This window comes from Oceanimonas sp. CAM02, assembly GCF_032842915.1.
Classification (GTDB): Bacteria; Pseudomonadota; Gammaproteobacteria; order Enterobacterales; family Aeromonadaceae; genus Oceanimonas; species Oceanimonas smirnovii.
In genome coordinates this window covers 1-57120 of the sequence record NZ_JAWJBK010000025.1, presented here as the reverse complement: position 1 = coordinate 57120, position 57120 = coordinate 1, and the positions used below count along the sequence as shown (strand labels likewise).

Genomic DNA, 57120 nt, shown 5'->3' with positions numbered 1-57120 from the left:
CGACAAAGTTAATGTCTTTTTGCGCATAGAGTCATCTCACTTTCCTGGGTGAACAAAGAGGCGGCAACAACAGAACACGGCCGGTAATAAAACACCTGTTTAAAGCAGATTAGAAAGAAGTCACAAAAAAGTAAAACAAGCGTTTAAAAAAAGAGGCCGAACGGCCTCTTTTGTGAGAAAAATCAAACTGTAAACTGGCTTACAGCTCCGACTCCATACGCCGGAAACCCAGCACAACGGCTTTGGACGGCTCCTTGTCGTAGCGGCTTACCAGCCAGCACGCCAGCCAGCAAACAACAAAGCCGGGCACAATTTCATAGAGATCAAACAGACCGCCTTCCAGCTGTTTCCAGCCGATAACGGTCAGAGCACCCAGCACAATGCCGGCCAGGGCACCGTTGCGGGTTAGGCGAGACCAGAACACCGACAAAATCATCACAGGGCCAAAGGCGGCACCAAAGCCGGCCCAGGCGTAACTGACCAGCTCCAGCACCGAGGCCTCCCGGTCGGTGGCAATCACCAGCGCCAGCACCGCTACCGCCAGCACCGCAAACCGGCCAACCCACACCAGTTCATTATCACTGGCCTTAGGGCGCAGCCAGCGCTTGTAAAAGTCTTCCGTCAGCGCAGAAGAGCACACCAGCAGCTGAGAGTCGATGGTACTCATAATGGCCGACATAATGGCAGCAATCAAAAAGCCGGCCACCCAGGGGTTAAACACCGCATTGGCCAGCGCCAGAAACACGGTTTCTGAGTTTTCCAGCGGGGCATCGGCAAAATACACAGCGCCAGACAACCCCACACCCAGGGCACCAATCAAAGACAGAATCATCCAGCTCATGGCAATGCGCCGCGACAGCGGCACCGAGGCTGGCGAGTCAATGGCCATAAAGCGGGCCAGAATGTGCGGCTGGCCAAAATAACCCAGGCCCCATGCCAGCAAACTCAGACCGCTCAGCAATGAAAAGTCGTGAAACAGGTTCAGTTTGTTGTTGTCCAGGGCATCAAGTGACGTCATGGTTTGCTCCATGCCGCCCAGTTCGTTCATCACCGCCCAGGGCATGACGATCAGCGCCAGCAGCATCAGAATGCCCTGAAAAAAGTCCGTCCAGGACACGGCCAGAAAACCACCCATAAAGGTGTAGGCCACAATCACGGCACCGCCGATAAGAAGGGCGCTGAGATAGGGCAGGCCAAATACTTTCTCAAACAGAATGGCACCGCCCACCAGCCCGGAGGAGGTGTAAAACACAAAAAACACCAGAATGGTCAGCGCCGAAATCACGCGAATAAGACCACTTTTGTCATCCAGGCGGTTTTCCAGAAAGTCGGGCAGGGTAAGGGAGTCGTTGGCCTGCTCGGTATACACCCGCAGCCGCTTGGCCACAAACAGCCAGTTAAGCCAGGCACCCAGCACCAGGCCAATGCCAATCCAGGCCTGATTAATACCATAAAGATAAACCGCACCGGGCAGGCCCAGCAGCAACCAGCCGCTCATATCGGAGGCACCCACACTCAGTGCCGCCACACCGGGCCCGAGGCGGCGGCCGCCCAGAATATAATCACTGAGCGAGCTGGTTGCTTTATAAGCTACCACCCCAATCAGCATGGTCAGCACCAGATAGCCGACAAAGGTAATTAAAATAGGGAGTTCAATGGTCATAGCGCGTTCCCGTTGTTGCAAACAGCATTAATGGCTTCCGTGTTATCACGGGCTGAATGTTACACCAAAAGAGCATACAACTCTTATAATAGATGGTGCCGAACGGGAACGCGGACGAAAATTAGATCGCTTTCTCCAAAGATGCCTTCACCCGCTCGGCAACGCGGCTGACGTCTTCGTTGCGATCGCTTACCACCACCAGGCGGTTATAGCTCATGGGCAGCACCTCGCCGTGCAGGTTGTCTTTGCTGAACCGTTCCTGCAGCTGCAAAGCCCGCTCCATGGGCACCAGAAACACATGCACCCTGTCGTGCTCGCCCTGCACCACCAGATGTGCCGCCGGACCACCGGCAAACATGCAATGGTTGGCATAATACACCTTGCCCATGCCGCTCAAATCCTGCAGCCGGGTGCCGTAAGGGCGCAGCTTGGCGTTCACGGTTTCAAGGGTCACTTCTTCATCAATGTAATGGGTAAAAGGCATTTCCCGCAGCACATGAGTAACCGCCACCTCGCCAACCGCCGGCGGCTCGGCCACAGCCTGGGGGGAAAAGGTCACAAAACGAGTGGCAAAACCCAGCGCAAAGGCCACCGACGCCGCCACTGCCAGATAACGCCAGCGAGACTGCTCACGATCGGGCTGGCGCAACAAATGAGACAGCATCAGTTGATCGGGCAGGGCCTGAGGCACCGGCTCTTCCAGGGCAAAGCTCAGCTTGCGGTTAAACGCCTTCATGTCTTCCAGAAACTGACGATTACTCTGGCTGCTGGCAGATGCGGCTAAAAATTCGGGACTTTTATCATCAGGATCCGCATAAGCCCGGCGGCGGAATTCCAGATCATCCATTACTGCGACCTCTTGGTGTAGTGTCTTGCTCCATGGCCTCTTTCAGCTGATTTCTGGCCCGAAAGAGGCGGGTCATTACGGTGTTCTTGTTCAAATCCAGTATTCCGGCAATTTCTTCTCCACTAAAACCACCAATTACCTGCAGTAACAGTGGCTCGCGATATTCAGGGGCAAGGTCGGCAATATGCCGTCGCAGCCACTCATTTTCCATTTTCTGCTCCATGCCCGGGGTTTTGCGATCGGGCACCGCCGTGGTTTCAATGTCGACCAGATCGAATTGCTTGCGTTCAAACCGGCGGGCATTTTCCCGGCGCAAAATGGTAATAAGCCAGGCTTTGGCGGCTTTCTCTTCTTTCAGGCTGTCGAGGGCCTTCCAGGCACGCAAAAACGTCTCCTGCACCAGGTCTTCTGCCACTTGCCGGTCGTGGCATAGCCAGAACGCATAACGGAACAGATCGCCATGCAGGGCATACACCAGCGCCTCGTAACGCTTTTGTTTCATCATCATGCTCTTAGAGACCGACGGCTGCCCCTGTTGCTTTCGCTTGAATATAGAAATCATCATTTTTCACCGAATGGGCATCTGTTATTCAGTCTAACCACTGCGGCCGCACACAGCGACTCTTGTTAATTACCTGTTTGAAACCCTTTTCGCCATTGCTACTATGCAGGCAGGTCAGACCTCTTGCAAAAACAAGGAGCGTTCATGTCGTCTACCATTCCACTTGTTACTCACAAGGGTGATCGCATTGCCTTTGTGTCGGGGTTGCGCACCCCCTTTGCCCGTCAGGCCAGCGTATTTAAAGACATGGCGGCCCTCGATCTGGGCCGCATGCTGGTAGCCGAGCTGCTGGCCCGGGCACCGGTAAACGCCAGTGACATAGAGCAGCTGGTATTTGGCCAGGTCATTCAGATGCCCAGCGCCCCCAACATTGCCCGGGAAATAGTGCTGGGCACAGAGCTGCCCGTGAGCACCGACGCCTACAGCGTGACCCGCGCCTGTGCCACCAGTTTTCAGGCGGTGTCTAGCCTGGCCGAGGCCATGCAGGCGGGCAGGGTAGCAGTGGGCATTGCCGGCGGGGCCGATTCGTCTTCGGTGCTGCCCATTGGCGTGTCGCGCCGGCTGGCCGCAGCCCTGCTGGAACTCAGCAAAGCCAAAACCCTGAGCAAAAAACTGGCCATTCTGCGCCGGCTTAATTTAAAAGATCTGGCCCCGGTGCCGCCGGCCATAGCCGAATATTCCACCGGCCTCACCATGGGGCAAACCGCCGAACAAATGGCCAAAAGCCACGGCATTTCACGCCAGGCGCAAGACGAATTCGCCCATCGCTCCCACCAGCTTGCCGCTCGTGCCTGGCAGCAGGGCTGGCTGAATGATGAAGTAATGACGGCTTATCTGCCGCCCTTTAAAGCGCCCTTCTCGCAAGACAACACCCTGCGCGCCGACGCTGAGCTCAGCAACTATGAGCGGCTTAAACCCGCCTTTGACAAGCGTCATGGCACCGTGACTGCCGGCAACAGCACGGCGCTGACCGACGGGGCTGCCGCCGTGCTGATGATGACCGAAAGCCGGGCCAGGGCACTGGGGCTGAAACCTCTGGGCTATTTGCGCAGCCATGCCTATGCCGCCATTGATGTGCGCCATAACATGCTGCTGGGGCCCAGCTACGCCACCCCCAAAGCGCTGGCACAGGCGGGCTGCAGCCTGGCCGACATGAGCCTGATAGACATGCACGAGGCCTTTGCCGCCCAGACTCTGGCCAATATTCAATGCTTTGAAAGCCGCACCTTTGCCGAAAATGAGCTGGGGCAGGGCAGTGCCATCGGCACCATCGACATGGACAAATTCAACGTGCTGGGCGGCTCTCTGGCCTATGGCCATCCCTTTGCCGCCACCGGCGCACGCATGATCACTCAAACCCTGAACGAGCTGAACCGCCGTGGCGGCGGTCTGGCCCTTGCCACTGCCTGTGCCGCCGGCGGCCTGGGCGTGGCCATGGTACTGGAGGCAGCCAATGACTGAAGCCACTTTCACTCTTAGCATTAATGACGGCATTGGTCTCATCACCATGGATGTGCCCGGTGAGCGCATGAACACACTGCGCGAGAGCTTTGCCGGCGAGTTGCGCGCCCTGCTGGCCGAGATTCACAACAACCCGGCCATTAAAGGGCTGGTGCTGCGCTCGGGCAAACCCGACTCCTTTGTGGCCGGTGCCGATGTGCGCATGCTGGAAAGTTGCACCAGCGCCGGGGCCGCGGCGGCGCTGTCTCGCGCCGGGCAGGAGATTTTTACCGAGCTGGAGCGGCTTGAGCTGCCGCTGATTGCCGCCATTCACGGCCCCTGCTTAGGCGGTGGCCTTGAGCTGGCGCTGGCCTGCCATGGCCGGGTGTGCAGCGATGCCGACATTACTCGTCTGGGCTTGCCGGAAGTGCAGCTGGGGCTGATCCCCGGCTCCGGCGGCACTCAGCGGCTGCCCCGTGAGGTGGGCTTAATGAAAGCCCTCGATATGATGCTCACCGGCAAGCAGCTGCGCCCCAAACAGGCACTCAAGGCCGGTCTGGTGCACGACTGCGTGCCCGAAAGCATTTTGCTGAGCACCGCCATGGCCATGGCCAGACAGGGCAAGCCCGCCAGTGCTCGCAAAACGGACCTGAAAACCAAAGCGCTGGAAGGCAACCCGCTGGGCCGCAAACTGGTGTTTGATCAGGCCCTGAGCAAGCTGCGCGGCAAAACCCAGGGCAACTATCCGGCCCTGGAAACATTGCTGGAAGTCGTGCGCACCGGCCTTGAGCAGGGCAGTGAAGCCGGTTATCAGGCCGAAGCCAGCGCCTTTGGCGAGCTGGTAATGACGCCCGAATCCGCCTCATTGCGCCGGCTGTTTTTTGCCACCACCGAAATGAAAAAAGAAACCACCTATCAGGGGGCCGAGCCCGGGCCGCTGCACCGAGTGGGCGTGCTGGGCGGTGGGTTAATGGGCGGCGGCATTGCCTTTGTTACTGCCACCAAGGCGGGTATGCCGGTGCGCATTAAAGACATAAAAGCCGAAGGCATTAATCAGGCCATGGCCACCGCGCACCGCTTGCTCAATGCCAAGGTAAAGAAAAAGCACCTGCGCCGCCCCGAGATGAACCGCCAGCTGGCGCTGCTCTCCGGCACCCTGGATTACAGCGGCGTTGAGCGCGCCGATATAGTAATAGAAGCGGTGTTTGAAGATCTGGCCATAAAACGCGATATGGTGCAGCAGGTGCAACAGCAGTGTGCGGCTCACACCATCTTTGCCAGCAACACCTCGTCCATTCCCATTCATCAGATTGCCGACGGGGCCGCCGACCCCAGCCGTGTGGTGGGGCTGCACTACTTCAGCCCGGTAGAAAAAATGCCCCTGGCCGAAATTATTCCCCATGCCGGCACCAGCCCGGAAACCGTGGCCACGGCGCTGAAACTGGCCCGGGCTCAGGGCAAAACCCCCATAGTGGTAAAAGACAGCGCCGGCTTTTATGTTAACCGCATTCTCGCTCCCTATATTAACGAAGCCGCCCGCCTGCTGCTGGAAGGCGAGCCGATAGAAGCCATAGATCGCGCTTTGGTGAAATACGGCTTTCCGGTAGGGCCTATTACCCTGCTGGATGAAGTGGGCCTGGACGTGGCAGTAAAAATTGCGCCCGTGCTTGAGGCGGAGCTGGGCAGCCGCTTCAAGGCCCCGGCGGCCCTTAACAAACTGCTGGACGCCAAGCGTTATGGCAAAAAGAACGGCCGCGGTTTTTACGCCTTTGACAAAAAAGGCAAACCCGCCGATCCGGACATGTATCGCCTGCTGGGCATTACTCCCAAAGCGCAATTACCCGCTCAGGACATGGCCGAACGCTGCACCCTGCTGATGCTCAACGAAGCCGCCCTGGCCTTGGCTGATGGCGTGATTGCCAGCCCCCGCGACGGCGACATCGGTGCCGTGTTCGGTATTGGCTATCCGCCCTTTACCGGCGGGCCTTTTCATCATATGCATCAGCAGGGCATCGCCAGCATAGTGGCCAAAATGGAAGAATACGCGCGCAAATACGGCGAACGCTTTGCGCCCTGTGAACCGCTGCGCGATATGGCGAAAGCAGGGAAAAGTTATTACTGAGGGGAGAAACTCATTACTCCTCCCACTTTAAGGGTGAAGGCCGGGAGGGGGTAAGCCAACCCCACCCTGACCCTCCCCTTGAAAAGGGGAGGGAACCTACAGCTCCCCCTTATTTAAGGGAGGGAACATGCTTTTGCTCCTCCCCCTTTTTAAGGGGGAGGTCGGGAGGGGTTTAAACGGGGTTAAAACTCGGCGTGGCGCGGAGTGCGGGGGAAGGGGATCACATCGCGCACGTTGCCCATGCCGGTCACATAGGCCACCAGGCGCTCAAAGCCCAGACCAAAGCCGGCGTGAGGCACGGTGCCATAGCGGCGCAGGTCGCGATACCAGCCGTAATCTTCCTTGTTCAGGCCCATTTCTTCCAGGCGGGCGTCCAGCACTTCCAGCACTTCTTCCCGCTGGGAGCCACCAATAATCTCGCCAATGCCCGGGGCCAGCACGTCCATGGCCGCCACGGTTTTGCCGTCGGCGTTCAGCTTCATATAAAAGGCTTTAATGTCTTTCGGGTAGTTCTTCACCACCACCGGCGCTTTAAAGTGCTCTTCCGCCAGATAGCGCTCATGCTCGGACGACAAATCAATGCCCCATTCCACTGCAAACTCGAACTTCTTGCCGGACTTCTGCAAAATGTCTACCGCATCGGTGTAATCCACCTGAGCAAAGTCTTTTTCCACAAAGTTCTGCAGGCGGCTGATGGCGTCTTTATCTACCCGCTGGGCAAAGAAGCTCATGTCGTCCATGCGCTCTTCCAGCACGGCGCGGAACACATATTTCAGCATGTCTTCTGCCAGCTTGGCAGCATCGTCCAGATCCGCAAAGGCCAGCTCCGGCTCTACCATCCAGAACTCGGCCAGATGGCGGCTGGTGTTGGAGTTTTCAGCACGGAAGGTAGGGCCAAAGGTATACACCTTGCTCAGGGCACAGGCGTAGGTTTCGGCGTTCAGCTGGCCCGACACGGTAAGAAACGCCTCTTTACCAAAGAAGTCTTCTTCAAAGTCGATCTCACCCTTGTCGGTGCGGGGCAGGTTTTGCAGATCCAGGGTAGACACCCGGAACATTTCGCCGGCGCCTTCGCAGTCGGAGGCGGTCACAATGGGAGTTGCCACCCACATATACCCGTTTTCATGAAAGAAACGGTGCAGCGCTTGCGACAGGCAGTTACGCACCCGGGCCACGGCACCAATCAGGTTGGTGCGCGGGCGCAGATGAGCATATTCGCGCAAATATTCAATGGAGTGGCGCTTGGCGGCCATGGGGTAAGAATCGGGATCGTCTACCCAGCCCACTACCTTCACCTCGGTGGCCTGCAGTTCAAAGTCCTGGCCCTGGCCCTGAGACTCGGCCACAATGCCGGTGACTTCCACCGAGCAGCCGGTGGTAACACGCACCACTTCAGACTGATAATTCGCAACGCTATTGGGCACCACAGCCTGCACCGGATTAAAGCAGCTGCCATCGTGAACGGCCAAAAACGAAATGCCCGCCTTGGAGTCACGGCGGGTGCGAATCCACCCCTTTACGGTAAGGGTGGTGCCAACGGCATATTTGCCAGCCAGCACATCAGTTACGGATGCGTGGGTCATGTAAATCGCTCTCCAGCTTTGAACTAAACCGGCTTATTGCCGATACACTATATAAGGCGACTAATGTTACCCGTGTAGCATCAGGACTCAAGCAAAAGATGGGAGGTGGATATGGCAAAACGCTCCAAAGACCGCTTAGGTGCTCTGCTGGCCGCCCTCACTGCCGGAGGCTGGACACTTTATATACTGCTGCTGGTGCTGTTTCACTATGCCCGCCCCGAGCAGCAATATGGCTATATGCGCTACCTTGAGGTAGAAGTGCGCACCGGCTGGCTCACCTTGCCGGCGCTGTGGTTTCACCTGGGCATTTGGGGTGCCTTGGGCCTGGCGATCACCACCTTTACCCTGGTGCACCTCAAGGGCCGCCGCCAGAGCCAATATCTCAAAGCTTACCTCGCCATGCTGGCCGCCGCCGCCATCCTCACCCTGCTGGTGTTCTATTTTTATCCAAATTAAAGGGAGTGCTGCCATGCATCTTTACAGTTTTTTCAACAGTTCCACCTCTTACCGGGTGCGCATTGCTCTGGCCATCAAGGGCATTAACGTTGACTACCACGGCGTAGACCTGCGCAACGGTGCTCACCGCGAGCAACGCTTTAAGGCACAAAATCCTGCCGGCGGTGTGCCCATGCTGATAGACGAACGGGGTAATGCCTTGGGTCAGTCGTTGGCCATTATTGATTATCTTGAAGCACTGCATCCCGATCCGCCGCTGCTGCCCGCCGAACCCTTGCTGCGCGCCAGAGTGCTGGAGCTGGCCAATCTCATTGCCTGCGATATGCACCCGCTTAATAATCTGCGAGTGCGTAACTACCTGGCCAATGAGCTGGCATTGAGTGAAGAGCAGCAACAAAACTGGATTAAACACTGGACCGCCGAAGGCCTGGCTGCAGCCGAAACACTGCTGCAGCGCCACGGCATGGGTGACTATTGCTTTGGCGATGCACCAACACTGGCAGACTGCTGCCTGGTGCCCCAGGTGGCCAACGCCATTCGCACAAACTGCAGCCTTGAGCCTTATCCGCGTATTGTGGCCGTTTATCAGCACTGCCAGCAGCAGCCCGCCTTTCAGCGCGCTGCGCCCAAACAACAGCCGGATTATCGGTAACATGTTGGGACTCGTCCCAACTACTGCCACTGCAGAATAGATTCCGGCTCAGGGGCCGGAATGACCTACACGGGGCCTGAGTGACGCCTAAATAATGTCAGTACACACCGCCAGCATGGCGGACGTTAACCGGCTTAACTCCTCGGGTTTAATCACATACGGCGGCATAATATAAAACAGCCTGCCAAAGGGCCGAATCCACACGCCCAGCTCCACCAGCTGTTTTTGCACCTCGGCCACCTTGAGTGGCTCATGCAACTCAATCACACCAATGCCGCCCAGCACCCGCACATCCGCCACCGCATCCAGCTCACGCGCAGGGGCCAGCTCTTGCTGCATTTGCGTTTCTATGGCGGCAATGCGCTGCTGCCAGGGTGAGCTTAATAGCAGCTTCAGGCTGGCCAGGGCCACGGCGCAGGCCAGCGGATTGGCCATAAAAGTGGGGCCGTGCATCAGCACGCCGGCGGGGCCGTTGCAAATGGTCTCGGCCACAGCCTGAGTGGTAATGGTGGCCGCCATGGTCATATAGCCGCCGGTGAGCGCCTTGCCAATGCACATAATGTCCGGCGTTATGCTTGCCCATTCACAGGCAAACAGCTTGCCGGTGCGGCCAAAGCCGGTGGCAATTTCATCGGCAATCAGCAGCACGCCGTAGCGGTCACACAGCTTGCGGGCACCTTTCAAATAGTCGGGGTGATAAAAGCGCATGCCGCCGGCCCCTTGCACCACCGGCTCCAGAATAAAGGCGGCCAGCTCATGGTGGTGCCGCTCAAATACCGCCTCCAGCGCCTGCAGATCTGTCGGATTAAATTCGTCGTTAAAGGTGCTTTCGGGCTGAGGCACAAAAAGGTGCTCGGGCAAAAAGCCCTTATACAGACTGTGCATGCCGCCGTTGGGGTCGCACACGCTCATGGCCCCAAAGGTATCGCCATGGTAGCCACGGCTTAAGCAGGCAAAGCGGGTTTTGGGCGTGCCTTTGCCATGCCAGTATTGAATGGCCATTTTCAGCGCCACCTCTACCGACACCGAGCCCGAGTCGGCCAGAAAGAACCGGTCCAGCCCGGCAGGCAAAACAGCGCCAAGCGCCCGGCACAGCTCAATGGCGGGTTCATGGGTTAAACCGCCAAACATCACATGAGCCATTCTGCCCAGCTGAGCGGTGGCGGCGGCGTTCAACTCGGGCACATTATAGCCGTGCAGGCAGGCCCACCAGGACGACATGCCGTCCACCAGCCGGCGGCCGTCTTTCAGCTGCAAGTGTACGCCGCTGGCGCTGGCCACTTCATAACAGGGCAGGGGGCGAGTGAGGGAGGTGTAGGGGTGCCACAGATGGTGCAGGTCAAACTCTTGATTGGTCATAAATAAATCAAACGTAAATGTGTGTGATGTTTTGTAGTTGACAGGCTAACACCGGCCCTTACACTTGGCCAGCAATCGCCACATCACATTTAATAAAAAAGGCACCTCATGAGCTGGACCCGCGAGCAAGTACTTGACCTGTTTAACCGCCCGTTTTTTGATCTGTTGTTTGAAGCCCAGCAGGTGCACAGAGCCAACTTTGATCCCAACGAAGTGCAGGTAAGCACGCTGCTGTCCATTAAAACCGGAGCCTGCCCGGAAGACTGCAAATATTGCCCCCAGAGTGCCCGCTATAACACCGGCCTGGAAACCGAGCAGCTGATGGAAGTGGAAAAAGTGCTGGAGCGGGCCCGCGAGGCCAAAAGCAACGGCTCCAGCCGGTTTTGCATGGGTGCGGCCTGGCGCAACCCCAAAGAGCGGGACATGCCCTATTTGCTGAAAATGGTGCAGGAAGTCAAAGCCATGGGGCTGGAAACCTGCATGACACTGGGCATGCTGAACGCCGATCAGGCCGGCCGGCTGGCCGACGCCGGGCTCGATTATTACAACCACAACCTGGACACCAGCCCCGAGTTTTATGGCGACATTATTACCACCCGCACCTATGCCGACCGGCTCAACACCCTGGAAAACGTGCGCGACGCCGGCATGAAGGTGTGCTCCGGCGGCATTGTGGGCCTGGGTGAAAGCCCGGAAGACCGCGCCGGCCTGCTGCTGGCTCTGGCCAATTTGCCCCGCCAGCCCGAAAGTGTGCCTATTAACATGCTGGTAAAGGTAAAAGGCACGCCGCTGGAAGATCAGGAAGAGCTGGACGATTTCGACTTTATTCGCACCATTGCCGTGGCCCGCATTTTAATGCCCAAGAGCCATGTGCGTCTTTCTGCCGGCCGGGAAAAAATGAACGAGCAAATGCAGGCCATGTGCTTTATGGCCGGTGCCAACTCCATTTTCTACGGCTGCAAACTGCTCACCACTCCCAACCCCGATGAAAACAGCGATATGCAGCTGTTCAAGCGTCTTGGCATTCGCCCCAGCGGCGTGAGCCAAAAGCCTGATGAAATGACCGAAATAGAGCTGCACGAGCAAATAGCCGAGCAAAATGCGCCAACCCCCTTGTTTTACGAAGCCTGATTCTCCCTCCCCTTGATAAGGGGAGGGCCGGGGTGGGGTTGAACAAACACCCGCGCGTTAGGTAAGTTGGGACTCGTCCCAACCTACCGGCTTATAGCTTACAGCTGGAATCTCAATGCCTTTTAACTTATCCCTTGCCGAACGCGAGGCCGCCGGGCTGAAACGCTCGCTGCCGGCCATTGAGCGGGTAGACGGCCGCTGCCTGTATGCCGGCGGCAGGCAATATCTCAACTTTGCCGGCAACGATTATCTCGGTTTAAGCCGCGCGCCTGAACTGCTGGCTGCCAGTGAGCAAGCCGCGCACCAATATGGCGTGGGGGCCGTGGCCTCACCGCTGGTGGTGGGGCATCAGACCATTCACCGTGAGCTGGAACAGGCGCTGTGTGACTGGCTGGGGCTTGAGGCGGTAATGCTGTTCAGCTCGGGATTTTCTGCCAATCAGGCAGTTATTAAGGCGCTGCCGGGCAAGGAGCACACCCTGTGGCAAGACAGACTTAACCATGCCTCACTGCAAGAAGCCGGCCTGCTCAGCCCGGCTCGCATGGTGCGCTTTGCCCATAACGACATGGCCGCCCTTGAGCGTAAATTAACACCCAACTCCGGGCTCATTATCTCGGAAGGGGTGTTCAGCATGGACGGCGACACTGCGCCCTGGCCCGGGCTGGTGTCGCTGGCAAGGCAGTCGGGTAACTGGCTGATGATAGATGATGCTCACGGTTTGGGTGTGCTGGGAGCAAAGGGCAAGGGCACACTCGCTGAACAGGGCCTTGAAGCCAGCGACGTGAACATTTTTATGGGCACCTTCGGCAAGGCGCTGGGCGTGAGCGGGGCCTTTGTGGGCGGCAGCCGCGCGCTGATTGACTATTTGCACAACCTGGGCCGCAGCTACATTTACAGCACCCACCTGCCGCCGCCCCAGGCCGCCGCCGTGCTGGCCGCGGTACGGCTGGTGCAGCAAGCCGATGACAAACGCGACCACCTGCAGACCCTTATTCGGCAGTTTCGGGAAGGGGTGAGCGGGCTACCATTTACCTTGCTGCCGTCCAACACCGCCATTCAGCCACTGATAGTGGGGGAAGAGCACAAAACCCTTGAACTGGCCGCCGCCCTTAAACATCAAGGCCTGTGGACCGGTGCCATACGCCCGCCCACCGTGCCCAAAGGCAGTGCCCGGCTGCGCATTACCCTTAGTGCCGCTCACACCAAAGCCGATGTGCAGCAGCTGATCAATGCATTACACGCCGCCCTGTAGAGAAAACCATGCAACACATAGACAAACAAAAAGTCGCCCGTGCCTTCAGCCGTGCCGCCCACAGTTACGACCACCACAACGAGCTGCAGCGGCGCAGCGGCGAGACCTTGCTGGCGCACTTGCCAGCTCAGGCAGACGTGGGGCTGGATCTGGGCTGCGGCAGCGGCTGGTTTGGGCCGGCGCTGAAACAACGGGCGAACAGGCTGCTGGCGCTGGATTTGTCTGCCGCCATGCTGCAGCAGGCCGGCACCCGTGCCGACATGATTCCCCTGTGCGCCGACATGGACGCGCCGCCGCTGGCCGAGCAAAGCCTCGACTTTATTTTTGCCAACCTGTGCCTGCAGTGGAGCAGCAACAGCGCCGCCTGGCTCAGCAACTGGAGCGCGCGGCTCAAACCCGGCGGCGTTATGGTGTTCTCCACCCTGCTGGATGGCAGCCTGGCTGAGCTGGCCCGCAGCTGGCATGCAATAGACTCGCACGCCCATATCAACCAATTTATGCAAGCGCAGACGTTGCGAGAGCAACTGGCCGCCACCGGCCGGCGCTGGCAACTGCACACCGGCACCGAGCAGCTGTGTTACCCCGAGCTGAAAGCCCTGCTGCAAGACTTAAAAGGCATTGGTGCCAACCAGATAAACCACAACCGGCGCACTGGCCTGCTGGGCAAAAACGCCTGGCAGCGGCTTAATCTCATCTATCCTAAAAACCAACAGGGCCACTGTGTGGCCACCTACCGGCTGGCATATGGAGTTATTTATGGCTAACACCTTTTTTATTACCGGCACCGACACCGAAGTGGGCAAAACCTTTGTTACCCGCGCGCTCATGCAGGCCGGCAAAGAAGCCGGCAAACAGGTGCTGGGCTACAAGCCTGTGGCCTCGGGCTGTGAGCTGATAAACGGCGAGCTTAAAAACGAAGACGCTCTGGCGCTGCAGGCCGAGTCCAGCATTAAACTGCCTTATGCCATGCACAATCCCTACGCCTTTGCTCCCGCTATTGCCCCGCACATTGCCGCCGAGCAGGCTGCCGAGCCCATTGAGCCGGCGCGCATTACCGAAGGCCTGGCCCGCCTGAAAGAAACCACCGCCGACTGGATTTTTGTGGAAGGCGCAGGCGGCTGGCGCTTGCCGCTGGGGCAGGGCCGGTTTTTATCCGACTGGGTAAAAAAAGAGCACATTCCCGTTATTCTGGTGGTGGGTGCGCGCCTTGGCTGCATTAATCATGCGCTGCTCACCCTTGAGGCCATTCGTCACGACGGCCTGGTGGTGGCCGGTTGGGTGCTCAACCGGGCAGATGCTCACATGAGCCACTATGAAGAAAACGCCGCCACCCTTAAAGCCTTGATCAAAGCGCCGTTTCTGGGGGAGCTGCCAAGGCTCACGGAAGAAGAGATCAGTACTGCCGTCAGCTATATCGATCCGGCCCCTTTGCTGAAATAATTCATCAGGGAGATCTTGAAATTCCCGTTGCCGGACATATTATGTCTTTAGTTCCCTGATGTAAGGAAAGCATTGATGAAACGCATATTGTTGTTTATTGCCACCAACCTGGCCGTGGTGCTGGTGTTGGGCGTGGTGCTGAACATCGTATTCTCCGTGTTGGGCATAGACAGCCGCAGCATGGGCGGCCTGCTGGTGTTCTGCGCCGTGTTTGGTTTTGGTGGTGCCACCATCTCGCTGTTCATCTCCAAATGGATGGCCAAGCGCAGCTATGGCGTGCAGGTGATTGAACAACCCCGTAATGAAATGGAGCACTGGCTGCTGACCACAGTGCAGCGCCAGGCTCAGCAGGCGGGCATTGGCATGCCGGAAGTGGGCATTTACGACTCGCCCGACATGAACGCCTTTGCCACCGGTGCCAGCCGCAACAACGCTCTGGTAGCGGTGTCTACCGGCCTGATGTACAGCATGAGCCGTGACGAAGCCGAAGCCGTGCTGGCCCACGAAGTAAGCCACGTGGCCAACGGCGACATGGTGACCCTCACCCTTATTCAGGGTGTGGTAAACACCTTTGTGATGTTCTTTGCCCGCATTGTGGCCAACGTGATCAGCGGCTTTCTCAGCAATGATGAAGAAGAGCAGGGCGGCGGTATGGGCGGCATTGCCTACTTTATTACCGTTATGGTGCTGGAGCTGCTGTTCGGTATTCTGGCCTCCATTATTGTGATGTGGTTCAGCCGCCAGCGCGAATACCGCGCCGACGAAGGCGGTGCCCGCCTGGCCGGCCGTGAAAAAATGATCGCCGCCCTGGAGCGCCTGCGCCACGGCCACGAATCACAACTGGAAGGCTCCCTCGCGGCCTTTGGTATTAACGGCAAGCAGCAAAGCGAGCTGTTAATGAGCCACCCGCCGCTGGAAAAACGTATTCACGCGCTGCGAACCATGCGCTGATAGTTGCAATAACCCTGTAGTTTGGTCTCTTTAACCCCGGCACGCCGGGGTTTTTTTATTCAAATATTCCCCATGAGCAAGAAAATGCTCAATTTTATCGATAACACTTTGTTTTGAGCGTAAATTTGCTCAAAAATCACGTCTTGATGTATATTTGAGTAATAATTTGCACATTGGTGATGTTATGGCTCCTCTTGCTCTGACCATTCAGATATTTCATGGTGACGCCTGGCACGATGCCGCCGAGCTGACCCTGGAAAAGCCGCTGCTGGGAAGAAGTGGCCCTGTACGGCTGGACTATCAATTTGATTACGCTGTTAACCATCAATATCGCGATGATGAACATGCTTGCGGGTTAACGCTGCCGGTTGAACTGATGATTCCCCATGAGGCACCAGTATGGTTTGGCTTTCTTGATGACATTATGCCTGCGGGGGCAGCCCGCCGATATTGGGTGAATCAGCTCGGGTTAAGCAATACCACGCCAGAGCGGCAAGACACAGAGCTGCTGCGCCATGGCACCATAGCGCCGGTTGGTAACTTGCGCATCAAGGAATCGTTGCCCGAGCTGCCGGCAAACAGCACTCTTAAGCAACGTCGCTTTGCCATAACGGAAGTAGTAGAGCGCAATACTGATTTTCTGGAATATGCGCAGCAAATGGGTGCTGCCAGTGGCGGTGCCACCGGTGCCGGAGGTGAGGCTCCAAAGTTGTTGCTGCGCTGCTCTGCTCAAAATGAAGTTTGGATAGATACCTTTCAGGATGATCTTTACACGCCGGATGCTCATTATCTGGTGAAGTTTCCACGTAATAACAGAAGCGCCATCGACTGCGATATTTTGCGTGCCGAATATCATTATTATCAAGAGCTGCAGAGCCTTGGCATAGAGACCATCAGCACAGCCAATATGAAGCTGCTTGAAGGTGAGCGCTTTCCTTCTCTCTGGTTACCCCGCTTTGATGTGGCCATAAAAAAGGGCAAGCTCACTCGCTATGGGCTGGAGTCGGTATATTCGGTGTTAAATAAGGCACCCGGCAGTTATCTGAAACATCAGCAGGTGTTACGTAGCGTGATTGCGTTATTGGAGCAGCAATATCGCATTACCGAACTGGGCGAGTCGTTTGATCGCCAGGCGTTTGTGAGTGAATGGGTGAAGCGGGATCTGTTGAATGTGGCTTTTGGTAATTCCGATAATCACGGCCGTAATACGGCTTTGCTTAAAACACCTGAAGGTATTTGGCTGGCACCAGTATATGACTTTGCACCCATGAAAGCAGATCCGGAAATGGTGCCGCGCTCCACCAGCTGGGGCAGCCCGCTGGAAGAGGGGGGTAAGTACAACTGGCAGGCTATTGCCGAGGAGCTTGCCGATCTTGCCGAACCCAGCCATCTGCTGCAGGAGCTGCAAACGCTCGCCGGCAAGCTGACGGGGCTGAAGCCAAGACTAGCCGCACGGGGTGTGCCCGACAGCATATTGAATATGCCGGTAATGGGGTTTGATTACCTGGACGACAAACTGAAAAACTGGGGACTGGTATGAATAAAAAAAGCCCCGCCGCACGAGAAGCCTTGCTGTTCTCACTGTTGGATAAATTATTCAGCGGCGACATCACCGAAGGCGAGCTGTTGCGAACCCTGCGTAAGGAACTGCTGGAAATGTCGCAAACCGATTACGCCAATATGGTAGGAGTGAGCCGGCGCACCCTGTCGGATATTGAGCGCAACGCCGGCAGCTCCACACTGGCGGTGCTGAACGCGGTATTTCGCCCGCTGGGGCTGAAAGCCGGACTGGTACCCAGAAGCCCGGCCATGATGAGAAAAATGCTGATAAAAAAAGACAGCTCCGAGATTGAGGAGTAGAAAAAGACACATACCCTTGTTATTTCCGTGCCAAATGCCTTTAATGATGAAAAACAAAAAGCACGGACGCCATGCTAAAACCCGAACTACACCGCCGCTACTGGCTAATTGAGCTAATCAGCTATTGGGAAGGCCGGCTGACCACCGGCCATTTACGGCAGTTTTTTGGCATCAGCCGGCAGCAGGCCAGCAAAGATATTAACCAATATCAGCAGGATCACACCAGTAACCTGGAATATTGCCCGTCACGAAAGGGCTATTTGCCCGGCAAACATTTCAACCCTGCCCATATTTCCGCTGACGTGGCGGAATATCTCAACTGGGTGACCGGCCAAAGCGCACACACCATGCCCGCCGACCCGGGCTACCGGCTGGAACATGCCATTCTGCTGCCACCGGCCAGAAATGTATCTCCAAACGTTATTCGCCCGCTGGTGCACGCCCTGCGCCACCATGAGCGGCTGGACGTGGACTATGGCGCGGTAAGCAGCAGTGACCGCGACGGCCGCATAATAGTGCCGGTGCTCTTTGTAAACACCGGCAGCCGCTGGCACCTGCGTGCCTGGTGTGAAAAAGCACAAAACTACCGCGATTTTGTGCTCAGCCGCTTTCACGGCACGCCAACACCGGAAGGTAAACCGCTGGCACCACTGCCGCCCGACACCCGCTGGAACACACACATCACCCTTCACATCACCCCCGACCCCCGCTTAAGCCCCGAACAACAACAAGCCCTGATCCACGACTACGCCATGAACAACGGCCGGCTGGAAATAAACACCCGCGCCGCCCTGGCCGGCTATTTGCTGCGTGAAATGCAGATAAATACCAAAATGCTCGACATCAACCCCGCCGCCCAGCAGCTCATTCTGGCTAATTACGATGAGGTGAAGGAATGGTTGTTTTAAAGACCTGTAAAGTGAGGCGACATGTTTTTTGTACAGGGTTGGCCTTTGGTAACAGAAAGGGCAGAGTAGAAAAGTAGCTATTATAAGTAAGGGCAATATCATGGATGATTTTTCACCATCAGATCTGAAAACCATACTGCACTCCAAGCGCGCCAATATTTATTATCTGGAATATTGCCGGGTGCTTGTGAAGGGCGGTCGGGTGGAATACGTCACCGATGAAGGTCGTCGCTCTCATTACTGGAATATTCCCATTGCCAACACCACCACAGTTTTACTGGGTACTGGCACTTCCGTGACTCAGGCCGCCATGCGGGAGCTGGCCAAGGCCGGCGTGCTGGTTGGTTTTTGTGGCGGGGGCGGAACACCTTTGTTCAGCGCCAATGAGGTGGATGTTGATGTAGCCTGGTTTTCTCCACAAAGTGAATATCGGCCCACGGAATATTTACAGAATTGGGTACGGTTCTGGTTTGACGATGAGCAACGGCTGCAAGCGGCACGAAAAATTCAGTTGGCCAGACTGAAGCAGTTGCAAAAGCACTGGCTGGATAACCGTCAGTTAAAAGAGCAGGGATTTGATATTGCCGCTGATCATCTGGTGCCGCTGCTGGAGCAGCACCGGCAGAATATTCAGCAGGCGGTTAACGTAACCGGTTTATTAACCGAAGAAGCGCGCCTGACCAAACATCTGTTCAAGCTGGCGGCCCGAGCCGTGTCTTATGGCGATTTTGTGCGAGCCAAGCGGGGCAGCGGCACCGATCCGGCCAACCGTTTTCTGGATCATGGTAACTATCTGGCTTATGGCCTGGGGGCAACCGCCACTTGGGTGCTGGGCTTGCCTCATGGTCTGGCGGTGCTGCACGGCAAAACCCGTCGGGGAGGCCTGGTGTTTGACGCCGCCGATCTGGTGAAAGACGCCCTGGTCTTGCCTCAGGCGTTTTTGTCGGCGGTGAAAGGTGAAGAAGAGCAGGAGTTTCGCCGGCACTGTATTGAATCGCTGACCCGCGCCGAAGCCCTCGACTTTATGGTGGACACCCTCAAAGACATAGCAACAGAGCTTGGGGGAGTGGCCTCATGAATGTGCTGCTGATTTCCCGTTGCAATAAAAACGCCCTGACAGAAACCCGGCGCATTCTGGATCAGTTTGCCGAACGAAAGGGCGACCGGGCCTGGCAAACGCCCATAACCTGGGATGGTCTGACTACCTTACGCAAATTATTGCGCAAAACCGCCCGTAAAAATACGGCTGTGGCTTGCCACTGGATAAGGGGCAAGGATCATAGTGAGCTGATGTGGATCGTGGGTGACAGCAGCCGTTTTAATGCAGAGGGTTCGGTGCCGACCAACACCACAGGGCGCAATATTTTGCGCCAGCAGGATGAAAACGACTGGCATACAGCAGAAGATATCAAGTTACTGGCAGCGCTGGCGGCATTGCTCCACGATGTGGGCAAGGCTTGTAAGGCGTTTCAGCAAAGGCTGCTGGGTAAAGGTCCGCAAGGTGCCAACCTTTACCGTCACGAGTGGATATCGCTGCGTTTATTTCAGTCTTTTGTCGGTAAGGATGACGATGCTGGCTGGCTCTCTCGCCTGGCCGGTGCGGATAGTCTTCAGCATGATTGGCTGGATAATCTGGTAAAGGACGGAATGGATAACACGGCTCCTTATCCATTTCGCTCGCTACCGCCGTTGGCTCAGGCCATAGGCTGGCTGATTATCACTCATCATCGCCTGCCAGGCAGGCCCACTCTGGAAGGCCTGAGAGCGCAAGAGCTGGAGTTACCGCTGACAGATATAGACTCACAGTGGAATCAACGCACTGACCATTCTGATCCCGAAGAGATAGCACCTTACTGGATCTTTGACGCGCCACTGCCGGTGGCGACCAAGCGCTGGCGTACACAAGCTGCAAAATATGCGCAACGTTTACAGCAGCGTCTGGAGAGATCTCCTGATGGCTGGCTGAGTAATGCTTATGTAATGCACCTGGCCCGTTTGTCGCTGATGCTTTCTGACCATCATTATTCCAGCCTGTCTGCACCCAACCAGCGTGTTAAGGGCGAAGCTGATTATCCTCTCTATGCCAATACCAACCGCAAAACCGGCGAGCTTTGTCAGCGGCTGGATGAGCATCTGCTGGGCGTGGCCAAAGTCAGCCGCAGTGTCAGTCATCATCTGCCCACTCTGAATGAAAACTTGCCCCGTCTGGCCCGCCATAAAGGTTTCAGAAAGCGCAGCCAGCATGCGCGGTTTCGGTGGCAGGATCATGCTTTTGATCTGGCTGAAGGGTTAAGGGCGTGCGCTGCTCGTCAGGGCTTTTTCGGTATTAACATGGCCTCCACCGGCTGTGGCAAAACCCTGGCCAATGGTCGCATTCTTTATGCGTTGGCCAATCCTCAGCAAGGTGCTCGATTTTCCGTGGCATTGGGGTTAAGAACGCTCACATTGCAAACTGGTCAGGCTTATCGTGAGCGCCTGCATCTGGGAGATGACGAGCTGGCTGTCAGGGTTGGTGGCAGCGCCAGCCGCCAGTTATATGAATTTTATGAGGCTCAGGCTGAGGCCAGTGGCTCGGCATCGTCCCAGTCTCTGGTACCGGAAGACAGCCATGTGGTGTTTGAAGGCAACTTTTCCGAGCACCCGGTACTGAAAACGACCTGCCATGATGACAGGATAAAGGCCCTTATTTCGGCACCTGTGCTGGTGTGTACGGTGGATCATCTGATCCCGGCAACGGAAAGCGAGCGGGGCGGTCATCAGATTGCGCCCATGTTGCGTTTGCTCAGCAGCGATTTGGTGCTGGATGAAATAGATGATTTCGACATTAACGACCTGCCTGCCCTTACCCGCCTGGTTTACTGGACGGGCTTGCTTGGCAGCCGGGTGTTGCTGTCTTCGGCCACTATTCCTCCTTCTTTGGCAGAGGGGCTGTTTCGTGCCTACAAGGCAGGGCGTGAGCAATTTCAGCGCAACAGGGGAGAGCCGGGTACGGCAGTAAATATCTGTTGTGCCTGGTTTGATGAGCATGACCGCAAGCATGATGACTGCCCGGATGAAGCGAGCTACGCTCGGGCACACCAGCGTTTTGTGGAAAAACGTGCTCAGAAGCTTGCCCGGGACGACGTACGCCGGCGGGCAAAGCTGGCGAGTTTGTCCACATTAACCGGCCAGACTCAGCTGTTGCGCTACGGGTTTGCAAAGGATCTGATGCAGCAGGCCATGGTTTTCCATCAGGCTCATCATTCGGTGGATCCTTACTCACACAAGCGGGTGAGTTTTGGCCTGGCACGCATGGCCAACATTGAACCCATGGTCGAGGTGGCGAAAGCCATTTATGCCATGGGTGCTGAAACCGGCACCCTTATTCACCTTTGTGTTTACCACTCTCAATATCCGTTACTGCTCCGTTCAGCCATTGAGCAGCAGCTGGATAGCGCACTGAACCGAAAAGACAGCAATGCCGTGTTTGAGCTGCCGGAAATACGCCGGCAAATTGATGGCCATACTGAGCAGGATCAGCTGTTTATTGTGCTCGCCAGCCCTGTAGCAGAGGTCGGCAGGGACCACGACTATGACTGGGCTATTGTGGAGCCTTCCTCCATGCGCTCGCTTATTCAGCTTGCCGGCCGGGTTCGCCGTCACCGGCCGGAAGTGTACGAGACACCTAATATTGCGCTGTTACATACCAACCTGAGAGCGCTGGAGCACAAGGGCAAGCCCGCATTCTGCAGGCCTGGCTTTGAAAGTGCTGACTTTTTGCTGAGCAGTCATGATCTGGAACAGCTGCTGTTGCCTGAAGAGCGGAATGTGATTGATGCCAGACCACGAATTTTGCCCCGTAGCGAGCTGAACGCTAAAACCAGCCTGGTGGATCTGGAGCATGCCCGGCTGCAGGCTCAAATGCTGGGCCAACAAATACCACAGGTAAGTGCTGGTGGTAACCGCCGCCGGCGCAGGGCTGAGCCAGTGCAGCCATTGTCTGCTGCCAGTTGTTATCTGCACTCTGGTGCCATGCTGACGTCCATTCTGCAGCGCCGCCAGCCGTTTCGGGAAAGTCATGCCATACAGGATGACCTGGTGCTGCTGCCCGATGAAGACGGTGTAAACGTGCAACTGCACAAGGTTGAGTTCAGCCGAGAACACCGCACAGACCTGTACATTCCGGTAGATCATCTTCTTCATCAGGTTCAGCTTGCATGTGCTGAAGGCGTCGTGACCTGGGGCGCAGCAGACTATCAGGTTGCACTGGAGGCGCTGGCCGAAAAAATGGAGCTGCCTCTCGATGTATGTGCAAAGCGCTTTGGCACACTGTCACTGGATCAAAAAGACAATGGCTGGGAGTTTCACCCGGCCCTTGGGTTTACCGTGCGCCGATAATGAGGCGCTTGTGGCTTAACGTTATGGATTTAACTTAAGGAGGCAACATGGCATTGGAGCCCGGCGCACGAAGCGCAGAGCTGCGCCAGTTGATGCAGTCATTTATTGATGAACGACTGGCGGCCAAGCTTGAAAAGCTGGAGCCTGATGATCCCAAATATCAGGATTTGCAGCTTCAGTATCGGTTTGAAAATTGGGTGGAAGATGCAGCGCGTCGTGTTGGGCAGCTGCAGGTTGTTTCTCACACGCTCAAAGCAATACATCCAGATGCCAAAGGCACGAGCTTGTTTGTACCACCTGAGCACTTGGCCGCTCCCCCCTGGGTTGGCAGCCATTTACTTGAAGAAAATTATGCCACCGATGTAGTTGGCAACGCGGCTGCACTGGATGTCTATAAATTCCTCAAACTGGAATATCAAGGCAAAACACTGCTGGCCAGAGCGCTGGAGCGGGATGCAGCTTTGCTGTCGGCCTTGAATGATGATGCGTCAAAGGCACAGGAGTGGCTTGATGCTTTTGCATCCATTACTGATAACAAAAGTAAAGTAAGCTCCAGTACGCGCGCCAAGCAGATTTACTGGCTTACCGGCGATGATCCCACCCAAAATGATCATTTCCACCTGTTGTCGCCACTTTATCCGTCATCATTGGTACACAGAGTCTATCAGCATATTCAGCATGACAAGTTCAGTGAAGAGGCCAAGGCGGCCCGGCAGGCAAGGCGTGATAATAAAGTATCGGAAACAGGGTATGCCGATTATCCGAACCTGGCTGTTCAGAAACTGGGCGGCACCAAGCCTCAAAATATTTCCCAGCTTAATAGCGAGCGTGGTGGCAATAATTACCTGCTGTGCTCGCTGCCGCCGGTCTGGCAAAGCCGTGACCAGCGCCCCCCCCTGAAGACAGATTCAGTGTTTCCGCGTTTTGTGCGTCAGCAGCAGCCCCGTTGGCTATTGGCCAAATTACGTGATTTTTTGCTGAGCAACCCGCCGGCCAATCTGCGGACCCGCACACGGGTAGATGCTTATATTGATGCCCTGATCGATGAAATGATCCTGTTCAGTGCTTATTTTCAGCAACTGGAGCCGGGCTGGTCTGCCGACCCTGATTGTCAGCTGGTGGAGGCCGAGCAACTCTGGCTTGACCCCATGCGTGCCGAACAGGATGAAGACGTTGCCGCTCGCCGAATGGCGGGGGAGTGGGTAAGAGAGGTACAGCATCGTTTTGCCAACCAGGTAAACAAGGCGCTGGGCAAATTGCCGGTAGGGGATGGTGAGCACAGTGAGTGGATGAGCCGTGTTCATAAAAAACTGAATGCACTGCGGGAGGTGCTTGATGACTGAACCAAATACCCTGCTTATTTTGCCGCGGTTGCGCATTCAAAATGCCAATGCCATTTCCGGCAACCTGACCTGGGGCTTTCCGGCCATGACGGCCTTTGCTGGTCTGAGTCATGCGCTTGAACGCAAATGTGCTGACGCCGGCCTGAAAGTGGCTTTTCCAGGCATTGGCGTGGTGTGCCATCACCATGAAGCGCAAGTTACTCAGGGAGGGTATCAGCGGGCGTTTCACCTTACACGTAACCCCGTGGATAAAACCGGCAAAACCGCCGCCATTGTAGAGGAAGGGCGTATTCATCTGGAGATTAGCTTGATCCTGGAAGTGGATCTGCAGGATGAACCGCTAAATGACCAGACGGCATTTGCTCAACAAGTGGCAGACCTGGTTGCCACCCTGCGTGTGGCCGGTGGCACAGTGCAGCCAGCCTTGCCTGGCCAAAGGGTACATCAGCCCTGGCTGATTAACGTGGATGAAGCCGCAGACGTTCGTAAAAAGCAGCTGCGCCGTTTAACACGACAGCTGTTGCCCGGCTTTGCCCTGGTGCTGCGGGATGATCTGTTGCAGCAGCACCTTGAACTGAGGCAACAGCAAAATCCAGACGCCGATTTGCTTGACGCCTGGCTGGATCTGTCTCGCCTGAATCATGAATGCCGGCAAGTAGACGACAGTGTTGAATGGAGTATTCGGCGGGATCATCCGGGTTGGCTGGTGCCCGTTCCTATCGGGTTTGCCGCATTATCTGAGCTGTACGATGCCGGCACAGTGGACGCTGCCCGTGATCAGACTACCCCTTTCCGGTTTGTGGAAGGGCTGTACTCCATCGGGCAATGGCTCAGCCCCCACCGTTTTGAGCGCTTTAACGATTATCTCTGGTATGTGGACAATGGTCTTGATACCGGCACTTACCGTTTGAATAACGATTATTCCCTGAACCTGCAAGACAAGGAGTTTTGAACATGGCCAAGCAAGATACTTTGAAAACTGCATCCGTACTGGCGTTTGAGCGCAAGCTGGATGTGTCTGATGCGCTGATGTTTGCGGGCAACTGGGAAGAGCGAGACCAGACGAGCAACTGGCAGCCTGTGGAAGTACGTGAAAAGTCTGTACGCGGCACCATTTCCAACCGCTTGAAGACCAAAGATCAGGATCCGGCTAAGCTGGATGCGGCCATTGAAAACCCCAACCTTCAGACCGTGGATGTGGCGACTCTCCCCGCAAATGCTGACACCCTGATGGTGAAATTCACGCTGCGTGTATTGGCGGGAGCCGGTATCCCTTCTGCCTGTAACAATGCAGATTATCAGGACAAGCTGACCGAAGTGATTAAGGAGTATGTGCAGCAACATGGTTTTGCGCCGCTGGCACAACGTTACGCCTGTAACCTCGCTAATGCCCGGTTTCTGTGGCGTAACCGGGTTGGAGCAGAACAGGTGGAAGTGCAAGTCTCCAGACTTAAACAGGGTAAGCATGAACAGGTATGGAATTTTGATGCTCACAGCTACTCTCTGCGCAACTTTGAGGAAGCTGGCAACAATCCCGCAGGTTTACAAGAGCTGGCGCAGCATATTGAGCTGGGTCTGGCCAATGAACAGCATGTATTACTGGAAGTGACCGCTTTTGCACGTCTGGGTGCCGGCCAGGAAGTGTTTCCGTCTCAGGAGCTGATCCTTGACAAAGGCAAGAGTGACAAGAGTCGTACTCTTTATCAGGTGCAAAGTATTGCCGGCATTCATTCCCAGAAAATCGGCAATGCGCTGCGTACCATCGACACCTGGTATCCGCAGGATGAAAATGTGCCGCTGGGCCCTATTGCCGTTGAACCTTATGGCTCGGTGACCACACAAGGCAAGGCTTATCGTCAGCCCAAGGCCAAAGCCGACTTTTATAACCTGCTGGATAACTGGGTGCTGAAGGACAAGGTACCGGCAGAAGGGGATCAGCATTTTGTTATGGCCACCCTGATCCGTGGCGGGGTGTTCGGGGAGGCGGGTTAATATGGATACCTATCTTGAAATCAGGTTGCTGCCGGATCCTGAGTTTTCGCAGCATTTTTTGATGGGAGCTTTGTTCGGAAAGTTGCACCGTGCGTTGGTTGAACTGAAAGCCAACAATATCGGCCTCAGTTTTCCGGATTACAGTCTTGCTCCCCGAGGTCTGGGAGAACGACTTCGGTTGCATGGAACCAAGCAGGCGCTGTCAGTTCTGATGGAGCAGCACTGGCTGAAAGGCATGAGCGATCATGTGCAATGCTCGGAAGTTTTACCTGTGCCGAATAATGCTCAGTTCCGAACCGTGTCACGACGGCAGTTTAAAACCAGCAGTGAGCGTTTGCGCCGCCGCCGAATGAAACGCAAAGGTGAAACTTATGAGCAAGCGGCAGAAGCAATTCCCCGCCATGTAGAACGTTCACCGGAGCTACCCTATGTGCAATTGCGCAGCCAGAGCACCGGACAGAACTTTCACTTGTTTATTGAGCAGGGAAAGCTGTTGGCTCAGCCTCAAAAAGCAACCTTCAGCAGCTATGGGTTAAGCTCTATGGCAACCGTGCCCTGGTTCTGACCCTTTTTTCTGGCTAAAAAACTAACTCAACTAAATCAATCACTTACTTTGCCCCAGAATAAAAGGGGCAAAGGATGATTCATAGACATTGTTCTTTAACAATCAGGACGTTACAGTTTTTAATGTCTAGTTCGCTGCCGCACAGGCAGCTCAGAAACCATCCGCTCCCTGTGATGCGCATTGGCTGCTGTTCGCTGCCGCACAGGCAGCTCAGAAATGGTTCCAAGCTGGCGCAGCAGTTGCCTTACCGTTCGCTGCCGCACAGGCAGCTCAGAAAAGCGGGGCGGCGGTCTGGCACTTGGCATACATGTTCGCTGCCGCACAGGCAGCTCAGAAAGTGGGCCAAGGGGCTGTTCAGGCCACACAGGTGTTCGCTGCCGCACAGGCAGCTCAGAAAGGTCACCCTCGCGCCATGCACAAAGATGCCCTGTTCGCTGCCGCACAGGCAGCTCAGAAATTGGTTTGTCATTGCTGTGGGCAGTGCTCGCTGTTCGCTGCCGCACAGGCAGCTCAGAAAATAAGGCTAACCAGTGACGCAAGCACTAACGCGTTCGCTGCCGCACAGGCAGCTCAGAAATTGACTTCCGTAATGCTTAATCAGCTCTGATAGTTCGCTGCCGCACAGGCAGCTCAGAAAATGGAAGAAATGCAATCAGAGAACAAGCGCCTGTTCGCTGCCGCACAGGCAGCTCAGAAAAGCCGGCAGTTGCATATCGGGTTCGACAAAGAGTTCGCTGCCGCACAGGCAGCTCAGAAATTTGCGCTGAACGTTGCGGTTCCACGCGCCAGGTTCGCTGCCGCACAGGCAGCTCAGAAATGGCCGAACAGTGTTAGTTGATGACGCTCGACGTTCGCTGCCGCACAGGCAGCTCAGAAAATGGGGAAGGTGTGCGTTGTTGGGTGGAATACGTTCGCTGCCGCACAGGCAGCTCAGAAATCTTGAGAATAAGCCACAATGGTGTCAGTGGCGTTCGCTGCCGCACAGGCAGCTCAGAAAATGAGCAGAAACATAAACCGGCGGATCCAGCCGTTCGCTGCCGCACAGGCAGCTCAGAAAAACGGCGCGCGGCGCATCAAGAGCCAGTCGGCGTTCGCTGCCGCACAGGCAGCTCAGAAATGAGCGCTCGCCAGTCACAGACGCAGTTCTACGTTCGCTGCCGCACAGGCAGCTCAGAAAGATATGAAAAAAGACTTGGCCGTTGTGCTGACGTTCGCTGCCGCACAGGCAGCTCAGAAATCCTGCGCGATGCCGGGCATGTAACCGGCGAAGTTCGCTGCCGCACAGGCAGCTCAGAAAGGCAGGCAAAAGCAAGGGCTCTAGCCTCGTTGGTTCGCTGCCGCACAGGCAGCTCAGAAATGTGCCAAGTCGGATTCCATCTTGTTTAGCTCGTTCGCTGCCGCACAGGCAGCTCAGAAAGATAAGCGCTTGGTGCTGTTCGTTAAGATAATGTTCGCTGCCGCACAGGCAGCTCAGAAATTGAGGTAAACCCGGATCCGCAATGCGCCGCCGTTCGCTGCCGCACAGGCAGCTCAGAAAATGTTGGCGTGTGCATCGACAGTCAGCACGTTGTTCGCTGCCGCACAGGCAGCTCAGAAAATCGCCTTCCACGACTGAGCGCGGTCAATCCAGTTCGCTGCCGCACAGGCAGCTCAGAAAAGAACGGCGTACCCATGAGCACATCCGTTGAAGTTCGCTGCCGCACAGGCAGCTCAGAAATGACCGGCCAGACCAATATCGCGCGGGCGTATGTTCGCTGCCGCACAGGCAGCTCAGAAATTGGCGGTGTCCACTGTCATATTTTTAATGTCGTTCGCTGCCGCACAGGCAGCTCAGAAATGCCAGCGGCCGCCGTCAAAGGGCGGATTCATGTTCGCTGCCGCACAGGCAGCTCAGAAAAACGGCAGTGTGGATTTTTCCCTTGGCGTTGTGTTCGCTGCCGCACAGGCAGCTCAGAAATGAACATAGTGATTTTCCCACCAATGGTAAAAGTTCGCTGCCGCACAGGCAGCTCAGAAATAACAGCAACAAACAAAGCATTACGAACAACGGTTCGCTGCCGCACAGGCAGCTCAGAAAAGCACCCGCTCCCAGGGGCCAAACTTGCGGTAGTTCGCTGCCGCACAGGCAGCTCAGAAACGGCAGCACAGGATGCGCTCGAACTTGAGTCGGTTCGCTGCCGCACAGGCAGCTCAGAAATTGACGCTGAAAGACCAAGGCTTTTCAATCATGTTCGCTGCCGCACAGGCAGCTCAGAAATCATCGTCGCCGCAGCGATAAGGGTAATCATCGTTCGCTGCCGCACAGGCAGCTCAGAAAAAAGCCATCAGCCCGCCCTTCCGGTTCGTCGGGTTCGCTGCCGCACAGGCAGCTCAGAAATCATGGGCCAACGCGCAGAACGGCATCGCCAAGTTCGCTGCCGCACAGGCAGCTCAGAAAAGTTGCTTTTCCCAGCGGCAGAAATCACCGCGGTTCGCTGCCGCACAGGCAGCTCAGAAAGTGTGCTGTCACTGAGGTGTCGGGTTTCCCGCGTTCGCTGCCGCACAGGCAGCTCAGAAAAGCTGAACCTGCTGATTGACGCCATGACTGGCGTTCGCTGCCGCACAGGCAGCTCAGAAATGAAGTAGCGCCAGCTCGTCGTCGGTTAGGCCGTTCGCTGCCGCACAGGCAGCTCAGAAAAGCTCGCGGTAGTAGTCGATTGCCGCTTCAGCGTTCGCTGCCGCACAGGCAGCTCAGAAAGCTTCGGATCAGCTCACCGCGAGGGCCGCCAAGTTCGCTGCCGCACAGGCGGCTTAGAAACGTAAACGTTTACGGCCGCTGGCCCATCAATGATGATATGCAGTGAATCTGCCTCGCTCATTACCATTCCTCAGCTTTTCCCCGCCTGTTATAGTTTTCTTTTTTGTCTGAGTTTGCTTATGAATTGTCAGTTTCCCGCTATTGTCGAGTGTGCGGATACCCATGATTTTATTCATATTGCCGGGGCTTCCGTGCTTGATGAGCACCATTGGCATGAGGGTGACAGGCTTATCGACCGTGCCGGTGGTGTGCATGTTTTGTCGCAGAATCAGGCCGGCGGGCTGTACTGGCAGGGGGTGCCGGAGCTAGTATGTCTGCCGGAACTGAACGCCAGCCTGCGCCATTTTGCCGCCGGGCTGGGTATTTGCTGCATTCCCAAATTGACGGTGCGCTCTGCCGAGGAGGCGGTGGCGCTGGTGGTCTGGTTGGAAATGCAATAATCAACCGAGTGTTTTGATGATGCGTTTATTTTTGCGCTGTTGCTGTGTGGTGTTGTTGTTGGGGGTGTCTGCCTGTGGCTCGCAGAGCGATGCCAGTGCGCCGCCTTCAAAGCAGGGTTTGCTGCTGGGAGAGGGCAAGGCCTCTTATTATGGTGGCCGCCATCATGGCCGCAAAACCGCCAGCGGCGAGCGGTTTAATAAAAATGATCTTACCGCCGCCCATAAAACCTTGCCCTTTGGCACCCGGGTGAAGGTGACCAACCTGCGTAATAATCAGGTGGTGGTGGTGCGCATTAACGACAGAGGGCCTTATGCCCGCGGTCGGGTTATCGACTTGTCCGAGCAGGCCGCCCGTGAGGTGGGCATGATCAGGGCCGGTGTGGTGCCGGTGCGGCTGGAAATTCTGAAATAACCACTCGCTGCCGATAGGCCACGGAACTGGGCCAGTGTGCGGGCTGGGTGGGTGCCGGCTGGCCCGCTGCCAGCAGCCGGGCGGCATTTATCCAGCCGGCGTGGCCCACTGCCAGCACAGGCTCTGGGGGTAATTGGTCAAGCCAGTTTTTTGCCCGGGCAAACAGTTGTTGCAGGCTTTCTCCGCCGCGTGGGGCAAAGCCGGCAAAGTTGGCGCACCAGGCGTCAATCTCTTCTTTGCTGATGTCACTCCAGGGGCGTCCGTCCCAGTTGCCAAAGTGTATTTCTGCCAGTGCCGGTGTTACTCGCCATTGCCAGCCTTGTGTGGTCAACAGCCGGCCCACGCCGGCGGCGCGCTGCAGCGGGCTGGTGTAAATGATGTGTGGCAGCCTGTTTTTGCGGGCAAACCCCTGGATCTGATTAGCCAGCCGGCGCAGTTTGCGGGCCTGCACGGGGGCATCGGTGTGCCCCAGGCACAGCCCTTGCACCTTCACCGGTTTGGGATGACGCCAGATATATAGCGTCATAGCTGGGCGGCCAGACCGGCATAAATAGCCAGCTCTGCCAGCTGCTGAGTGGCTCCCAGACCATCACCGGTATAGCCGCCGAGCCGGCGTTTTAATAACCGGTACATATAGGCCGTGGCTGCCACAGCCAGCAGGCCCGCCAGCAAGAGTTGCACATGACTTAACTGAGGGCCAAGCCACCATAGCGGCGGCAGCAGCCAGAGGCTGGCCAGCCCCCATTGAAAGGGCGTGAGCTGCTGGGCCATGGGTTTGGCTTTGGCGTGCTCTACATCGCCGCCATAAGGCAGCAGGGTGATCAGGCTGATGCAGGCCAGCCGTGAGCCGCCGTGAGCCAGCACCAGTGCCGCCATGGCCAGGGCCGGGTTAAGGCTGGCCAGCAGGGTAATTTTAAGCAGCAGCGCCAGCACCAGTCCAAGAGTGCCAAAGGTGCCCAGGCGGGAGTCTTTCATGATAGTAAGCGCCCGCTCTTTGGTAAGGCCGCCGCCCAGACCGTCGCAGGTATCGGCCAGGCCGTCTTCATGAAAGGCACCGGTGATATAAATGCCGAACGCCGTGGCCAGCACGGCGGCGGGCAGTGGCCCGAACACCAGTTGCGCCGGCCAGTAAATCAGGGCACTGAGCGCGCCCACCAGCAGCCCCACTGCCGGAAAGTGCCGGCTGCTCTGGTGCAGCCAGTCGGGGTTAAAGTGCGTGAGCGCGGGCAGGGGCAGCCGGGTTAAAAACTGGGTGGCCACCAGCAGCAGGGTGAGTTCGTGTTTCATGTGTCGGCACCACTGACGCCGGCATCATCAAAACTGGCCATCTCGTTGAGGTAAGCACAGGCCGATTGCAGCAGTGGATAGGCCAGGGCGGCACCGCTGCCTTCGCCCAGTCGCATGTTCAGCTGCAGCAGTGGCTCTGCTTTTAATAACCGCAGCAGCTGGCGGTGGCCGGGCTCGGCAGACGCATGGCCAAACACCGCATAGTTGCGGGTGCCCGGTGCCAGTTGCTCTGCCACCAGTAGGGCCACGCCGGCAATAAAGCCGTCCATCAGTAACATGCGGCGTTCACTGGCGGCCTGGATCAGTGCGCCTGCCATCATGGCAATTTCCAGTCCGCCCAGAGCGGCCAGCGCCTGCAGGGGCGTATTGGCATCACTGTGGTGTTCCAGCACGGCCTGCAATACGCGGGTTTTATGGCTCAGACCCTGATCGTCAAGTCCGGTGCCGCGGCCGGTGCAGTCCGCTACCGGCAAGTTGCCCAGCCGTGCCAGCAACAGGCTGGCAGCCGAGGTGTTGCCTATGCCCATTTCACCCACCAGCAGCAGGTTGCCGGGCAGGTCACGCACCAGCGCCATGCCGGTGTGCAGGGCTTTACAGCATTCTGCCATGGTCATGGCGGGCTGATGCCGGCTGTTTTGGGTGCCTTTGCGAATTTTGCGGTCAATCAGTTGCGGGTGAGGGGCAAAGTCGGCATTCACGCCGGCGTCCACTACCTGCAGTGTCAGTTGGTGCTGCCTGGCAAACACATTAATGGCCGCGCCGCCCTGCAAAAAGTTATGCACCATTTGCGGAGTGACTTTCGCCGGAAAGGCCGAGATACCTTCGGCGGTCAGGCCGTGATCGGCGGCAAACACCAGCACCTGCGGCTGAATAATGGCGGGCGAGGTGGTTTGCTGAATCAGCCCCAGCTGTATGGCCAGGCTTTCCAGTAAGCCCAAAGATCCCGGCGGCTTGGTTTTGCTGTTAGTCTTGTGCTGAAGCTGCTGCTGTAACACCGGATTGGCTACGGGAGCAATGGCGGGCAAAGTAATCGGGTCTGAATGTGACATGGCGATGAGTACTTAACAATCAAGGACTCACATGCTATCAGATTGTAGAGTGAAAGCTGACTTTTTAGCGTGAGGCATTATGGACTCGGTTTCTCAAATGGCACTGGGTGCCGCTGTGGGTGTGGCGGCAATGGGGCGTCGCTCGGGCGTGGGCAAGGCAGCGCTGGCGGGGGCTTTTTTCGGTACCCTGCCCGATCTGGATGTGATCATTGATTATGGTGATCCCATCAGCAATATGACCAAGCACAGAGGCGCCAGCCATGCCTTGTTATACCTGACTCTGTGCGCCCCCTTGTTTGGCTGGCTGCTGTGCCGGCGTGGGGGCTGGCTGCCCTGGACTCTGGCCATCTGGCTGATTTTCATGACCCATGTGCTGATTGATTTTATGACCGTATATGGCACTCAGCTGGGGCAGCCGTTTACCGATTATCCTTTCGGGGCCGGCAGTGTGTTTATTATTGATCCTCTGTATACCCTGCCGCTGCTGGTGGGGTTGTGGTTTGCCCTGCGCCGCCGCCGTTTGCGGGCCAATCAGCTTGGTTTGCTGCTCAGCACTGTGTATCTGGGCTGGAGTCTGGTGGCTCAGGGCATGGCCGAGCACAGGGCCGGGGCGCTGCTGGCGGAACAAGGCATTCGCGCCGAGCGCCTGCTGGTCACGCCGGCCCCGCTGAATACGGTGCTGTGGCGGGTGCTGGCCATGACAGAAAATGGGTATTGGGAGGGGCATGTGTCTTTGCTGGATGACGAGCCCACGCCTTTTGTGTTTCAGCCCACCGATGCCGCCTTGCTGGGCGAGTGGCAGCATCAGCCTTATGTGGCGCGCATGATCTGGTTTACCAAGGGGTTTTTCCGCCTGAGTGAGCGGCACAATGAGCTGGTGATCACCGATCTGCGTATGGGGCAGGAGCCGGGATATGTGTTTAATTTTACGGTGGCCGAGCAAGACAGCAGCGGCCGCTGGCAGACCCTGAGTCAGCCCCGCCAGTTCAGTGAGGGCCACAGCCGCACACAGTTTGCCTGGTTGTGGCGGCGCACCCTGGGGCAGCCCATTATGCCATCGTTTAGCGCGGTAAGCCGGTAGTCAGCCGTCGTTGCGTGGTGTGCTTTCGCTGGCGGCAAACTGCTGGTGGCACAGGGTCTGGGCACCGGGCTGCAGATAGGGACGTAATATCGGCTCCATGCCTTTCAGCACCTGCACCGGCAGGGCCGAGGTAAAGCGGAAATTATCGGCCTGCTCGCCGGGCACATAGGCGGTGAGGGTACCAAAGTGGCGCTCGCCCAGATAAAACACAAAGGTGGCGGTGCGGTTGCGGGCCTGAGATTTTATCACCTGACCATAGCGGGTAACGGTTTCTATGCGGTTATCGCCGGTGCCGGTTTTGCCGCCCAGCACCAGCGGCGTGCCGTCATTCAGGCTGAAGCTGCCCTGCAGCCGGCGTGCCGTGCCGCCTTCCACCACCTGAGAAAGTGCTCCGCGCAGCGCCCGGGCCACTGCCACCGGCATGACTCGTGTGGCGCGCTGCATATCCGGGCCCAGATGCACTTCATAGGGAGTGTTGCTGGCAAAGTGCAGTGAGTTAATGCGTACTACCGGCAGGCGCACCCCGTCGTTGAGAATAATGCCAATCAGCTCTGCCAGGGCGGCAGGCCGGTCGCCGGAGCTGCCAATGGCGGAGGCCAGCGAAGGCACCAGCTGATCAAACGGAAAGCCCACCTGCTGCCAGCGCTCATGAATATCAGTAAATACTTCAATTTCCAGCATGGTGCGCATGCGGCTGTCACGGGCGCTGCGGTGGCGGGTTTTAAACAGCCAGCCATACACTTCCTGGCGTTGTTCGGCACTGGCATTGACCACATCGGTAAAGGTGGCGTCCGGGTGCTGGCGCAAATAGCTCAGCAGCCACAGCTCCAGCGGATGTTTGCGGGCAATATAACCCTGATCAGGCAGGCTCCAGGCACCGGGTCCGTGCTGATCATAGAGTTTTTCAATATGGCTGCTGGTGAGCTTGTGATCATAAGGCAGGCGCTCTCGCATAAAGGTGCTGAATTGCACCAGACTGGCTTCCGGCAACAAATAGCGGTGTGCCGCGGCCATGCGGCTGCGCAGAGGGCGCACACTGTCAAAAAATGCCGCCAGTTGTTGCTCGGTGGGTTTGCCCTGATATTTATTCCAGAACCGGCGCAAAAATACCGTGCCTTCCTTGTCGGCAAACTGGCGCAGGTAGGTCAGCCGCTGCGGATCCTTGTCGTCGGTCAGCAGTTGCGCCCGCTGTGGATCCTGATACAGGGAGTGACGTATCAGCTCGCGCATTAACCGAATAAAGGGCAGGTTAATGGACTCCCGCAGGGCTTCGGTCAGTGTGGGGCGGCGGTAATTATCTTCTTTGCGGAAGTTGGCAAAGGTATGCAGGCCGCCACCGGTAAAAAAGCGCTCGTGGGGGCTGGCAGAAAAGCGCCGCTCAAGCGCGTCGGCCAGCATATGTTCAAGGTTGCGCTCAGGATGGCGCATTAAATAGTCAATGGCCCAGTGGCTGAGCCGGTCGTTTTTGTGCGGTGCCAGCTCTTTCAGGGCCGGCAGGGTTTTGTTGCCGTGCAGCCGGTGCATGTCTGCCACCATTTGCAGATAGGTGGTCAGTACCCTGAGCTTGGCGGTGGAGCCCAGCTCCAGTTTGCTGCTGTCGTTAATATCAAAGGGCTGGCCGGTGTTGTCGGTTTGCACGCGCACATTAAAGCTGTGCTCGGTGCGTTCAAACAGGGTAAAGCTGTAACGCACGTCACCGGTTTTTTCCGGAGACAGCAGCCGTTTGCCATAAAGGCCAATTTCCCGGGCTGTGTCCGGGTTGGCCAGCGAGGTTAAATAGTGACTGACCTTTTGCTGCAGCTCGGCATTGAGGGTGGTTTGCGCGCTCAGATCAAGCCGGTCCAGCTGGTAATAGCCAAGCCCCAGCAATCCGGCCAGCCGCCCCCGGGAGGCATACAGCAGTTTATTGCCTTCCACTCTGTGTTGCACCGGCTCTGTGGTGAAATTACGAAACTGCAGCCGTTGCTCAAGGGCGGCATCGCGCAGCGCCGGTGCAATCAGCCCGGCGTCTGCCTGCAGTCGTAAATAACTGTCGGTCGTGGCTTCCAGCTCGTTACGGCCGGCAAACAAATAATAAGACGGCCGGCGGTGCGCCACCATCAGGGCCACTACCCGACGCAGGGCAAGCCCGCGCTCTGCCAGAGTAAAGCCGGTGCCGGTGGCCGGGTTCAGCAGCCTGTTAACCTGCTCAGGGCTGGTATTGAACCAGATCCACAGGCCGTCACCCAAACCATGCACTTCACCATGGCCCGGTGCCGCGGCCAGTGGCACTGAGTTCAGATAAGCCAGTGCCACTTGTTTGCGGGCGGCCAGGGTTTCCGGCCCCATCTGATAGGCGCGCACACTGGCCGAGACCATCTGGCGCAGTTTTTCCTGAGCCGAGTGAGTCAGCCCGCCCGGTGAATGCCGGTATTTTTCAATTTGGGTGGCCAGGGTACTGCCGCCGGATGAATCGTCCTGCAGCTCCATGGCTCTGCCTACCTGCGACAGGGCCGCTTTCATAAAGCGCGGCCAGTCAACCGCCGGGTTAGCCAGCGGCTGGCTGTTGTCGAGCAGGGCACGGTTTTCAATAAACAGCAGGGTATTAATAATCTGTGGCGCTATCTCATCAAAGTTCGCGAACTGATAGGCAGGATAGGCGTGCTCATAAATCGGCTCTGCCCGGCAGTCACCCAGGGTCAGTCCGGCATGGGTTTTTTCGGTATAGGGCACATAAAAGCCACGCTTGCTGTAGTTGAGCAGAGCGTTGGAAAAACGGGTTTGCTGTTCTACTACAAAATGTTGCTGCTGCAGGCGGTTAATCAGCCCAGGCAGCTGAGTGTATCCCAGGCGCTCATTAAAGGGGCCGGCATCAGGAAAGGTAACGGCGGAGCTTGGTCCCGGTGCCAGCTGCCAGGTGAGGGTGGCGGCATAGCGGGACAGCTCGCGGCTTTGCAGCCGTGACGTGTGCAGTTCGTAAGCAACCGCCGCCGCCAGCGCTGCCAGCAGCATGAATATCAATAACCTGATCAGCCAGCGCCAGCGGCGTTGGGTAGCGGAGCTGCCCGCGGACGGCTGATCCTTCGGCTGGTCCTGAGCGGGTTTAGTGTGCGGTATCACATCCATAATCTGCCTCTGCGCCCCCTTTCAGGGGTTCTTATTTATACAGTTTAGCTGCACTACCAAGGTTTGTTCATTACTACCACACAATGCGGGGTTTTCAAATGGTTTCAATCGGTTAGCATAGGGGCTTTGAGGCAGCGGAAAGGGACTGCGTGAACCGGATTTTAATGTTGATCATGCTGCTGGTGCCTGCTGCCGGTGCACAGGCAGGCACAGCCGTGTTTGCCGGCGGCAGCTTTTGGGTCATGGAAGCTCTGTTCAGTGGCCGGCCCGGCATTGCCGGTGTTGAACCCGGCTGGATGCAGGGTGATATTCGTCAGCCCCGGCGGCAGGTGGTGCGGGTGACCTATGATCAAAGCAAGCTGACCTATGGTGACTTGCTCAATCTGTACTGGCAGGCGGTAGACAGCCGGGACGCGAAGGGACAGTTTTGTGATCGTGGTCAGGAATACAGCCCGGCCATCTTTGTACAGGGCTCATTACAGTTAAAGTGGGCGAGACAAAGCAGGGCCCGATTGTTGCTGGAGCAAAATCAGCCACTGGCAGTACGCATTTTACCGGTGGGCCGGTTTGAGCCGGCAGAGCCCCGGCATCATGCCTTTGCGCAGCAGCACTCCTTGCTGTATTTCGCCTATCGTCAGGTGTGTGGCTACTCGAACGGCACCAAAATTAGCATGCAACCCTTGTTAAGCGATCTTCCGCCAGCCACTGAAGAATGACATCGGCAATGTGGCGGGGCTGATTAAGCGCAAGCAGGGGCACGGGCGCGCTGACGGCACTGCTGTCGGTAGCCACGGCAAGAATATGTGGATCATGCCGGCACAGCAGGGGTTTGCCATGAGCAGGGCGATGGATTTCCAGCTTGGTAAAGGGCTCATCCCGAAAGCCTTCAACCAGGATTAAATCCAGCCCGGGCTTGTGCAGCAGAGCCAGTGACTGCTGCAACGACGGCTCGTTACCGGCCGGATATTCCTGTGTGAGAATGCTGCGCCTGGGGCCGGCCAGCAAGGTCTGAGCGGCACCGGCGTGGCGCAGTTCATAGCTGTCTTTACCCGGGCTATCCTGCTCTACATCGTGATGGGTGTGTTTGATCAGAGCCAGGTTGAGCCCCTGCTCTGTTAACAATGGCAGCACCGCTTTCAGCAGCGTGGTTTTTCCGCTGCCGCTGAACCCGGCAATGCCCAGCATGGGGCAGCTTGTTGAAGCGAAAGACATTTTATACTCCGAAGAAATTGAGTCAGCGCACAGTGTGCCATGCTCAGAGCACTACGCCGATGCACAGGATCAATCATTGATGAATAATAAAGCGGGTGGCGCCATGAACGCATTATTTACCGGACTGACCGCGCTGATGCTGCTCAGTATGCCGGCCAGAGCCGACGACATTGATCTGCGTTTGCGCGGCCTGGACGGTGAGCTGAAAGACAACACGCAGATTTATCTGAATCAGCTGCCAGCCATCAAGGTCGAACAGCTGTCCCGTTTTCGTAATGAAATTATCACCGCCGTGACCGACAGTCTGCAGGCCCTGGGCTATTACAACCCGGAGATCGCGCTGCAGCAGAGCCCTGACAATCCTGACAGGGTGACCGTGCAGGTGAATGCCGGCGAGCCGGTGCGCATCAGCACGCTGACCGTGACGCTGAACGGAGACGCTCAGCAGGATCCGGCGTTTGCCAGGCTGCAGCAGAACTTTGCCATTAAAGAAGGCGATGTGCTGCACCATAATCGCTATGAGCAGGCCAAAGGCAGCCTGCTGAGCCTGGCATTACGCCGGGGGTATTTTGATGCGGCTTATCAGCTGAGTCAGGTGCGGGTGAGGCCCTGGGACAAGGCTGCCGATGTGATCCTTGATTTTAATTCCGGCCCCCGTTATTACTTTGGCGAGCTGCAAATAGACTCTGACAGGCCCGCTGATCGGCTGGTGAAGCCGCTGGTGAACATTCATCCCGGTGATCCCTATCACGCGACACAACTGGCAGAGCTGAGCCGCTCCTTGTCTTCTACCCGTTACTTCAAGCAGGTAGAAGTGCTGCCCCGGGTGTCGGAGGCCGACGACGAAAACAGAGTGCCTTTGTCTGTGCTGCTGAAAGCCCGCGCCGATAACGAAGTGGAGCTGGGCCTTGGTTATTCTACCGATGAAGGCCCCAGAGCCTCGGTTAACTGGGAAAAGCCCTGGATCAACAGTCTGGGCCACAGTCTGAGTACCAACCTGAAAATATCAGCCCCCTCACAAGACGTGACCCTGGTTTATAAGATCCCCCGCGGCCATCCGCTGGAAGAGTATTACACCATTCAGGGCGGCTATCAGCGTCTGGATCAGGATGACACCGAAAGTGATCGTCTGGTGGCCGGTGTGCACCGCTGGAACATTGATGAAAATGACTGGACCCGGGACGTGTTTCTGCGTGCCGAGTATGAGTCTTATACCCAGGGTAAGCAGGAAGACTCCAGCTTTTTGCTGATCCCCGGCATCAGCTACAGCCGCACGCGGGTTCGTGGCGATCTGGACCCTTATTGGGGTGACAGCCAAAGCGTGACTTTTGAGCTTTCCGAGCCCTGGTGGGGATCGGATACCCGCTTTGTGCGTGTTTGGGGGCGCAGCAAATGGCTGAGAACCCTGACAGAAGATCATCGCGTGCTGGCGCGGGCCGAGCAGGGAGCTGTGTGGGTGGATGAGGTGCAGGATCTGCCGCCTTCGCTGCGCTTTTTTACCGGTGGTGATACCACGGTGCGCGGCTACAGCTATCAGTCTATTACTCCTGTCGATGCCAACGGTGACCGGCTGGGGGCCAAGTACGCCACTGCACTCAGCCTGGAATATGACTACCGGTTTGCCCCCAAGTGGCGGCTGGCCACCTTTGTGGATGGTGGTACCGCCACCAACGACTACCGTGACGACTGGAAAATCGGCACCGGCCTGGGCGTGCGCTGGCTGACGCCGGTAGGGCCGGTGCGGCTGGATCTGGCGTTTGCCGTGACTGAAGAAGACACGCCCTGGCGTCTGCACTTTACTCTTGGACCGGAATTATGATGCGACTGAAAAAGCTGCTGCTCGGGCTGTTTATTACACTGTGCGTGCTGCTGATGCTGCTGGCCGGGTTATTATTGACGCATGCGGGTAACCAATGGCTGTGGAGTCTGGCCAAAAAGCAGGTGCCCGGATTGCAGGGCACCATGGAGTCTGGCCAGTTGATGAGCGGCTGGCATTTTTCCGAGCTGGCCTATGAGCAGGACTCACTGGCTTTTCGGGCCAGTGAGATCCGTCTGGACTGGCAGCTGGGCAAGGTGCTGGACGGTCGTTTCTGGGTGCGGCGGCTGGCAGCGGCTGATATAGCAGTGGAAATCCGGGATTTGGCGGAAAGTGAGCCCGCGCCCGAGAGTGGGCCCATGACCAGCCTGAGCCCGCCGCTGACCATCGATCTGGATGAGGTGGTTGCCGACAGGGTCAGCATTACCTTACCCGGTCAGCAGATTGGCTGGCAAAGCCTGAAAGTGGCGGCCCACTGGAATAACGACGGCATGGTGATCACAGGCCCGCAAATGAGCGGCCTGCGCATTGAAATGACAGCGCCTGATAACACGGACACAGCCACATCACCGGCTGCGCCTCGTCAGGAGATTGAACTGCCGGAAATTGTGTTGCCGTTCCCGGTGAATATTGAACAGCTGGAATTAACCGACAGCGCCATCGTGCAAAACGGCCAGACCCAGGCGTTTCGCCGGCTGGCGGTGGCACTGCAAGGCGAGGGCAGTGTGGTGCGGCTGGCGCAGCTTGAGCTGGCCCATGCGTTTGCTGATGTCAGCCTGACTGCCGATGTAACCCTGAGCGGAGACTACCCGCTGACAGCAGCGCTGAATGCCAGCGTGCACGAGCCGCTGCTTGATGGCCAGCTTAACGGCCAGAAGGTGTCTCTCGACCTGAGCGACAGTCTGGCCAGCCTGGTCGCTGAACTGAGGTTGGAAGGGCCGGTAACGGCCAGTGCCAGTGTAAAGGCCGAACCTCTTAAGCCCGAGTTGCCGCTCAATGTGCTGCTCAGCTGGCAACAATTGGGCTGGCCCCTGTCCGGGCCGGAATGGAAGCTGGATGACGGCCGGCTGGAGCTTGCCGGCGCGCTGGAAGATTATCGGCTCAGCGTTAACACCACGGCCAGCGGCCCGGGAGTGTTGCCGCTGGGGCTCAGCCTTGAAGCCGGCGGGAATTTACAACAGGCGCGCATTGACCCCTTTACTGTGACCTTGCCTGAGGGCAATACCCGTCTCTCCGGCGAGCTGGACTGGAGTAAAGGCGTACGCTGGCAGGGTGATCTGGTGCTGAACGGAGTGGATCCGTCGGCTTTTGCCGAGGGCTTTGAAGGGCAGCTGAACGGGACCATTGCCAGTCGTTTTGTGCTGGAAGGCAGCCAGTGGCAGCTGAATGCCAGCTCGAATGTGACCGGCATTTTGCGCAACCATCCGCTGTCGCTTACCGGTGCCGTGGATCTTAATCAGGATCTGGAAGGCGAGATTGATAATCTGGCCCTCACCAACGGCAATAACCGCCTGACAGCCAGCGGCCGCATCGACAGCAACTGGAACCTGAAAGGTAATCTGAACGCGCCCAGACTGGCTGTTTATGCACCCGGGCTGTTTGGGGATGTGAACGGTAATTTTGCCGTCACCGGACCGCGCAAAACGCCCGGCATCAAGGCCGGCTTTACCAGTCAACAGGCGGGCTTTAACGACGCCAAAGTCAGCCAGCTTGCTTTGCAGGCCAATGTAACCCTGGGTGATGATCCCGCCGGTGAACTGGTCCTGACCGTTAATGAGCTGAATGCCGGCGGCATGGCATTTAACAATCTGGCGGTGAATGCCGGCGGTAATAAGGCCTCGCACCGGCTTAGCGTAACTGCTGACGGTGAGCCGCTGGCGGTGGATGTGGCGCTGAGTGGCAGCCTGAACGACGCCGGCTGGCGCGGCCAGCTGCAGCAGGCCGGACTGAACACGCCGCTGGATGACTGGTCTGCGGCAGTGCCGGTGGCGCTGGCCTGGCGTAATAATGACGGCCGTTTTACTGCGGCTGCTCATTGCTGGCGCTCCCTTGATGCGGCCGTGTGTTTTGATGAAATTAACGCCAGTGCGCAGGCTGGCAGGGCCGGATTAAGCATTCGCGACTTTGATCTGGCCCGGCTGGCGGCGTTCTTTCCGGAAGGATTTGCCTGGGAAGCGGTGCTAGAAGGTCGGGTGAATGCCAGCTGGAAAGCCGGCGAGGCACCGCGGGTCAATGCCGATATCGGCACTAATGCGGGTGTGTTTGTCAGCGGAGATACCCGCCTTGGCTATGAGCAGCTGCGGTTACAGAGTGAAGTGGTGAATAACCGGCTTATCAGCAGCCTTAGCTTTAACTCAGAGCCACTGGGCCAGCTTAGGCTGAATGCCAATGTAAACCGCCTGGACGGTGCCCGCAATCTGGAGGGAAATCTGCGCATTACCGACCTCAGGCTGAACTGGCTGGCACCCTTGCTGCCAGAGGTGGCCAGGCTCGAAGGCGCACTGGAAGGGGATGTGCGGCTGGCCGGTACACTGAGCAACCCCATGATGTATGGCGATATTGCGCTTAACGGTGGTGAGGTGGATACCTATTCCGATATGGTGGTGGTACGCGATTTGACCACCCGGCTGTCGGTGCAGGGCAACCGCGCCGCCATAGACGGCCGCCTGCTGGTGGGTAAAGGACCGCTCACCATTGAGGGGGAGCTGGACTGGAGCACCATGCCGGTTAACGGCGAAATACGGCTGAAAGGCAATGAGCTGGAAGCTGGCTATCCGGGCATGGGGCGGGTAAGAGTCAGCCCGGATTTACAGATTTCTCTGGGGGAGCAGGCCAGGGTGCGCGGCGAAATCTTTATTCCCTGGGCGCGTATTCAGGTAAAAGAGTTGCCGGAAAGCGCCGTATCCAAATCGTCCGACGTGGTCATAGTGCAGCCGTCGGGAGTGATTCCTGAAACCGGCCCCGCACTGCCGCTGGATATTCGGCTTAGCGTACGCTTTGGCGATAATGTACGGTTGCAGGCGTTTGGCCTGAATACGTTGCTGGCCGGTCAGCTCAGGGTGGTACAGCCGCCGGGCCGGATTATGCGCGGTAATGGTGAGATCCGTCTGGAAGAGGGCAAGTTCAAGGCTTATGGCCAGAACCTGGTGATCCGTGACGGCAGCATTTTGTTCAGCGGCCCGCTTGATCAGCCCAACCTGAGAGTGGAGGCCATTCGCAACCCCACCAGCATGTCGGACAGCAGCATAGTGGTGGGCGTGCGGGTAACCGGCAATGCCTCTCAGCCTGAGCTGAAAGTATTCTCGGAGCCGGGCATGCCTCAGGCCGAGCAGCTGTCCTGGCTGTTGCGTGGCCGAGGTCTGGAAGGCGGCGACGGCAGTGACGGTAACGCCCTGGTGCAGTCCATGCTGCTGGGTGCCGGTGTGGGTAAGGTAGGCGGCCTGGTAACAGGCGTGGGTGAGGCTCTGGGCTTTCAGGATGTGGCGGTAGACACCAGCGGCTCCGGTGAAAGCACAGAGGTGAATATCAGTGCCTATGTGCTGCCCGGCCTGCAAATTGGTTATGGCGTGGGAGTGTTTTCTTCCATTGGTGAGCTGCGCCTGCGTTATGAGCTGATCCCCCGGTTGTATCTGCAGGCCACCAGCGGCCTGAGTCAGGCGATTGATGTGTTTTACAAGTTCGAGTTCTGACCAACCCCACCCTGACCCTCCCCTTAAAAAGGGGAGGGAACCGGTTTTACTCCTCCCCCTTTTCAAGGGGGAGGCTGTGAAGGGGGTTAAAACACAGCGCCGGTTTTTGCCGGTGCGCTGATGCAGTACTCATGCTTTTTGGCATTGTCTTGGTTAAAGTAGAGCATCTGAAATTGCCAACCGGCTGTGAGTGTCTTTTCCGTTGATGATGTCTGTGCAATTGCAAAAACAAGAGCAACTGGCGCGCCTGATGCTGATGTGCATGGGCGTGCTGACTCTGTTTGGCATGCACCTGTATTTGCCCCACCTGTTTGGCACCGGACTGCAGCTGCCCTTTAATATTGCCGGCTGGCTCTTTGTCGGGCTGATGACCACTCTGGGGCTGTGGCACTGGCACCAGCGGCGTTTGCTCACCAGCCGTTTCTGGCTGGGAGTCATGGCAGCCAGCCTGTTGCTGTGGCTGCCGTTCTTTTACTGGCATAACAACTCGGTAGCAGGCCAGGCACTGCCGCGCATGCTGGGGCTGACCGGCGGCCTGCTGTTTTATCTGGCGTTGCAGCAATGTCGTTTTAATGAGCGCGGCCGGCGCTGGCTGCTCTATGGGTTGCTGCTGGCCGTCAGTGTGGAAATGCTGCTTGGGCTGGTGCAGTTTTTTGTGCTGGAGCCCGGTAATATTTTTAACTACAACACTGATGTACGCTCGCCTTACGGTATTTTTCAGCATCGCAATGTCATGGCCAGCTTTGTGGCGACCGGCATGGTACTGGCGGTGTATTTGTGGCTGAACGAAGCCAAGTCGCCCTGGCGTCGGTTTTTATTTAAATCCTGCTGGTTTGCTGCTGTGCTGGCCGCCGGGGCCATGCTGATAGTGCTGCTGCAGTCCCGGGCCGGTCAGCTTGGGCTCTTGCTGGGGCTGTTACTGTTGTTACCGTTGCTGTGGCAAAGTTTGTTGCGCACCCGCTCCAAGCGGTTACTGGCCAGTCTGTTGCTAATTCCGCTGGGCATTGCGCTTGGTGTATTCGGGCTGGATATGTTCGATATGAGCAAACGCAGCCTGAATATTTACACTCAGATAGACGGCCGTTTTGATATTTATGCCCATGGCCTGCGCATGTGGCTGGCACAACCCCTTGACGGTTATGGCTATGGCAGTTTTGAGTCGGCGTTCTACCGCACCTATGCCGACTGGCGGGAAGCCACACCGGGTGCCCAGCCGCTGTTTACGGAAATGGGACACCCGCACAATGAGTTTTTGCTCTGGGCTATTGAAGGCGGACTGGCACCCGTGCTGGGGCTGATTATCATGATTTGGCTGGTGATAAGGTTGCTGGCTCAGGTGCCCTTTGTGCAGGCGCTGGCCTGGGTGGGTATGCTGATGCCGGTGTTTGTGCACAGCCAGACCGAGTTTCCGGTTTATCACTCGCTGCCACACTGGTTAATGATTCTGGTGTTGTTATATGTGATTGATGCCGGGCACGGCAAACGGGTTATGCTGCCGGCACCGCCTCCCTGGAGCCGCTGGCCGGTGCGGGCCTGGGGGCTGGGGGTGATGTTGTTTATGGCCACCGGGCTTGTCGCCAGCCAGCAAATCACTGCCTACGCTCATGCCAAGGAGCGTGATCCGGCGGCGCTTGAGCGAGTGATTAATCCGCTTGTCTGGCATGACAGAACGGCGTTTTACCGGCATCAGGCGAGGCTTGAACAAGCCATGCTGGCCTTTGACCGGCAGGCGCTGCTGGATTACGCCAGCTGGGCCAGGCGTTTTCTGCAGCACACGCCGAGGGCGGGCATTTATTATAATGCCTATCTGGCACTGATGCAGGCGGGAGAAGAGCAAAGGGCCGAGCAAGTGCTGGCAACGGCAAGAAAGCTGTATCCCAATGTGGTGTTGCTGCGGCAAGGCAGCATAAACCGGGCCCTGACTCACCTGCAGCAGCTGAATACGGGAATGAGCCGGGCCCGGCTGAATGACTTTGTGCCTTTGTATGACAATTTACGCCCTGCCATTGGGGGCGCTTATTAGCCCTGTGCCGGGGTCATGTTATAGCCGGTAAAGCCGTGTGCACCTTCCAGCTGGCTGACGGTAATATTCTGTTGTGACCAGTCGATGGTTTTGCCGGTGGCGGCATAGAGGGTGTCGTTGATGTTGTCGGGAGTCAGCTCGGGCTGATGCTCGGCACGGCCGCCGGGCAGATAAATGGTGCCGTTGGAGAAGTCTACCGCAAAGGCAATGACCCCCGGCACCAGAAAGAACAGCAGACCCACGCCATCAGCAATGGCCACCACGGGGTCAATGCGGCCGCTGCGCTGGCCCTTGCGCTCCGGATAAAAAATGGTGCCGCAGGCAGCCAGCTGGGTAGTGAGTATGCCGGCCAGCGCCAGTACCATGGTTTTTTTTCTGAGTGTTGTCATAACGACTCCTTGAATGGAAGTAACCACAAGAGTGTATATAACAATACGGTGATCTGAATCCCGTTGCTGCTGGCACCGGACAAAGGCTGGCGAATAAAACTCACCAATGCAAAAAGCCCACCGTAAGGTGGGCTTTTTGAGGATGATTTGGTCGGCGTGAGAGGATTTGAACCTCCGACCCCTGACACCCCATGACAGTGCGCTACCAGGCTGCGCTACACGCCGAGACGTCATTCGTGATGACGGAGCGCATAATAGGAAAGCTGCCCGGTGCTGTCAATACGAATTCGTGCGTCAACAGATCAACTGCTGCTAATTTGTACGTTTATGGCGTTCAGTATCAATGGCTTAGTCATTCACTTGTGAGTATGACAGGCTATAATATCCGCTCTGCCGCATTGGCCGGCAGGCCACCCACTGAAGGAGACAGGCAATGGCAGAAGAGACCATTTTCAGCAAGATCATTCGCAAGGAAATTCCCGCCGACATTCTGTATCAGGATGAGCTGGTCACGGCCTTTCGCGATATCTCTCCCAAAGCACCCACCCATATTCTGATTATTCCCAATGCGGTGATCCCGACGGTAAATGACGTGACAGCCGAGCATGAGCAGGCACTGGGCCGGTTGTTTACCGTGGCCCGCAAGCTGGCGGCTGATGCCGGTATCGCTGAAGACGGTTATCGTCTGCTGGTAAATTGTAACCGCCATGGTGGCCAGGAGGTGTATCATATTCACATGCATCTGCTGGGTGGTCGCCCGTTGGGGCCCATGCTGGCACAATAAGGAGCTGACATGACTGCTTTTCGTATTGCGACGCTGGCCTCTGCCGTGCTGGCGCTTACTGCCTGTTCGTTGCCCAACCCCTATTCGTCCCAGCCGGCACCGGTCACCCCGGCCACGCCCGAGCCGGTGCGCCCGCCGGTGGTGACGCCGCCGCCGGCCCCGCCGGTGATTGACTTGCCAGCGCCGCCGCCGGCCCCCATGCCGGAAGCCAATAATGCCACCCTGCAACAGCTGGCAGATAACCTGGCGGCCCGGCTGCGCGCCAGTGCGGCCATTAACGAAGTCACCGGCCCCGTTTTGCTTGACGATATTCGTAATGAGGCCGGCAGCCCGGTCGATACCCGCGGCCTGACCGAGCGTCTGCAGGGGCAGCTGAGCGGCTCCCTTAACTTTATTACCGGCCCTGAAGTAAACAGTTTGCGTCAACAGCTGGCTTATCAGAGCGGCCGCGCCGATATTGCCTCGCTGGTGCGTCTTGGCAAGCAGAGCGGAGCCGGCTATCTGCTTTCCGGCAGTCTGAACCGGGCCGGCAGCGGCTTTAAACTGCAGGCCCAGCTGATGGAGCTTGCCAGCGGCGAAGTGCTGTGGTCCGACAGCGTCAGTGGACGCTGAGACGCTGCTGCCTTGCCTGCCGGCCAGGTGGCGCGGCAGGCTGACTCCGTTAACAGGCGGACTGACCAACCGCTGCTTTCATCTGGCCACAGGGCAAGGACAGTTCTGGTTGCGACTGGGGTGTGAACAGCCAGCGCGACTGGGCATTAACCGCCACCATGAGCTGACTGCCCACCGTATTGCGGCAAATGCCGGCCTGGCCCCGATCATTCGGTTTGCCTACCCTGAGGCGGGCATATTGATCCTGGACTGGCTGAATGAGCCGGACTGGCGTACTGAGCCCGGATCGACCGGCGTGCTGATGCGGCAAGCAGCAAGGCTGCATGGTCTTGCTCCGCCGGCGCTGCCAGCCCTGGAATTATCCGAACGGGTGCGGTTTTATACAAAACAACTGACACACATACCACACTGGCTGACGCCGGTGCTGAGTGCTTTTTGTCGTCCGGCACTGAACCCGCGTTTTACGCCTGTGCTGTGTCATTGTGATTTAACCGCCGGCAATTTGATGGGGCAGCGACCCTGGCTGCTGGACTGGGAATATGCGGCGCTGGCAGATCCGGCCTTTGAGCTGGCAGTGATTGCGGACGACAGAAACCTGAATAATGACGAGTGCGCTGCCATGCTGGCCCACTATCAGGCTGCCGGCGGCAGCATGAGCCTGAGCAGGCTGCAGGCACGGTTGCCCTGGGTGCATTTGCTGACCCTGCTGTGGGCGCTGGTGCAGCATCAGCATACCGGCGAAGCGGAGTATGCCGCCCGGGTGCAGACTGCCCGCAACAAGTTAATGTTTTTTCTGTAATAAGTTATTTCAATACGGCCGCAGGGCGGCCCCGGAGCAAACATGGGACCTTTTCTTCTTGATGTAAACGGCTGCGAGCTGGATGCCGAAGAGCGTGAGCTGCTGGCCCACCCCAGTGTGGGCGGGGTGATATTTTTCGCCAGGAATTATCATGATCGCAACCAGCTCAGCGCCCTGGTCAAGGCCATTCGGGCGGTAAAGCCCGGTCTGCTGCTCACCGTGGATCATGAAGGCGGCCGGGTGCAGCGTTTTCGCGACGGCTTTTTTAAGCTGCCCGCTCCGGGCAGACTGGTGCAAGTAGCTCAACCCCAGCGGCAGCAGGTGTTGCAGGATGCGGGCTGGGTGATGGCCGCCGAGCTGCTGGCTCATGATATTGATCTCAGCTTTGCGCCCGTGCTGGATCTGGAGCGGGGCAGCGAAGTGATTGGGGATCGCAGTTTTGGCCGGGATCCGCAACCGGTGATTGAACATGCCACGGCTTATATTGCCGGCATGAAAGAAGCCGGTATGGCGGCGGTGGCCAAGCACTTTCCCGGCCATGGCAGTGTGCGTGCCGACTCCCACAAAGAAAGCCCGGTAGACGAGCGCGCGCTTGCCGACATAGAGCAGGCCGACATGGTGCCGTTCAAAACCCTGATTGCACAAGGTGCCATTCAGGGCGTGATGCCGGCCCATGTGATTTATGCACAGGTGAATGACAAGCCTGCCGGTTTTTCCGGGTTCTGGCTGAAACAGGTACTGCGCCGTCAGCTTGGTTTTAACGGACTCATTTTCAGTGACGATCTCACCATGGAAGGGGCTGCCGTGGCCGGCGGCTATGCCGAGCGCGCCGCCCAGGCGCTGGCGGCGGGCTGCGATCTGCTGCTGGCCTGCAACAACCGGGCGGGAGCAATCAGCATTATTGACAGTCTGCCGCATCACCTGCAGCGGGACCTGTCTTCATTGCGCAAGAAAGACAATGCCGGCCCGGCTCACCTCTATTCCAGCCGGCGCTGGCGCGAGGCCACCGACCGGCTGCAGCGCATTCAGCAATAGTTATTTTTATGTAAAAATAAAGTTGTGAATTCAGCGACAGCTTTTACAATGGTGCACGCCTCGGCCGGGGCGTCACCTGTAAGAATCTTCCGCTATGGCTCTGGCATAGCAGCAGGTTTTTATCTTCACGAGGTTAACGAATGAAACGCATCATAGTAGTGGGCGGCGGTGCCGGCGGGCTGGAGCTGGTGACCAAACTGGGCCGCCAGCTTGGCCGCAAGGGCAAGGCAGAAGTGATTCTGGTAGACCGCAACCGTACCCATTTATGGAAACCTCTGTTGCACGAAGTGGCCACCGGTGCCATGGACACCGGTATGGACGGCCTCAGCTATCGCTCTCAGGCTCATAACCATGGTTTCAGTTTTCATCTGGGCACACTGACGGATATTGACCGTGACGCAAAGCTGATCAAGCTGGCTCCGTTGTATGACGATCACGGCAAGCAGGTAGTGGGGGAGCGCACCCTGAATTACGACACGCTGGTGATGGCGCTGGGATCCGTGTCCAATGACTTTGGCACCAAAGGGGTGAGCGAGCACTGTATTTTCCTCGACAGCCCCCAGCAGGCAGAGCGTTTTCACGATGAGCTGATGAATCGCTTTCTGCAATATGCCGAAAGCGACACCGTGGATGAAAAAGTGGATATTGCCATTGTAGGCGGCGGTGCCACCGGGGTGGAGCTGTCTGCCGAGCTGTTTAATGCGGTGGAGCACCTGAGTGCCTACGGCTTTAAAAAACTGAACCGCAACTGCCTGCGGCTGACCCTGGTGGAAGCGGGCCCGCGCATTCTGCCGGCACTGCCCGAGCGTATTTCTGCCATGGCACATAAAGAGCTGCGCGAGCTGGGGGTGGACGTAAGAGTGGGCACCATGGTGGTGGAAGCCACCAACAAGGGGCTGAAAACCAAAACCGACGAGCTGATCCCGGCCGATTTGATGGTGTGGGCCGCGGGCATTAAAGCGCCGGACTTTATGAAAGACATTGCCGGGCTGGAAACCAACCGCATCAATCAGCTGGCGGTAAAAGACACGCTGCAAACCACCCGGGATGACAGCATTTTCGTGATTGGTGACTGTGCCTTTTGCCTGCAGGCCGACGGCAAGCCGGTGCCGCCCCGGGCCCAGTCTGCCCACCAGATGGCCAGCCTGGCCTTTGATAATATTGTGGCCAGCCTGAACGGCAAGCCGCTTAAGCCTTATGTGTATAAAGACCACGGCTCTCTGGTTAACCTGAGCCGCTATTCTACTGTGGGATCCCTGATGGGTAATCTGATGCGCGGCTCCATGATGGTGGAAGGCCGCATTGCCCGCACCGTGTATGTGTCACTGTACCGCATGCATCAGGTTGCCTTGCACGGTTATACCCGCACCGGCCTGATGATGCTGGTGGGCCGTATTAACCGTTTTTTGCGGCCGCGGCTGAAGCTGCACTAAGGAAACCGATTAATGAGTAATGAGCAACATCGCGAGCAGATAAAAGCCGAGCGCCATCAGCAACGGCAGCAAAAAGTAAAAGAAGCAGTGGATGCCAAAGTGGCCGCGGCCACCGACGAGCGGGGTGTGCTGATGGTGATCACCGGCAACGGCAAGGGCAAGAGCACTGCCGGCTTTGGCACAGTGGCGCGGGCCGTAGGACATGGCAAAAAAGCCGCCGTGGTACAGTTTATTAAAGGTGGCTGGGACTGCGGTGAGCGCAATCTGCTGCAACAGGCGGGTGTGCCCTTTGTGGTTATGAACACCGGCTTTACCTGGGAAACCCAGAACCGGGAACAGGATATAACCGCCTGTGAGCAAACCTGGGAGCCGGCAGAAAAAATGCTGGCCGACCCAGGTATTGATCTGGTGCTGCTGGACGAGCTGACCTATATGGTGGCTTATCACTACCTTGATCTGGACCGGGTGCTGACAGCGTTAAAAAATCGGCCTGAGCATCAGCATGTGGTGATCACCGGCAGGGGCTGCCACAGAGCCATTATTGAACTGGCCGATACGGTCAGCGAGGTGCAGTCGGTCAAGCACGCCTTTGAAGCCGGCGTAAAAGCACAGGCAGGATTTGATTACTGAGAGTAAACATGGAAAAACTATTTGAAAAGTTAATGTATGCCTCCCGGTGGATTATGGCCCCCATTTATCTGGGGCTGAGCCTGGTGTTACTGGCTCTGGGTATTAAATTTTTCCAGGAAATATTTCATATTCTGCCCAATGTGCTGGAAATGAAAGAAGTGGACCTGGTGCTGGTGACCTTGTCGCTGATCGATATAACCCTGGTGGGTGGATTAATCATCATGGTGATGTTTTCGGGCTACGAAAACTTCGTGTCACAGCTTGATGTGGATGAAGGCGACGATAAGCTGGGCTGGCTGGGAAAGCTGGACGCAGGATCGCTCAAGAATAAAGTTGCAGCTTCTATCGTAGCTATTTCATCTATTCATCTGCTGAAGGTGTTTATGAATACCGAAAATATTGCCAACGATAAAATACAGTGGTATCTGCTTATTCATATTACGTTTGTGCTGTCTGCTTTTGCCATGGGATATCTCGATAAATTAACCCGCAAAGACAAGTAAATATCATCTGCCGCTCAGGGTGAGCGGCTATTTTCCCGCTTCATCAGCACAAAGGTGAGGTACATTTTGGTGGGCAGAGACAGGATCATGCCAAAGGCTACACAGCCGGCGCTGATCAGAATACCGGTGATACCAAGCTGCTCCATATAATGACTGTTATGCAGATATATGCCTGTCAGGATCAGGCAAACACCAATGATCATGGCAGTTTTCAGCACTCTGATTAATCGTTTGTCGGTCATACCGGCTCCTGCATCTGGCTGTTACCTTACAGCCTAGTACACAGCAGCCGGAGCCGGATTGACGCAGATCAGCCGATGGTTTTTGCCACACTGCGAATATGCGCGGCCAGAGCCGCGAGTTCGTCGTCGTTGGCCCTGTGGCTGTCGTGGGAAGACAAATACCCTTCATATTGCTCAAAGTACTTTTCCCGCACCGACTCTATGGCCTGAAACGCCGAATTACTGCCGGTGCCATGCATGGGAAACAGCTTGCTGTGCAGGTGATCCACGCCATAGCCTTCAAAAAACAGGCCGGTACGGGCCACATCATCAAAGGATTGATCCAGCAGCCGCGCCACCCGCTTGGTGGCAACAATGAGTTTGCTCAGCACCTCGTCGGGGGCGTCAAAGGCATAGCTGGGATGATGCGCTTTGGGGATCACCACGGTAAAGCCTTTGGTATTGGGAAAAATAGATAAGAACGCCAGATGTTCGTCGTCTTCCCATACTTTATGGCAGGGTGCCTTGCCGGCAACAATATCGCAGAAAATACAGCTCATTAATCACGTTTCCTTGGTTATTGCTTATCGTTAAGCCAGCTCAGGTAGCCTTGCATAAACTGCTCAAGCCGCTGTTGATGATCGGCACTTTTCAGTTCGCCGTTGTCATCAAAGGCGGTGTGGGCAGAGGCCAGCAGATAATCGGGCTCCAGATAAACCGGCGACAGAGTGGCGGCCAGCACACTGCGCAGGTGCATTTGCGCCCGGGCACCGCCAAGGGCACTCATGGAGGCACTGAGCACGGCGCAGGGCTTGTGTGTAAGAACGGAATTAAAAGCCGGCCGCGAGGCCCAGTCGAGGGTGTTTTTCAGTACGCCGGATATGCTGTAGTTATATTCCGGCGTGGCCAGCACCAGGCCATCGGCCTGGGCAATGGCATCCAGCAGCGCCTGCACCGCTGCGGGCTTGACGTCGCCGTCCAGATCACCGTTATAGAGCGGCACTTCAGAAATATCGAACAGCTTGAGCTCAACACCTTCGTTTGCTGCTACCCCGGCCGCTACCTTCAACAGCTGCGTATTCAGCGAGCCGGCCCGCAAACTGCCGCTTATGCCTAATAGTTTCATGGTTTCTCCTGCTATTTTATGAGTAAATCGAATGCACAGTGATAAGCGTAGACAGTAACAGGGTAACGAATCAATAGCGATTCATGCCATGAAAGATGCCACCAAACACAGCACCCAGAATGGCAAATATGATGGAAAGAATAATAAATGCAGGAATGGAAGCAATGGCAAATTTAACCATAAATACTACCATTGACATAAAGGGCATTTTAATGTCTGTAACAATAATTTCCTGCTTGTTGTTTTCCATTCTTTTCTCCTTTTATAAAAACGATATGACGTTAGCCAAGTTCCTGAGTGACCCGTTTGAGCGTATCAGGATTAATATGCAGTTTGAATGAATTTGAAGCAGCTTCAACTGTGACCGCGACCACAATGCCTGCAAGCATTTTTATAAAGCTGATGGAAAGTTCCAATGTTAACCTTGAGCTGGTTTCAGTTAATCATTTTTAACGCGATATATGGTGCAAGATTAAATGTTGAAATTGCGATTTTATAGAGCGTTAAATACTGAAAGTACAGGCGAGGCAGACCTGATTCTGACACTCCCATTATCCTGCTGTGAATATGGGAGATCTGCGTTCTGAACAAGATGAGCAGCAGTGATGTAGCCGTCAGGAAACCGATATTAATGACGGAGCACCAACCCAAAAATGATACTAGCTGTTCAATTGACATAAACCCAGCCCTCAACCTTGCCTGTCTGCTTAAGCAACAGTGTATACATAATAGCATTCACCCACGCTACCGCCCGGACGTTTCAGGCCGCCATTCCTGCTCCCACGGTGTTCAAATGTATCCATTCTGGCCGCTGGGAGAAAGAAGGGCAATCGCAAAAAGGAAAAAGTGCGGTGCAAAACGCTTGGGTGGTGGTTTTGTGGGCGGTTGGGGTTGTATGTGAAGTCTGGTCGGAGCCTCCAGGGAGGGATTCACGGCGTGTCGCTGGAGTGGTTACGGTGCCCGACGATTTTGCACGGATTGTCAGACACCTTGCTGTGCTTCAGGTTACGGCGTGGTAATCAGTCTTCGCCCACACCGCGCAGCAGGCGGCGAATGTAGAGCCAGAGCAGCAGGGCGATAAAGGGCACGGATATGCTCAGGCCCGCTTCCATCAGATGGCGGTGCTCTTCGTTTTCTACCAGGTTACGCAGGGTGCGATCAATCAGATCAAAGGCATAGTAGGTGACCACGATAATGGAGAAGCTTTCCAGTTTGGCCTGTAGCCGCAGTTGTTCGCCGGCGCGTTTGGTGAGGCTGCTGAGCATGTCGCGGTTTTGCTGCTCTACCGACAGATCCACCTGAGAACGCACCAGTTGGGTGGTGCGGGCCAGCCGGCGGGAAAGCTGCTCGATGCGCTGGCCGGCAGCGCGGCAGGTGCGGGTGGCGGGGTCCAGCCGCCGATCCATAAACTGCTCCACGGTCTGGCGGCCTTCTATGCGGGTTTCCCGTAGCTCGGCAATGCGCTTGTTTACCAGGGTAAAGTAGGCCTCCGCCGCCGAGAAGCGGTTGGAGGTCTGGGCCGACAGGGTTTCCAGCCGCTCGGCCAGATCCATTAATTGAGGCAGCAGCACGGAAGGCTCTTCTGAAGACACCCGGGTCGACAGCTCCACCAGCTCGGTTTCCAGCTGGTTAATATCGGGCACTACCTTGTTGGCCAGCGGCAGTGCCAGCAGCGCAGCGTGGCGGTAGGTTTCAATTTCGCAAATGCGCTGCAGCAGGCGACCGGCCTGGCGCAATTGCAGGCCGTGATCTTCCACCAGCACTCTGACCATGCCGGTATCTTCCCGTGGGTAGAAGTCGGTCCAGATCTGGCCCACCTTCGACATGACCATGGAGCTGTTGACCTGATTTTCGCCAAAGTGCTGCTCCAGCCAGCTGGTCTCGTCGGCACCGGCCTCGTGATCCCGGAACAGGATGTCAGCACCACATAAAAAACGCCCGGGGGCGGTTTCCAGCCAGGCCGGTGGCAGCTGTGGCAGCTCAAGAGTGTTAAGCGCGGTGAGCGTCAGGGTATAAAACTCATGGTGGGCTTCAAAGCGCAGCGCCAGCTGTTCGTTTTCTCCCTGCCAGAAGCGGGATTTACTGATGGTTTCAGTCAGCTTGAGCTGTTGGGTGAGCTGATGAATGCTGTCTCTCAGTGCTTCCAGCGGCGTGTCGTCATACATCACCGCCAGGTGGCGCATCGCCAGCGGCGCCTGCAACATCTGAAAGGGCCTGGCGTGTACCTCGGCAATAATCTGCTCCCGCAAAGGGTGACTGCGCATTAATACTCCTTTATGTGCTGTCAGTCTTGTGGAGCGTAATTTAACAGAATTTTGTGACAGGGCTCTGGTTTTTTGAGCATTAACCCCACCCCAGCCCTCCCCTTAAAAAGGGGAGGGAGCCTCTTTACGATGTTCCCCTTAAAAAGGGGAGGCGACCCATACGCTCCTCACCCTTTTTAAGGGGGAGGCCGGGAGGGGGTTGGCCCATTCCCTACTCCCTCAAGTTTTCAGCCAGCTCTCTGGGGTAGCCCCGGGCTTCGGCGAGTTGTATGGCAGTGGCCTCTACTTCGGCGGCAGTTTGCCGGCTGACCAGTGTAATTTCCGGGCTGAGCGGGACCGTGTGGTTCAGCCAGCCCAGTTCGGTGAGCTTGCCCACAATACGGTCGGCGGCGGTGAGTGCCGAGCTTGCCTTTACAATTTCTACCCGGGCGTAGTGGTGCCCTTCAAAGGACACATCGGCGGCGCGCAGTCTGGGATCGCTGCCCGGAATTTGCTGAGCACCAAACAGCGGTTTGCCGGTGGGGGTGGCGCGGGCAAAGTCGGGCAGCAGTCGCGCCATATGCTCAATGGCACGCTGGGTGCGTGTTCGGGCTTCATCGGCGTTCCAGCCTTCGTTCAGTTGCTGGCGATAGGCCTCCGGCAGGCGCGGCTGGGCGCTGTGCGCGGGGTTAGCCACCAGACCGTTCTTGAACAGAGTAATGGCGTCGGTCATGCCGTGCAGCTGAAACAGGCCATTGGGGTAGGGGGTTAACTGGGCCATGCCCTGGGGCGTGCCGCGCTCGCCGTGAAAAATCACCTCGGGCCAGTGGGCAGACACAGGCCAGCGGGCCAGATAGGCGGCCTTGTATTCCACCAGCCGCTCACGACGATAGCCGGCCATATCATCCACCAGACCGGTACGAAAGCCGCAGGCGTTTACCAGAAAGTCCACTTCATCCATGCATTCGCCCTTTGGCCCCACGCTTTGCACCAGCCAGCTGCATTCACGCTGCTCAAGCCGAGTGGCACGGGTATTCAGGCGCAGATCACACAAAGGGGAACGGGTTAACGCAAGAGTGGCGGTGGCGGCCATGCGAAACAGGCTCCAGCCGTATTCCTGCACCAGAATAAGCGGAAACTTGAGGGTGTCGGCATTCAGCTGGTGCGCCAGCGGGATCATCCAGTCGTCATGGCACTCGGCACGGACCGGCAGAGGCCGCTTTGCCAGCGCTTCGAATTCTTCGCGCTCATAGCAGCGGTAATAATCACCGGGCTCGCCCAGCATCTTGTTAGCCGGGTTTTCAGTGACCAGCCGCTGATATTCCCGCGCCACCTGGCGCAGCCGGGGCAGCAGGGCGTTCGGGTTGCCGGCATCGGTCACCGGTACCGCAATCACGGTGGGGCGGCGGTTAATGCTGTGAGGATAGGCCCGCACCGAGTCGATGGACTGGCGCAGCAGGGTCAGACACTGCTGATCGCTGATCTCCCGGTACAGGTTGCCCCCTGCATGCAAATGGCAGAACGGCGGCCCGTTTACCAGGCTGGTGCTGCTTTCCAGCAGCAGGGTGTGAATGCCCATGTCGGTGAGGCGCAGTGCCACTGTGGCACCGGCAATGCCGCCACCCAGAATGCCCACCCGAAGCGGGCGCTGGGCATAAGCGGCGCAGGATTCTGTGTTCATCAATTTTGCGCGGGAAACCCCGTCCTTTTAGGGCGGGGAGGGATAGCACGGCGGCGTCAGCCGCCCCTGTTCCCGCCTCTCCTTTTAATCTGGCTATTTATACAGTGGTTTACTAAACTAAGCGCATGACGAAACGCGCCTATAAATATCGGTTTTACCCAACTCCCGAACAGGCTGAGCTGCTGGCGCAGACCTTCGGCTGTGTGCGTTTTGTCTATAACGCCATACTGCGCTGGCGTACCGATGCTTT

52 protein-coding genes, 1 tRNA gene and 1 CRISPR repeat array (1 of these 54 only partly in view) are annotated in these 57120 nt (G+C 57.0%); of the genes, 33 read left to right on the top strand and 20 right to left on the bottom strand.

The window, feature by feature from the left end; genetic code table 11:
* The 4 genes from R0I78_RS08380 to R0I78_RS08365 form a co-directional block, all read right to left on the bottom strand.
* Positions 1–27, bottom strand: the 5' end (the start) of a protein-coding gene (locus R0I78_RS08380) for an outer membrane protein transport protein (RefSeq protein ID WP_317075026.1). The gene continues 1299 nt to the left of window position 1, outside the view; 27 of the gene's 1326 nt are visible here — the first part of the coding sequence; its start codon is at positions 25–27; its stop codon lies beyond the left edge, outside the window.
* A gap of 172 nt (positions 28–199) precedes the next feature.
* A complete protein-coding gene (putP, locus tag R0I78_RS08375; RefSeq protein WP_019934821.1) occupies positions 200–1663 on the bottom strand; it encodes a sodium/proline symporter PutP in 1464 nt (487 codons plus the stop codon).
* A gap of 121 nt (positions 1664–1784) precedes the next feature.
* On the bottom strand, positions 1785–2510 hold the full coding sequence (locus R0I78_RS08370) for a DUF3379 domain-containing protein (protein ID WP_317075025.1): 726 nt from the start codon (positions 2508–2510) through the stop codon (positions 1785–1787).
* Positions 2503–3018, bottom strand: a complete 516-nt coding sequence (locus R0I78_RS08365; RefSeq protein WP_317075024.1) for a sigma-70 family RNA polymerase sigma factor — start codon at positions 3016–3018, stop codon at positions 2503–2505. The genes R0I78_RS08370 and R0I78_RS08365 overlap by 8 nt, the downstream gene beginning before the upstream one ends.
* A gap of 198 nt (positions 3019–3216) precedes the next feature.
* On the opposite strand from R0I78_RS08365, the gene fadI reads away from it, so the two are divergent.
* Complete coding sequence (gene fadI / locus R0I78_RS08360) at positions 3217–4533, top strand: acetyl-CoA C-acyltransferase FadI (protein ID WP_317075023.1); 1317 nt, start codon at positions 3217–3219, stop codon at positions 4531–4533.
* Positions 4526–6634, top strand: a complete 2109-nt coding sequence (fadJ, locus tag R0I78_RS08355) for a fatty acid oxidation complex subunit alpha FadJ (RefSeq protein WP_317075022.1) — start codon at positions 4526–4528, stop codon at positions 6632–6634. The genes fadI and fadJ overlap by 8 nt, the downstream gene beginning before the upstream one ends.
* A 182-nt stretch (positions 6635–6816) precedes the next feature.
* Here fadJ and asnS read toward each other — a convergent pair whose 3' ends face one another.
* On the bottom strand, positions 6817–8217 hold the full coding sequence (gene asnS / locus R0I78_RS08350) for an asparagine--tRNA ligase (protein WP_317075021.1): 1401 nt from the start codon (positions 8215–8217) through the stop codon (positions 6817–6819).
* Between the two features lie 111 nt (positions 8218–8328).
* Between asnS and R0I78_RS08345 the strand changes: the two genes are divergently transcribed.
* Positions 8329–8673 (top strand): hypothetical protein, encoded by a 345-nt coding sequence (locus R0I78_RS08345; RefSeq protein ID WP_317075020.1) that lies wholly within the window; start codon positions 8329–8331, stop codon positions 8671–8673.
* 13 nt (positions 8674–8686) lie between these two features.
* Positions 8687–9325, top strand: a complete 639-nt coding sequence (gene maiA, locus R0I78_RS08340) for a maleylacetoacetate isomerase (RefSeq protein WP_317075019.1) — start codon at positions 8687–8689, stop codon at positions 9323–9325.
* Positions 9326–9412: 87 nt separating this feature from the next.
* Here maiA and bioA read toward each other — a convergent pair whose 3' ends face one another.
* A complete protein-coding gene (bioA, locus tag R0I78_RS08335) occupies positions 9413–10684 on the bottom strand; it encodes an adenosylmethionine--8-amino-7-oxononanoate transaminase (protein WP_317075018.1) in 1272 nt (423 codons plus the stop codon).
* Positions 10685–10792: 108 nt separating this feature from the next.
* On the opposite strand from bioA, the gene bioB reads away from it, so the two are divergent.
* From bioB to R0I78_RS08255, 16 genes are all read left to right on the top strand, one after another.
* On the top strand, positions 10793–11815 hold the full coding sequence (bioB, locus tag R0I78_RS08330; protein ID WP_317075017.1) for a biotin synthase BioB: 1023 nt from the start codon (positions 10793–10795) through the stop codon (positions 11813–11815).
* 115 nt (positions 11816–11930) lie between these two features.
* Positions 11931–13067 carry an 8-amino-7-oxononanoate synthase gene (gene bioF, locus R0I78_RS08325; protein ID WP_317075016.1) on the top strand — a complete coding sequence of 379 codons (1137 nt, stop codon included), beginning with the start codon at positions 11931–11933 and terminating at the stop codon, positions 13065–13067.
* Positions 13068–13075: 8 nt separating this feature from the next.
* Positions 13076–13831 (top strand): malonyl-ACP O-methyltransferase BioC, encoded by a 756-nt coding sequence (bioC, locus tag R0I78_RS08320; protein WP_317075015.1) that lies wholly within the window; start codon positions 13076–13078, stop codon positions 13829–13831.
* Positions 13824–14507 (top strand): dethiobiotin synthase, encoded by a 684-nt coding sequence (bioD, locus tag R0I78_RS08315; RefSeq protein WP_317075014.1) that lies wholly within the window; start codon positions 13824–13826, stop codon positions 14505–14507. The genes bioC and bioD overlap by 8 nt, the downstream gene beginning before the upstream one ends.
* Positions 14508–14582: 75 nt before the next feature.
* The gene (gene htpX, locus R0I78_RS08310) at positions 14583–15458 is read left to right on the top strand and encodes a protease HtpX (protein ID WP_019935454.1); all 876 of its coding nucleotides are present in this window, start codon (positions 14583–14585) and stop codon (positions 15456–15458) included.
* Between the two features lie 184 nt (positions 15459–15642).
* Positions 15643–16998 carry a type II toxin-antitoxin system HipA family toxin gene (locus tag R0I78_RS08305; protein WP_317075013.1) on the top strand — a complete coding sequence of 452 codons (1356 nt, stop codon included), beginning with the start codon at positions 15643–15645 and terminating at the stop codon, positions 16996–16998.
* A complete protein-coding gene (locus R0I78_RS08300) occupies positions 16995–17318 on the top strand; it encodes a helix-turn-helix transcriptional regulator (protein WP_317075012.1) in 324 nt (107 codons plus the stop codon). The genes R0I78_RS08305 and R0I78_RS08300 overlap by 4 nt, the downstream gene beginning before the upstream one ends.
* A gap of 71 nt (positions 17319–17389) precedes the next feature.
* Positions 17390–18226, top strand: a complete 837-nt coding sequence (locus R0I78_RS08295; RefSeq protein ID WP_317075011.1) for a WYL domain-containing protein — start codon at positions 17390–17392, stop codon at positions 18224–18226.
* A 100-nt stretch (positions 18227–18326) separates the two neighbouring features.
* Positions 18327–19304 (top strand): type I-F CRISPR-associated endonuclease Cas1f, encoded by a 978-nt coding sequence (gene cas1f / locus R0I78_RS08290; RefSeq protein ID WP_317075010.1) that lies wholly within the window; start codon positions 18327–18329, stop codon positions 19302–19304.
* Complete coding sequence (gene cas3f / locus R0I78_RS08285; RefSeq protein ID WP_317075009.1) at positions 19301–22603, top strand: type I-F CRISPR-associated helicase Cas3f; 3303 nt, start codon at positions 19301–19303, stop codon at positions 22601–22603. Before cas1f ends, cas3f begins: the two co-directional genes overlap by 4 nt.
* Before the next feature lie 47 nt (positions 22604–22650).
* A complete protein-coding gene (gene csy1 / locus R0I78_RS08280; protein WP_317075008.1) occupies positions 22651–23946 on the top strand; it encodes a type I-F CRISPR-associated protein Csy1 in 1296 nt (431 codons plus the stop codon).
* The gene (gene csy2, locus R0I78_RS08275) at positions 23939–24898 is read left to right on the top strand and encodes a type I-F CRISPR-associated protein Csy2 (RefSeq protein WP_317075007.1); all 960 of its coding nucleotides are present in this window, start codon (positions 23939–23941) and stop codon (positions 24896–24898) included. The genes csy1 and csy2 overlap by 8 nt, the downstream gene beginning before the upstream one ends.
* A 2-nt stretch (positions 24899–24900) precedes the next feature.
* Positions 24901–25938 (top strand): type I-F CRISPR-associated protein Csy3, encoded by a 1038-nt coding sequence (gene csy3, locus R0I78_RS08270; RefSeq protein ID WP_317075006.1) that lies wholly within the window; start codon positions 24901–24903, stop codon positions 25936–25938.
* Position 25939: 1 nt separating this feature from the next.
* Positions 25940–26503, top strand: a complete 564-nt coding sequence (gene cas6f, locus R0I78_RS08265; RefSeq protein ID WP_317075005.1) for a type I-F CRISPR-associated endoribonuclease Cas6/Csy4 — start codon at positions 25940–25942, stop codon at positions 26501–26503.
* A gap of 129 nt (positions 26504–26632) precedes the next feature.
* A CRISPR array of direct repeats spans positions 26633–29300; the repeat unit is 28 nt; unit sequence GTTCGCTGCCGCACAGGCAGCTCAGAAA.
* 119 nt (positions 29301–29419) lie between these two features.
* Positions 29420–29740, top strand: coding sequence for a DUF4144 family protein (locus R0I78_RS08260; RefSeq protein ID WP_317075004.1), 321 nt, complete (start codon positions 29420–29422; stop codon positions 29738–29740).
* A 16-nt stretch (positions 29741–29756) separates the two neighbouring features.
* A complete protein-coding gene (locus R0I78_RS08255) occupies positions 29757–30152 on the top strand; it encodes a septal ring lytic transglycosylase RlpA family protein (RefSeq protein WP_317075003.1) in 396 nt (131 codons plus the stop codon).
* Here the strand turns inward: R0I78_RS08255 and R0I78_RS08250 are convergent.
* Genes R0I78_RS08250 through cobT form a run of 3 tightly spaced genes read right to left on the bottom strand, consistent with a single transcriptional unit; the run spans position 30109 to position 32488 of the window.
* Positions 30109–30678: a histidine phosphatase family protein gene (locus R0I78_RS08250; protein WP_317075002.1), complete on the bottom strand. Its 570-nt coding sequence runs from the start codon at positions 30676–30678 to the stop codon at positions 30109–30111. The two genes, R0I78_RS08255 and R0I78_RS08250, sit on opposite strands and share 44 nt — an antisense overlap.
* Positions 30675–31439 (bottom strand): adenosylcobinamide-GDP ribazoletransferase, encoded by a 765-nt coding sequence (cobS, locus tag R0I78_RS08245; protein WP_317075001.1) that lies wholly within the window; start codon positions 31437–31439, stop codon positions 30675–30677. The genes R0I78_RS08250 and cobS overlap by 4 nt, the downstream gene beginning before the upstream one ends.
* Positions 31436–32488 (bottom strand): nicotinate-nucleotide--dimethylbenzimidazole phosphoribosyltransferase, encoded by a 1053-nt coding sequence (cobT, locus tag R0I78_RS08240; RefSeq protein ID WP_317075000.1) that lies wholly within the window; start codon positions 32486–32488, stop codon positions 31436–31438. The genes cobS and cobT overlap by 4 nt, the downstream gene beginning before the upstream one ends.
* A 79-nt stretch (positions 32489–32567) precedes the next feature.
* Here cobT and R0I78_RS08235 point away from each other — a divergent pair, with 79 nt between their 5' ends.
* Positions 32568–33569 (top strand): metal-dependent hydrolase, encoded by a 1002-nt coding sequence (locus R0I78_RS08235; protein WP_317074999.1) that lies wholly within the window; start codon positions 32568–32570, stop codon positions 33567–33569.
* Here the strand turns inward: R0I78_RS08235 and R0I78_RS08230 are convergent, their stop codons facing one another.
* Positions 33570–36674: a transglycosylase domain-containing protein gene (locus tag R0I78_RS08230; RefSeq protein ID WP_410506573.1), complete on the bottom strand. Its 3105-nt coding sequence runs from the start codon at positions 36672–36674 to the stop codon at positions 33570–33572.
* A gap of 164 nt (positions 36675–36838) precedes the next feature.
* Here R0I78_RS08230 and R0I78_RS08225 point away from each other — a divergent pair, with 164 nt between their 5' ends.
* On the top strand, positions 36839–37390 hold the full coding sequence (locus R0I78_RS08225) for a peptide-methionine (S)-S-oxide reductase (RefSeq protein ID WP_317074998.1): 552 nt from the start codon (positions 36839–36841) through the stop codon (positions 37388–37390).
* Here the strand turns inward: R0I78_RS08225 and mobB are convergent.
* Positions 37341–37886, bottom strand: a complete 546-nt coding sequence (gene mobB / locus R0I78_RS08220) for a molybdopterin-guanine dinucleotide biosynthesis protein B (RefSeq protein WP_317074997.1) — start codon at positions 37884–37886, stop codon at positions 37341–37343. The two genes, R0I78_RS08225 and mobB, sit on opposite strands and share 50 nt — an antisense overlap.
* Before the next feature lie 103 nt (positions 37887–37989).
* Between mobB and R0I78_RS08215 the strand changes: the two genes are divergently transcribed.
* From R0I78_RS08215 to R0I78_RS08205, 3 genes are all read left to right on the top strand, one after another.
* A complete protein-coding gene (locus R0I78_RS08215; RefSeq protein ID WP_317074996.1) occupies positions 37990–39705 on the top strand; it encodes an autotransporter assembly complex family protein in 1716 nt (571 codons plus the stop codon).
* Entirely contained in the window at positions 39702–43391 is a 3690-nt protein-coding gene (locus tag R0I78_RS08210; RefSeq protein ID WP_317074995.1) for a translocation/assembly module TamB domain-containing protein, read from the top strand. Before R0I78_RS08215 ends, R0I78_RS08210 begins: the two co-directional genes overlap by 4 nt.
* Positions 43392–43581: 190 nt before the next feature.
* On the top strand, positions 43582–45414 hold the full coding sequence (locus R0I78_RS08205) for a PglL family O-oligosaccharyltransferase (protein WP_317074994.1): 1833 nt from the start codon (positions 43582–43584) through the stop codon (positions 45412–45414).
* On the opposite strand, the gene R0I78_RS08200 is transcribed toward R0I78_RS08205, so the two are convergent.
* Together R0I78_RS08200 and R0I78_RS08195 are read right to left on the bottom strand one after the other, a co-directional pair.
* The gene (locus tag R0I78_RS08200) at positions 45411–45803 is read right to left on the bottom strand and encodes a hypothetical protein (protein ID WP_317074993.1); all 393 of its coding nucleotides are present in this window, start codon (positions 45801–45803) and stop codon (positions 45411–45413) included. The two genes, R0I78_RS08205 and R0I78_RS08200, sit on opposite strands and share 4 nt — an antisense overlap.
* A gap of 148 nt (positions 45804–45951) precedes the next feature.
* Positions 45952–46028, bottom strand: a tRNA-Pro gene (locus R0I78_RS08195).
* Between the two features lie 208 nt (positions 46029–46236).
* Here R0I78_RS08195 and hinT point away from each other — a divergent pair.
* From hinT to R0I78_RS08160, 7 genes are all read left to right on the top strand, one after another.
* Entirely contained in the window at positions 46237–46587 is a 351-nt protein-coding gene (gene hinT / locus R0I78_RS08190) for a purine nucleoside phosphoramidase (protein WP_317074992.1), read from the top strand.
* Positions 46588–46596: 9 nt separating this feature from the next.
* Positions 46597–47199, top strand: coding sequence for a hypothetical protein (locus tag R0I78_RS08185; protein WP_019935478.1), 603 nt, complete (start codon positions 46597–46599; stop codon positions 47197–47199).
* Entirely contained in the window at positions 47189–47998 is an 810-nt protein-coding gene (locus R0I78_RS08180) for a choline kinase family protein (RefSeq protein WP_317074991.1), read from the top strand. The genes R0I78_RS08185 and R0I78_RS08180 overlap by 11 nt, the downstream gene beginning before the upstream one ends.
* 42 nt (positions 47999–48040) lie before the next feature.
* Positions 48041–49033 carry a beta-N-acetylhexosaminidase gene (nagZ, locus tag R0I78_RS08175; protein WP_317074990.1) on the top strand — a complete coding sequence of 331 codons (993 nt, stop codon included), beginning with the start codon at positions 48041–48043 and terminating at the stop codon, positions 49031–49033.
* Between the two features lie 140 nt (positions 49034–49173).
* The gene (locus R0I78_RS08170; RefSeq protein ID WP_317074989.1) at positions 49174–50466 is read left to right on the top strand and encodes an NAD(P)/FAD-dependent oxidoreductase; all 1293 of its coding nucleotides are present in this window, start codon (positions 49174–49176) and stop codon (positions 50464–50466) included.
* Positions 50467–50478: 12 nt separating this feature from the next.
* Positions 50479–51096 (top strand): cob(I)yrinic acid a,c-diamide adenosyltransferase, encoded by a 618-nt coding sequence (gene cobO, locus R0I78_RS08165; RefSeq protein ID WP_317074988.1) that lies wholly within the window; start codon positions 50479–50481, stop codon positions 51094–51096.
* Between the two features lie 8 nt (positions 51097–51104).
* Positions 51105–51599, top strand: a complete 495-nt coding sequence (locus tag R0I78_RS08160; protein WP_317074987.1) for a TIGR00645 family protein — start codon at positions 51105–51107, stop codon at positions 51597–51599.
* 14 nt (positions 51600–51613) lie between these two features.
* On the opposite strand, the gene R0I78_RS08155 is transcribed toward R0I78_RS08160, so the two are convergent.
* The 7 genes from R0I78_RS08155 to R0I78_RS08130 all read right to left on the bottom strand — a co-directional run bounded on the left by R0I78_RS08155 (position 51614) and on the right by R0I78_RS08130 (position 56870).
* A complete protein-coding gene (locus R0I78_RS08155) occupies positions 51614–51841 on the bottom strand; it encodes a hypothetical protein (RefSeq protein WP_317074986.1) in 228 nt (75 codons plus the stop codon).
* Positions 51842–51909: 68 nt separating this feature from the next.
* Positions 51910–52380, bottom strand: a complete 471-nt coding sequence (locus R0I78_RS08150; RefSeq protein WP_317074985.1) for an HIT family protein — start codon at positions 52378–52380, stop codon at positions 51910–51912.
* Between the two features lie 17 nt (positions 52381–52397).
* Positions 52398–52946, bottom strand: coding sequence for an NADPH-dependent FMN reductase (locus R0I78_RS08145; RefSeq protein ID WP_317074984.1), 549 nt, complete (start codon positions 52944–52946; stop codon positions 52398–52400).
* Positions 52947–53016: 70 nt separating this feature from the next.
* Positions 53017–53196, bottom strand: coding sequence for a hypothetical protein (locus R0I78_RS08140; protein ID WP_019935489.1), 180 nt, complete (start codon positions 53194–53196; stop codon positions 53017–53019).
* Between the two features lie 185 nt (positions 53197–53381).
* A complete protein-coding gene (locus R0I78_RS14925; RefSeq protein WP_410506572.1) occupies positions 53382–53624 on the bottom strand; it encodes a DUF6868 family protein in 243 nt (80 codons plus the stop codon).
* Between the two features lie 341 nt (positions 53625–53965).
* A complete protein-coding gene (locus R0I78_RS08135; protein WP_317074983.1) occupies positions 53966–55210 on the bottom strand; it encodes a DUF3422 domain-containing protein in 1245 nt (414 codons plus the stop codon).
* A 211-nt stretch (positions 55211–55421) separates the two neighbouring features.
* The gene (locus R0I78_RS08130; protein ID WP_317074982.1) at positions 55422–56870 is read right to left on the bottom strand and encodes an FAD-dependent oxidoreductase; all 1449 of its coding nucleotides are present in this window, start codon (positions 56868–56870) and stop codon (positions 55422–55424) included.
* Positions 56871–56995: 125 nt separating this feature from the next.
* On the opposite strand from R0I78_RS08130, the gene R0I78_RS08125 reads away from it, so the two are divergent.
* Positions 56996–57120: helix-turn-helix domain-containing protein (locus R0I78_RS08125; protein ID WP_317075080.1), on the top strand; the 125-nt coding region annotated here is incomplete at its 3' end.

Coding starts and splice junctions, on each gene's coding strand:
- putP (WP_019934821.1), bottom strand. CDS start 1,663: ATGACCATTGAACTCCCTATTTTAATTACCTTTGTCGGCTATCTGGTG.
- R0I78_RS08370 (WP_317075025.1), bottom strand. CDS start 2,510: ATGGATGATCTGGAATTCCGCCGCCGGGCTTATGCGGATCCTGATGAT.
- R0I78_RS08365 (WP_317075024.1), bottom strand. CDS start 3,018: ATGATGATGAAACAAAAGCGTTACGAGGCGCTGGTGTATGCCCTGCAT.
- fadI (WP_317075023.1), top strand. CDS start 3,217: ATGTCGTCTACCATTCCACTTGTTACTCACAAGGGTGATCGCATTGCC.
- fadJ (WP_317075022.1), top strand. CDS start 4,526: ATGACTGAAGCCACTTTCACTCTTAGCATTAATGACGGCATTGGTCTC.
- asnS (WP_317075021.1), bottom strand. CDS start 8,217: ATGACCCACGCATCCGTAACTGATGTGCTGGCTGGCAAATATGCCGTT.
- R0I78_RS08345 (WP_317075020.1), top strand. CDS start 8,329: ATGGCAAAACGCTCCAAAGACCGCTTAGGTGCTCTGCTGGCCGCCCTC.
- maiA (WP_317075019.1), top strand. CDS start 8,687: ATGCATCTTTACAGTTTTTTCAACAGTTCCACCTCTTACCGGGTGCGC.
- bioA (WP_317075018.1), bottom strand. CDS start 10,684: ATGACCAATCAAGAGTTTGACCTGCACCATCTGTGGCACCCCTACACC.
- bioB (WP_317075017.1), top strand. CDS start 10,793: ATGAGCTGGACCCGCGAGCAAGTACTTGACCTGTTTAACCGCCCGTTT.
- bioF (WP_317075016.1), top strand. CDS start 11,931: ATGCCTTTTAACTTATCCCTTGCCGAACGCGAGGCCGCCGGGCTGAAA.
- bioC (WP_317075015.1), top strand. CDS start 13,076: ATGCAACACATAGACAAACAAAAAGTCGCCCGTGCCTTCAGCCGTGCC.
- bioD (WP_317075014.1), top strand. CDS start 13,824: ATGGCTAACACCTTTTTTATTACCGGCACCGACACCGAAGTGGGCAAA.
- htpX (WP_019935454.1), top strand. CDS start 14,583: ATGAAACGCATATTGTTGTTTATTGCCACCAACCTGGCCGTGGTGCTG.
- R0I78_RS08305 (WP_317075013.1), top strand. CDS start 15,643: ATGGCTCCTCTTGCTCTGACCATTCAGATATTTCATGGTGACGCCTGG.
- R0I78_RS08300 (WP_317075012.1), top strand. CDS start 16,995: ATGAATAAAAAAAGCCCCGCCGCACGAGAAGCCTTGCTGTTCTCACTG.
- R0I78_RS08295 (WP_317075011.1), top strand. CDS start 17,390: ATGCTAAAACCCGAACTACACCGCCGCTACTGGCTAATTGAGCTAATC.
- cas1f (WP_317075010.1), top strand. CDS start 18,327: ATGGATGATTTTTCACCATCAGATCTGAAAACCATACTGCACTCCAAG.
- cas3f (WP_317075009.1), top strand. CDS start 19,301: ATGAATGTGCTGCTGATTTCCCGTTGCAATAAAAACGCCCTGACAGAA.
- csy1 (WP_317075008.1), top strand. CDS start 22,651: ATGGCATTGGAGCCCGGCGCACGAAGCGCAGAGCTGCGCCAGTTGATG.
- csy2 (WP_317075007.1), top strand. CDS start 23,939: ATGACTGAACCAAATACCCTGCTTATTTTGCCGCGGTTGCGCATTCAA.
- csy3 (WP_317075006.1), top strand. CDS start 24,901: ATGGCCAAGCAAGATACTTTGAAAACTGCATCCGTACTGGCGTTTGAG.
- cas6f (WP_317075005.1), top strand. CDS start 25,940: ATGGATACCTATCTTGAAATCAGGTTGCTGCCGGATCCTGAGTTTTCG.
- R0I78_RS08260 (WP_317075004.1), top strand. CDS start 29,420: ATGAATTGTCAGTTTCCCGCTATTGTCGAGTGTGCGGATACCCATGAT.
- R0I78_RS08255 (WP_317075003.1), top strand. CDS start 29,757: ATGATGCGTTTATTTTTGCGCTGTTGCTGTGTGGTGTTGTTGTTGGGG.
- R0I78_RS08250 (WP_317075002.1), bottom strand. CDS start 30,678: ATGACGCTATATATCTGGCGTCATCCCAAACCGGTGAAGGTGCAAGGG.
- cobS (WP_317075001.1), bottom strand. CDS start 31,439: ATGAAACACGAACTCACCCTGCTGCTGGTGGCCACCCAGTTTTTAACC.
- cobT (WP_317075000.1), bottom strand. CDS start 32,488: ATGTCACATTCAGACCCGATTACTTTGCCCGCCATTGCTCCCGTAGCC.
- R0I78_RS08235 (WP_317074999.1), top strand. CDS start 32,568: ATGGACTCGGTTTCTCAAATGGCACTGGGTGCCGCTGTGGGTGTGGCG.
- R0I78_RS08230 (WP_410506573.1), bottom strand. CDS start 36,674: ATGGATGTGATACCGCACACTAAACCCGCTCAGGACCAGCCGAAGGAT.
- R0I78_RS08225 (WP_317074998.1), top strand. CDS start 36,839: ATGTTGATCATGCTGCTGGTGCCTGCTGCCGGTGCACAGGCAGGCACA.
- mobB (WP_317074997.1), bottom strand. CDS start 37,886: ATGTCTTTCGCTTCAACAAGCTGCCCCATGCTGGGCATTGCCGGGTTC.
- R0I78_RS08215 (WP_317074996.1), top strand. CDS start 37,990: ATGAACGCATTATTTACCGGACTGACCGCGCTGATGCTGCTCAGTATG.
- R0I78_RS08210 (WP_317074995.1), top strand. CDS start 39,702: ATGATGCGACTGAAAAAGCTGCTGCTCGGGCTGTTTATTACACTGTGC.
- R0I78_RS08200 (WP_317074993.1), bottom strand. CDS start 45,803: ATGACAACACTCAGAAAAAAAACCATGGTACTGGCGCTGGCCGGCATA.
- hinT (WP_317074992.1), top strand. CDS start 46,237: ATGGCAGAAGAGACCATTTTCAGCAAGATCATTCGCAAGGAAATTCCC.
- R0I78_RS08185 (WP_019935478.1), top strand. CDS start 46,597: ATGACTGCTTTTCGTATTGCGACGCTGGCCTCTGCCGTGCTGGCGCTT.
- nagZ (WP_317074990.1), top strand. CDS start 48,041: ATGGGACCTTTTCTTCTTGATGTAAACGGCTGCGAGCTGGATGCCGAA.
- R0I78_RS08170 (WP_317074989.1), top strand. CDS start 49,174: ATGAAACGCATCATAGTAGTGGGCGGCGGTGCCGGCGGGCTGGAGCTG.
- cobO (WP_317074988.1), top strand. CDS start 50,479: ATGAGTAATGAGCAACATCGCGAGCAGATAAAAGCCGAGCGCCATCAG.
- R0I78_RS08160 (WP_317074987.1), top strand. CDS start 51,105: ATGGAAAAACTATTTGAAAAGTTAATGTATGCCTCCCGGTGGATTATG.
- R0I78_RS08155 (WP_317074986.1), bottom strand. CDS start 51,841: ATGACCGACAAACGATTAATCAGAGTGCTGAAAACTGCCATGATCATT.
- R0I78_RS08150 (WP_317074985.1), bottom strand. CDS start 52,380: ATGAGCTGTATTTTCTGCGATATTGTTGCCGGCAAGGCACCCTGCCAT.
- R0I78_RS08145 (WP_317074984.1), bottom strand. CDS start 52,946: ATGAAACTATTAGGCATAAGCGGCAGTTTGCGGGCCGGCTCGCTGAAT.
- R0I78_RS08140 (WP_019935489.1), bottom strand. CDS start 53,196: ATGGAAAACAACAAGCAGGAAATTATTGTTACAGACATTAAAATGCCC.
- R0I78_RS14925 (WP_410506572.1), bottom strand. CDS start 53,624: ATGTCAATTGAACAGCTAGTATCATTTTTGGGTTGGTGCTCCGTCATT.
- R0I78_RS08135 (WP_317074983.1), bottom strand. CDS start 55,210: ATGCGCAGTCACCCTTTGCGGGAGCAGATTATTGCCGAGGTACACGCC.
- R0I78_RS08130 (WP_317074982.1), bottom strand. CDS start 56,870: ATGAACACAGAATCCTGCGCCGCTTATGCCCAGCGCCCGCTTCGGGTG.